Source organism: Candidatus Villigracilis vicinus (assembly GCF_016702885.1).
Lineage (GTDB): Bacteria > Chloroflexota > Anaerolineae > Anaerolineales > Villigracilaceae > Villigracilis > Villigracilis vicinus.
The window spans coordinates 110523-168193 of sequence record NZ_JADJDD010000008.1 but is presented as its reverse complement, the minus strand read 5'-3'; the positions used below and the strand labels follow the sequence as shown (position 1 = coordinate 168193).

The window sequence follows — 57671 nt, the reverse complement described above, 5'->3', positions numbered from 1 at the left end:
AGATTACCTTGGCGAATTCATGGATCCGGTCAACTATGATTTAGAAGTCGGCGGCGAAAATCCATCCCATCGATTCTACGCTGACCTGGCTAAGCAGATTAGAGGGAATGTACTGGAGGTTGCCTGCGGGACAGGGCTGGTGGCGATCCCGCTTGCACTACAGGGAATTCCCCTGACCGGCATGGACATCGTCCCCGCCATGCTGACGCATGCACAAAAAAAATCAGAAGCGTTGAATTTATCGATCCGTTGGTTTCAAGGCGATGCCAGGAATTTCAACTTGAACGAGCAATTCAACTTCATTTACATGACAGGCAACGCCTTTCAAGCATTCCTAAACAATGCCGACCAACGAGATTTATTACAAAACATCCGCAAGCACCTCGCAATAGGCGGTGTCTTCGCTTTCGAAACTCGCAACCCCAACTGGGAAGAATGTTCCACCGACTTGAATGAAACCGAATGGATGACCTATACCAACGACAAGGGATACTCCGTCCGCATTACAGAAACGCGGGTATACGACCACGTTGCACAGGTGTTGGTATACAATTTATATCGGCGCTGGAAAGAAGAGAATAGAGGTAAAGAACGAGCAACGCGCATCGCCATTCGATACACATTCCCGCAAGAATTGAATGCCCTGCTTGAGCGAAACGAATTTCAGATTTTGCATCAATATGGTAATTGGGACAAAAGCCCGCTGACCAAGGATAGCCCTATTATTATTTCGGTTTGTAAATTGGTATGAATATGCAAGTTGACTTGCGAATCACCTACTTCACATAAAATATCATCATTTCTCAGCTTCCCCGAAGTCTATGCTTTTCAGGCGGTTGATCAAGTTACAAGCTATAGACACCCACAATGGACGATAGATCGCTGACCGCGGTTCATCGTCCATTGTTGCGCTTCTACCAAGTTAGGGTGCTACATCTAAGTTTGAGATGAACTGACATCTGTTGGCAACGCATCCGGCAATTCATCTTCCAAATTGCGGATGCGCGGGTTGAGGTACACAAACACACTGACAATAATACCGACCAGACCCGAAAGGATAAACATCAAACCAATTCCGCGGCCCGCGCCTGTGCCCAGAATCTGCCCAACGAACGTATTTGCCAAGGCACCGCCATCCTTAAGCAGCGGTTCAAAGAATTTATCCGCAAGTGGACCAGCGGTAATGAAAGCAAGCGGCATCATGGATTGAGTGATCGCTGAACGCACAGCAAATGAACGCCCTTGGATCTCCTGCGGGATCTTTGTTTGAAACACGACCTGGCTGTTTCCGCTTGCCAATGGAACAGAGAACATCAGCAAAAAGATCCCTGCACCGATCAAGAATGGATTGGGCTGCAAACCTGCAATGACAAACCCGGTCACACCGAGAAGAATAAAGCCAATCGCAGCCGGAATGCGCTTCCTGGCACCGCCCCAGGCACTCATGATGATACTGCCAACCAACATCCCTACTCCCATCACTGTTTGGATCATTCCAAGGACGTCCGCAGTGAAACGGCTTAAGACCATCGGGATAAGCAGAACAGCCGACCAATTTAGCAGGAAGTTAACCATCGCATAGTAAATAAGAAGCCCAAACAAACCTTGTCGTTCACGCAGGTAGTTCCAGCCAAAAACAATATCCTGCCAGACATTTTTGTCTTTGTGCTCTTGAGTCTGTTCCGGTTGCGGAATACGGACGAATAACAACGCCCCCACTGCAAAGAAGAAGGTCACAAAGTCGATCATAATGATGCCGCTGAAACCAATGGCAACGAATAAAATCCCCGCAAGAACAGGTGTGATCACTGTACTGAGCGCCTCACGCATCTGGATCATGCCATTGGCACTACCAAGCTTTTCCTTGGGGACAATGGTGGAAATGGATGCGGAAAATGCAGGTTCTTGAAAGGCAGCAAAGACCGACTCTAGCATGGCGATCACATAAATATGCCAAAGCTGTAAATTCCCGGCGCCTAATAACAAAAAGATGATCAGGGTTAAAAGGGCATTGAGCGTATCAGCAGCGATCATAATGAAGCGCCGGTTGAACCGGTCAGCTATTGAACCCGCGACGGGCAGCAATAAGACACGCGGAATAGTGCCAAGCAGAACAGTGATCGCAAAAGGCGTGGCTTGCCTGGTCTTGTCATAGATCCACACAGCCAGGGCAAAATTTGTCAACCCTGAGCCGAGCATGGAGATCAATTGTCCGCTCCAAATAACAAAAAAGGTCTTCATGTCACGCGGCATTTCTACAGGAGTGTTTTTTACAGATAAAGAGTTCATTTCTTTTTACCTTTCTTACTCGCCTTGTCAAAATAAAAGCTCGGATAAAACGCCACAGTTAAAGCATAAGTCTGGTCATTAGTCTTGGAAAGCGAATCCGCCTCTTCAAACTCCTGAATAAGTTTCACAAATCGTTCTTGAAATTCTTCGATCCTTGTTTCGGAAACATTACTAACAACGCGGTTGATGATGATGCGGCGGGGCTTTTCCTCTACCCCGTGATCAAGTTGAAATTGCCGCGCCTGCAAACTGCGCATCAAGTCTTCACGAGTGGCATCAATGGTGGAAGCAAGCAGGATATTGATTGACTCGTTATCGCCGCCTTTTGAGAACTTGAATAAAGCCGGGTCCACATCCAAACTATCTGCAGCAGACTGGTACGTCTTCTCAAGCATGTTGGCGACCATGCGAGTGGCAGCCACTTCGATCAGTCCCAATTTTTCAAGAGCGCCAAAATGATAATAAAGTTTGCTGGGTGCCAGCCCCAGCTTCTCCGCCACCTGTTTGACGGTGAGTGCCTGCCCTTCGAGTAGTTCCATGATCTGCACCCGCAACGGGTCGGCAATGGCTCGTAATGTTTCCAAATCAGAGATATGAAAGCGTTTCTTATCAGCATTTTTAGTCATCGAGAGTTTTTCCTTTATCATTAAAATATTTTTTAACGATAAACATGATTTTATAATATTTATCAACAATGTCAAGAGCCAATCTGGCATCACAAGCCCACCCAACCCCCAAAAGTGGGAGGTTGGCGGTATCATAGCCCTTGCAGGACTGGCATATCTCATTATTTCAGGAGTTTTCAGATGCAGGCTTTAGGAATTGACATTGGCGGTTCAGGAATCAAAGGCGCACCCGTCGATATCAAGACAGGTAAATTATTGGCGGACCGGATCCGCATCAAGACGCCCGAAGGAGCAAAACCCAAACCCATGGCGGCTGTGGTGGCAGAGATCGCCCAAGCTTTCAAATGGAAAGGGCGTATCGGCGTGGGCTTCCCCGCCCCCATCAAACAAGGCATCGTCATGATGGCGGCAAATGTTTCACAAAAATGGGTCGGCATCAATGCTGATGAATTGCTCAGCTCAACAACGGGATGCGCCTGCCGGGTTGGCAATGATGCGGATGTTGCAGGCATGGCAGAGATGGAATTTGGTGCAGGCAAAGGTCAAATGGGAACGGTCATCATGATCACCCTCGGCACAGGAATCGGCTCCGCAATCTATTTCAACGGACATCTATTGCCCAATACTGAATTTGGTCACCTGCAAATGGATGGCAAGGACGCCGAACATCGCGCCTCGGCAGCAGCACGAGTACGCGACAGCCTTTCGTGGAAAAAATATGCGAAACGTTTAAATAAATATCTTAACGAAATGGAAAAGCTTTTCTGGCCCGACCTTTTCATCGTCGGAGGCGGTATCAGTAAGGATCACGAAAAATTCCTACCCCTGCTGGAACTCAATGCGAAGATCGTGCCTGCGCAATTTCAGAACGAGGCGGGCATTGTTGGCGCGGCGCTTTTCTCTCAAAAGAGATAAAAAATAAGACCCCGAATAAATTCGGGGTCTTATTTTTTACTGCGCCTTTACAACGCTGAACTTTTCTTTGCCGATGCGATAATTACCGCTATGTTTTAGTACTTGGTCGACCACATCCTCTGGAACATCCACAAATGAGATCTTATCTTCAATGCGGATCTTTCCAATGACATTGCCAGGGATGTTGGCATGGAAGGCGATCTGTCCAACGATGTCATTCGGGCGGATGCTGTGCGCCTTGCCTTTATTGACCTTCAAGCGGATCATGCCTTCTTCATGGGTGCGGCTCCCCTTTACCCGCGACTTGTCACCAAAACGCCCGGGCTTTTCATTACGCCCAAACGATTCGCGCTTTGCCCCTCGCGATGGACCACCACGAGAGAAATCGCGTTCGCGGCGATCATCCCGCACTTCGGAGATTTCAGCGATCGGGCGTTGTTTCTCGTCACCGCGAGAGATCTTAATGGCAGCCGCAGCGATGTTCATCACATCGTGACCACCATCGATCAATTCCTGCACAATTTCGAGTTCACGCTTGTAACGTCCGCGACCCAGCCAGATGCGCAGTTTTTCCACCACCTGCGCCTCGCGGTGCTTGGTGATGTCTTCGGCAGTGGGCAGTTCCATTTGTTTGACTTGCTGTTTGGTGAGCGCTTCCACTTCGCGCATGCGGCGTCTCTCTTTGGGTGAAAGCAGGGTGATCGCAACGCCGGTCTTGCCTGCGCGACCGGTACGACCAATACGATGGACATACACTTCGGCATCGTCGGGCAGGTGATAGTTGAAGACGTGGGAGATATCATCGATGTCCAAACCGCGCGCGGCAACATCGGTAGCAACGAGGACTTTCAATTGATTCGAACGAAAACGTCCAAGGACGCGTTCGCGGGCGTTCTGATCCAAGTCACCGTGAATGGCTTCAGCGGGAATGCCGCGGACGACGAGTTCATTGGCGAGCGAGCTGGTTTCTGCACGGGTGCGGGCAAAAACCAGGGCACTGTGAATGGGTTCGATTTCAAAGAGACGAGTGAGCGCGTTCGTCTTGTGATTCTCGTTGACGAGATAGTAGCGTTGTTCAATGGCTGCAGCGGTGAGTGTGCTTCGTTTAACGGCGACCGTTTGCGGGTCCCGCATGAAGCGATCTGCCAGTTTGCGAATCCGCGCGGGCATGGTGGCGCTGAACATGGCTGTCTGACGCTCCGAAGGAGTCGTTGTAAGGATCTTTTCAACTTCTTCAACGAAACCCATATTGAGCATTTCATCGGCTTCATCAAGGACGACGGTCTTGATCTCGCTGAGGTTGAGGACTTTGCGTTCGAGCAGGTCGTTCAAACGTCCGGGCGTACCGACGACGATGTCGACGCCGCGATGCAGATTATTGATCTGCGGACCATACGGCTGCCCGCCATAAACGGCAAGCACACGCACATGCAAATGTTTGCCATACTCGGTCATCGAGTCGGCGACCTGCAAGGCGAGTTCGCGGGTAGGCGCGAGCACCAATGCCTGTGGATTCTTTTGTTTTACAAAATTATTGAGGATGGGGAGAGCAAAGGCAGCGGTTTTGCCTGTGCCGGTTTGGGCTTGCCCGACCACGTCTACACCGGTGAGCATGAGGGGGATCATGCCAGATTGGATAGGGGTCGGCTCGGAATAGCCGAGTTCGGTAATAGCCTGCATGATCTCAGCACGCAGGTTGAGCGAAGAAAAATCGGTAGTCATTCAGTTGTCCTTTTTGTCGAGATTGCTTCGGGCAATGAACAAGATCACCCTTGCAATGACGAGATAATTAGGGATGTTCTGATGACTCTACCAACTACTTCTTGCCAACAAGGTCTGCTTTTGCAAACAGATCCGCCCAACAAAAAAGCCCGAGAAAGTTATTCGGGCTTACGTTCAATCAGAGTGATCAAAACAATTCCCAGAAATACAGCGGGCGTGAGTGTACCACAGAATCTGAATGGTGAATTTATTCCAATGTTTCCATGCTATGCAGGAACCAATAGCCGCCGTTATTAGAGCAATATACACGATAAAGGCGTTTCTTCTCGATGGTACTCATGAGCGTATCAGTGACCGAGAATTTAATGCTGTCCATTTGGAGAATGTAGGAAACCCGATGAGAGGAGCTATTTCCACGACGATTAAGACCCATGCTGGACTCGTATACATCAGCCCGCGCTTCGATAACTTGGATTTGAGGAAGCGGCTGCTCTTCGAGCGGTGTGCCCATTGACTTGTACATATCTACCGAGGATTGGTACGAGCGCGGGGCAATAACAAATACGAACAAGGCGGCAAAGATACACATCCCTGCCATTACGGGCAAAAAGAGACTACCCAACATATTTTGGAACATGTCGATCACGCCGAGAAAATAAAGCACAACAACAAAAAATAACAACCCGCTCCCAAATACCAATGAAATCAACCAGCCCTTATTTTCGTATTTTCCGTGGTTTTGCTGGATATAGTCGCGCGACTCTCTGGCGCGATCCAACTGAGTTTTGGAGTATTGTCCCTTGCGGTTGGCTTCGAGGTCTTCGGCGGTAAAGTAACGAGTTTGCTGTAAAGCGTAGTTGTGTTCGTCAATAGAACCCATAAAGTTTCTCCGTTTCTTATTTGTGAAGGAGTGCCCCTCACTAAAAGGTATTTTACGAATTCATGTTCGTATGGGTATCCCCCATCATGGGCACTAGACTGTCATCAAGATGATGGCGATCAACGCAAAAACGACTCCGATCCACTGATTGCGGTTGAGACGTTCTTTGAGGAAGATCCAAGCAAGAATAACGGTTGCGCCGGGAAAAAGCGCACTAAGCACGGATGCTACATCCAAGCGCCCGGCTTGCCCGGCAAGGATAAAGAAAAAGTTGCCGCCAAGATCGAGAATACCGTTGACTGAGATGATGGGCAAAGATGAAAGCTCGAGCTTCCAATCGGCACGAGTAACCAGCAAATAGGTAACAATAAGGGTCATGCCACCGGTACGAGAAAAGACCATATGCCAAACTGAGCCACCATCTCGGGTGGCTTGGTGCATGAAAACAAAGTAAAAGCCGAATCCAATGCCTGCAAGCAGTGGCAGTTTCAAGTCGGAAAGATGCGAGAGGATATCCGTCACGCCGCCTTCACTTTGAGAGACCAGCCACACTGCGAGCAAGGCGAAGCCAAATCCGATCAGGGTTGTGAAATCGGGCAGTCCTTCGGTGAAGACTCCAACAGCGACGGGCATGGCTGCCGCCAACAAGGCTGAAACAGGTGCAGCAATACTCATCATTCCGACAGCCATGGCATGGTACAACAGCATTAAACCGACAGTACCAAGCATACCTGCCGCCAGCGCAAAGAGGCGGGCTCGCATGTCTGGAAAAGGCTCGTCAATAAATGCAAGCACACTAAAGAGGAAAATGACACCAATGACCTCGGCATAAAAAACGGAACGATACGCCCCCACTTTGCGAGCCGCGAGCCCGCCTGTAAAATCACCCGCGCCCCAACTGAGCGCGGAGAGTAGACCAAAAACGATTGAAGCCAATATAAATCTCCTTCCAACGTGAGCGCGATTATACCTTTTGATCAGTTCAGGAAAGTTCAAATAACAGGACATCATCCCCCGAAGAGGTGATTGCTGTAACTCCCTTTAAAGATAAACTTTCATAAAAATAAAAAGGACTAACCTTGATTTCCGATCCTTCTTCAAAATGCCCAGAGTGCGGAAAAGATCTTGTTTTGCAAGAACGCTTTTGCCCATATTGCGGCGCTGAACTTAATGCCGGAATGGATAAAAACCAAGCTCTTGCTCTCAAGTTTTTCGAAAAAGCCCAATTCAATTACAACCAGAATAGAAAACTTCAAAGTGCTCTCGCCGATTGCGAGCTTGCACTCGAACATGACCCAACCTTTGCAGAAGCTCATAATTTGCGAGGTCTTATTCTCGACGCCTTAGATCTGAGCGACGAAGCCATCATCGAATATCGCGAAGCAATTCGCCTTAATCCCTATTTTGAAGAAGCCCAAGCCAATTTAAAAGACGCGGAGAGCGAACAAATAACATCCGGCTATGGGATAAGCCCCTCGATCCAGGATTCTGAACAAGGCGGTGAATTGCGCCGCCTGCTCATTACTGGCGGTGTAGGCTTGATCCTTCTTCTTCTAATGGTGGGAGGATATTATGTTGTAAATCGTTTTTTGCTCCCAATCTTTGGTCCAACCACGGAACTTGTTTTTGTTCCAGATGTTCCCGAAAGTACCACCGTTTCAAAAAACGACCTTGAAGATGCAGCCAACATTCTTACAGAACGCAGTAAATTATTAGGATATTCCCAAATAACCTTCAGGGCTTCGAGTAATGGCGCGATCGTTGCCAATATCCCTGCCACGATAAATGGTTCGGAACTAGCCAGCCAGATCGGTCAGGTCGGACTATTGGAATTTGTGGATTTTGGTAACGAACAAGTCATGGTGGGGCAGGAAGTGCGAACAGACATCGAGAATCCCTACATGGTTCAGGTTGAGGGAAAGACCTGGCACACGGTCATATCGAATGATGCCATTGTCTCAGCAGATGCGGTTAAGCCAGCCGATTCCTACCAGGTCTTCTTCACACTAAACGAAGAAGGTAAACAGGTCTTTGCCTTCCACACGGCAAAACACATCGGCAAATATCTGGGGATCGTGTTTGATAAGGTCGTCATTTCCAACCCGATCATTCAACAGGCGATCACAAAGGGCGAAGGGGTCATTTCTGGAAACTTTAACCAGGAAACAGCGCAACAATTGGCAGCTGTTATAAATACAAAACCGTTGCCGTTTGAAGTAAAACTTGTCGAAAAATAAGCTTATATTTCACCTGGCTCAATGCCACTACATATAGTACTTTCGGCTAATTGCACAAAAAAGTATATCCCTGTAGAATATAAATATCTTTATTGGTAATTTATTGGTAGGAGAGAGTTGACGAGGTCGCCTTCAGAGGGCGACCTCGTCGTTTTAATTCTCTAATACTTTTCTAACTTCCCTCCCCTTGACCAAAACTTAACTCAGGCATAAAGTTAAGCCCGCTTAACTAAAAAGAAGGCTTAACTATGACTTCCCCTATTCAATTGAAACAAACCCTGCACACATGGATGGATGTGTTCATGCACCGCTCCATGCGGAGTTGGACACAGTTCGCAAAAACCACCGGGCTTTCGATGCCGCAATTCAGCATCCTGATGCAATTGCATCACAAAGGACCTTGCGGCATGTCAGAGATCAGTGAGCGCTTCGATATCACCGCAGCAGCGGCGAGTCAACTCACTGAGAAACTCGTGCAGGGTGGCTACATCGAACGTACCGAAGACCCCAATGACCGCCGGGCTAAATCCATTCAACTTACGCCGAAAGGCAAAGACTTGGTTGAAGCCGGTATGACCGAGCGCTACCGCTGGATGGACGAGTTGATCTCCAAACTTTCGGTGGAAGATAAGCCCAAAGTGGTCGAGGCGCTCAAGGTCTTGACCGAGGCGGCGAAGCAGTTGGAAGAAAAGGCATAAAGTTTCGCCACCTTCCATAAATTTTCTACACATTCTTTTGTTATACATATCGTGCTGATCTCGATATAAGGAGTCTTAATCCCATATGATGAAATTAATGAAATTCGTAAAACCATATCGGTGGATGTTATTGTTTGCGATCGCTTTGATCTTTGCGCAAGCAAACCTCGACCTTGCCCTGCCCGATTATCTTTCGCGCATTGTCAACACCGGTATTCAACAAGGCGGCGTGGAAGATTCCATGCCCGAAGCCATTCGCGCCAGTGAGATGGATAAGGTCGTCATCTTTATGAACGCGCAGGATAAGGAAGACGTCCTCGCCTCGTACACGCTGATAGATTCTTCTTCCTCCGATTACGAGACCTACCTCGAAAAGTATCCTGCTCTCGCTGACGAACCGGTCTATGTAATGAACGAGGTCACGCAGACCGAGCTCGACCGTCTCAACCCTGTCATGGCAAAAGCCTTGTTGACCGTTTCTGGTATTGAAACGGCGCTGGAAGACCCCGAAGCTGCTGCCCAAATGAGTGGAGCCTTCGGCGGTTTTGATCCCAGCCAATTACCCCCCGGCATGGATGTGTTCACAATTCTAGGGAAACTGCCCGCTGAACAACTTTCCAAGATCACTGATTCAGTGGATGAAAAATTCTCGGCGCTTGGCGACACCATGATCGTGCAGGCTGGGGTGAACGTCGTCCGTGACGAATATAAAGCCCTCGGCATGGATACGGAACAGATCCAGAACAACTACATCCTCACCGCTGGTGCATGGATGATCGGGTTGACCTTGCTCTCCGGCGTGGCAACCATCATTGTTGGGTATCTTTCTGCAAAGATCGCCGCGGGCATGGCACGCGACATCCGCCGCGATGTATTCCAGCATGTCGAGAGCTTCTCCAGCACTGAGTTCGATAAATTCTCGACGGCTTCCCTCATCACCCGCACCACCAACGATGTGACCCAGATCCAAATGGTCAGCATGATGATGATCCGTATGATGTTCTATGCCCCGCTCATGGGTGTAGGCGGCATCATCAAAGTCATCAGCAATGAATCACCGCTGGCATGGATCATCGGTGTGGCTGTTTTGATGTTGGTCAGCCTCATCGCTGTCGTCTTCTCGCTCTCGCTGCCCAAGTTCAAGATCATTCAAAAACTGACCGACCGCATCAACCTCGTTGCCCGCGAAAACCTGACCGGTATGATGGTCGTCCGCGCTTTTACGATGGAAAACTTCGAAGAGAAACGCTTCGACGTTGCCAACAAAGACCTGACCTCCGTCAGCTTATTCATCAACCGCGTGATGGTGGTGATGATGCCGTTGATGATGCTCATCATGAACGTGATGCTTTTGGGTGTGATCTGGTTCGGCGCACGCGAAGTTGCCGCCTCGAACATGCAGGTCGGTGACATGATGGCATTCATGCAGTATTCGATGCAGATCGTGATGTCCTTCCTGATGCTCTCGATGATGTTCATCATGATCCCGCGTGCTTCTGTTTCTGCGGACCGCATTCACGAAGTGCTGAGCACTGAACCTCACATTCACGACTCGCAAACAGCCAAGAAATTCCCCGAACCCTTCAAGGGCGAGGTTGAATTCCGCAATGTCTCATTCCGCTACCCGGGTGGTGATATTGACGCGATACAAAACATCAGTTTTGTAGCAAAGCCCGGGCAGACCACTGCCTTTATCGGGTCGACCGGAGCCGGAAAGTCCACCATCGTCAATCTCATCCCGCGCTTCTACGAAGTCTCGGATGGTTCCATCTTCATCGACGGCGTCGACATCCGCGATGTGACTCAACATGATCTGCGCGAAAAGATCGGCTACGTACCGCAAAAGTCCGCGCTGTTCTCGGGCACTATCGAAAGCAACATGCTGTACGTCGATAAGAACGCCACAAAAGACATGTTTGATTCTGCCATTGAAATTGCGCAAGCAAGAGAGTTCGTGAACGAAAAGCCAGAAGGCATGGCAACCGAGATCGCCCAAGGCGGCACGAACGTCTCTGGTGGACAGAAACAGCGTCTCTCCATTGCCCGTGCTATCGTCAAGAAACCACCGGTCTACATCCTCGATGATAGCTTCTCGGCGCTTGACTTCAAAACCGACTCGGCTTTACGCCGCGCCTTCAAGGAAAAATCAAAAGACAGTACGCTGCTGATCGTCACCCAGCGTGTCTCGACCATCAAAAATGCCGAACAGATCATTGTGCTCGATGACGGCAAGATCGTTGGCAAAGGAACACATAACGAACTTATGGAAACCTGTGAAACCTACAAAGAGATCGCCCTCTCACAGTTGAACATGGAGGAATTAGCATGATGATGCAGCGTCCTGGTCAACAACAGCAAGGTCCACGCATGGGTGGACCCATGGGCGGACCCATGATGGGCGCCCCCGGTGCCAAAGCCCGCGACTTCAAAGGTACGATGAAGAAACTCATCCAATATCTGGGCGAGTATCGCGGACTCATCATTATCGTTTTTGTCTTTGCGATATTCTCCACCGCCGCCAGCATTGCTGGTCCGAAAATTCTCGGCAACGCTACGACGAAACTCTTCGAAGGTGTGATGGCGGAATTGAACGGCACGGGCGAAATTGACTTTGCCTACATTGGGCGCATCGCTCTCATAACGTTGGGCTTGTATCTCGTCTCCGCGCTTTTTGCCTACATCCAAGGCTGGATCATGGCAAACGTTTCGACCGATATCGCCTACCGCTTCCGCCGCGACCTCTCCGAGAAGATGAACCGCATGCCGTTGCGCTACTTCGACGGCACGACTCACGGTGAGGTGCTCTCGCGCATCACCAACGATGTGGATACGCTCAACCAGACCCTTAGCCAAAGCCTGACCCAGATCATCACTTCGCTGGTGACGGTAATCGGTGTGCTGGGAATGATGCTCTCCATTAGTTGGCAGATGACTCTGGTTGCCATCGTGGTCATTCCGCTTTCGATGGTGACTGTGATGCTCATCGTCAAACAGTCACAAAAGTTCTTTACCCAACAACAAGAATATCTCGGTCATGTGAACGGGCATGTGGAAGAGATGTACAGCGGTCACATCGTGATGAAAGCGTTCAACGGTGAAGCCGAAAGCATCCACAAGTTCGACCAGTCGAACAATACGTTGTACGACTCGGCTTGGAAGTCTCAATTCCTCTCCGGCTTGATGATGCCGATCATGATGTTCATTGGTAACCTCGGTTATGTGGCAGTTGCCATCCTCGGCGGATATCTCGCCATTCGCAATACAATCACCGTCGGTGACATCCAAGCCTTCATTCAATACATGCGCTCGTTCACCCAGCCCATCACCCAGTTGGCAAACATCTCGAACGTGTTACAGCAAACTGCCGCTGCTGCAGAACGCGTCTTTGAGTTTCTTGATGAAAAAGAGGAAGTGGAAGAAACCACCTCCCCCATCAAACTCGAAAGCGTGCAAGGTCACGTTGAGTTCAAGGATGTCCACTTCGGCTACGACCCGGCGAAGCCGGTCATCAACGACTTCTCAGCGGAGGCAGAGCCCGGGCACAAGATCGCGATCGTCGGTCCGACCGGAGCCGGAAAGACCACCATGGTCAAGCTGCTGATGCGCTTCTATGACGTGGACAGCGGAAGAATCCTGATCGACGGTCAAGACATCCGCGACTTTACCCGCAAAGACCTGCGTAAGATGTTCGGCATGGTGCTGCAAGATACGTGGCTCTACAATGGCACCATCATGGAAAACATCCGCTATGGGCGGCCCGAAGCCACGGATGAAGAAGTGATCGCTGCGGCGCAAATGGCACATGTTGACCATTTCGTCCATACCTTGCCGGATGGTTACAACATGGTCTTAAACGAAGAGACCACCAACATCTCGCAGGGACAGATGCAGTTGCTGACCATCGCACGTGCTTTCCTTGCAGACCCGAAAATCCTCATCCTCGATGAAGCGACAAGCTCGGTTGACACCCGCACCGAAGTGCTCATTCAACGAGCCATGACCAGCTTGATGAAGAACCGTACTTCGTTCGTGATCGCCCATCGCCTCTCCACCATCCGCGATGCAGACTTGATCCTCGTGATGAATCACGGTGATATCGTGGAACAAGGCTCGCACAAGGAACTACTGGCAAAGTTCGGTTTCTATCACGAGTTGTATATGAGCCAGTTCAAAAAGAAGGAAGACGAAACCATTGTGGCGTAACGGACGATAGACGATTGACCGCAGACGATAAACGGCAGACCGCCGTCAATCGTCTGCGGTCTGCCATCAGAACCAGTGATACACTCAAAAACTATGACCGAAACAACTCAGACTCCCCCCGAAGATAAACTCGACTTCAAACGCATTCTACCCATTCTCGTCATCGTACTTGTAGACTTGATGGGACTTTCCATCATCATTCCGTTACTTCCTCTCTATGCTGCCCGCTTCGGTGCGGAACCGATACTGGTCGGCATTCTACAAGCTGCTTATCCGCTGATGCAGTTCCTCGGCGCACCGATCCTGGGCAGGCTTTCCGATCGTTTTGGGCGCAAGCCAGTTTTGATCGCCAGCCAGATCGGTACCTTGATCGGGTTCATCATGCTTGGTTTTGCCAACAGCCTGTTGCTCTTGTTCATCTCCCGCATCATTGACGGTCTCTCCGGGGCGAACATCTCCACCGCTCAAGCCGCCATTGCAGACAGCACCAATGAAAAGACGCGTACTCAAGGGCTTGGCTTGGTCGGCGCGGCATTCGGCGTTGGCTTTGTGCTCGGACCCGTGCTCGCATTCATTGTCCTCGCCTCCACCGGGCAGAACTATCAAGCCGTAGCCTGGACAGCCGCTTTGTTCTCATTCGCCTCCATCTTGTTGACCACATTCTGGTTCAAAGAGACTGTAACAGATGCCGCCGATCCCGAAGCCTCACGCAAGCGCCGTCCGTTCTCCTTTGGCGCTTTACGCGAAGCCATGGCACACCGCCCGACCATTTGGTTCCTGGTTATTGTGATGTTCTTCTATCAAGTAGCTTTCGGCGGCTACGAACAGCTCTTCTCCTTGTTTACCCTCAACCAACTCGGCATGGATGCGCGCGATACCTCCGGGTTGTTCATGCTGGCTGGTATCCTGATCATCGTCATTCAAGGCGGGCTGATCGGCAGATGGTCCAAGAAAAAAGGCGACCGTTGGCTGGCATTGATGGGCATTGGCGCACTCGCCATTGGCTTGATCGGCACGGCGTTGACCCCTGCCATCCCTGTGCCATGGTACGAAAAAGCTCGCGTGTTGGAAAGCCTTGCCGGGCAGGGTGAGTTCCGTGTATCGATCCAAAGTATCAACGTCAACTTACCGGATGAAACCTCACGAGGCTGGTTCGGGATCGTTTGGCTAATGATCGCCAGCATCCCGGCAGCTTTGGGCGGCGGGACGCTTCAACCTGCAGTGAACTCGCTGATCACTAAAGCATCAGATAAAAGTGAAGTTGGCGGCATGCTCGGCTTATCTTCTGCGGCGTATAGTGCGGCAAACGCAATCGCGCCGCTCTTTTATGGTGCGTTGTTTCAATGGTTTGGTCCGCCCGTGCCGTTCTTTGTTGGCGGTGCGATCCTTTTGATCTTGTTCATCGTTGCCCCAAGAGTGATTAAGAACCCTGCATAAAAACTACCTACAAAAAACGACCTCGTTCAGTTCAGAACGAGGTCGTTTTCTATTCCAAGAACTATGGGCGTCCAGGTCTGCCGCCCCCGCCGCCGCCGGGGCGTCCGCCGCCTGCGCCGCTGAAATCTGGACGGCTGCCGAGAGATGATTCAAAACCATTCACGTTCTCCCGTCCGCGGTTGATCTCGCCGCGTGCAAACTGCTGGTTGATCTCATCAAACTTGCCAGCGAACTGAGAGACATCTGGTCCGATCACATCCGCGCCGCCAAATTGTTGGAAGCCCGCCTGCGCGTTCTTGCCAAGTTGGGCAAGGATGAGCAATTCATCACGGCTGAGTTTATTATCACTCAGGGCACCTTTGGCTGTGTCCAGAAAGGAAAAGGCACTCTGCAATGCGGTCAATTTATCCGTAGGAATGCTATCCGGCTGGATCTGTGATATCTGATTCAAACGTCCCTGCTGGTCAGCTTGCAAGACCGAGATCATATCCTGAGCATTTGCCTTCAACTCCTGCGCATTGGTCTGGGCTGTCTGTGCGGCAGTTTCGAGCTGGGCAATGGACTCTTCTGCAAGGGCAAGTCCTTGTTCCAAAGTGGAGCTGATCTGCTGAAGCGACTGGTCGATGGAGCTGAGCGTATCGTTCATCTGGTTAAGTTCTGCTTCAATGGCGTTCAATTCGGCGATCATTTCATAAGCAAGGTCAGAATACAGGTCATAGTATTCAGCGATCAGGTCTTCGGCATATTCCACGTAATAATCGGCATAGTAATAATATTCGTATACATATGCCACTTCCTCGGTCGTGACAGCGTCATCTTCAGTTACATAGTAGACATTGCTGGTCGTCTGTTCTGTGGCGGCAATGGCTTCCGCAACAGCCTGATCGATCAGTGCAGCAAGTTCTTCTTCAGTAAGTGTGACATACTCCACCGTCGGTCCGGGAGTGGGTGTGGCGGGCATGGCAGTCAACGAATTTGAGTTGACGGTGGCTTGTGCAAGAGCTTGCGACATCTGCGTCTGAACAATAGCGGTATTGATCGCATCTTCTTCAACAACAGGCGCAGCGCCCATTGTGCATGCAGCAAGCAGGCTGGCAACAACAAAAGAGAGTAAAACTGTTCGAAGTGTGGGTTTCATTTTGGGTTCCTCCAATCAATTAATCGTTAATTCATCATACAGCGCGGCGCGAAACAATCGTCTTTACATTTTTGTCCGGGCGTAAGGTGACACTGGGTTTTGGGTGGGCAAGTTCCACCTGTACGGGCGAGATCTTCCAACGGCGGGCAATCATTGCCAGCACCGCAATAGCTTCGGTCATGGCAAAGTGTTCGCCGATACAGACACGACTGCCGCCGCCAAATGGGAAGTAACTGTAACGGGGGGGTGAATGCACATCGAGGTCGAACCAGCGCTCGGGGCGGAATTGAAGCGGAGCGTCATAGAAGCGCGAGTCGTGGTGGGTCACCCATTGACTCATGATGACCGTCGAACCAGCAGGGATGTGTTGTCCGCCGATCTCGCAATCATGTACGGCTTCGCGTCCCATCGCCCATGCAGGCGGGCGCATACGCAACGTCTCTTTAACAACCGCCCGGGTATATGTCAGGTTTTGAATATCTTCCGGTTTCGGAAAGCGATCACCGAGAACAGAATCCACCTCGGCTTGCAGGATGGACATCGCCATTGGGTGATGTGCGAGCATATCCCAGCACCATGCCAACAACAGCGCGGTGGTCTCATGTCCTGCCAACAGGAAGGTCAGTGCATGCGCATGGATCTGCTCATCAGTAAATTGACCGTGGTTATTCTCTTTAAGGATATTGACCAATGCGCGTTTGGTATGTTCAGACTGTGGATTCCTGAGCAGCGCTTCGGTGACTTCGCTCAAGTCTGCTTTGGCTTCTTTGAAACTTGGGAACAGGCTGCGAGCGGATTCTGGCAGGGGCATTTGCGCCAATGGGAAAAGGCGAACAAGCGTCTTCATTGAATCGCTCACACGTTCAACAACCCCTTCGGGCGCACTACCGAAGAATGACCACAATGCAATATTCAACGTCAACCGCATCATCTCATCAGACATATCCACCTGTTCCCCACTCTTCCACCGCGAAATGCGCCCATGCGTATTTTCATTCATCAACGGAAGATACTCTTCCATTTTGTGACGATGAAAGGCAGGTTGAAGTGTGCGCCGTTGTGCCAGGTGTTCATCCCCTTCGCTGGTGAGTAGACCCTCGCCCAAAATGACGCGCGCCCTCTGCAAGCTGGGACCTTTCACAAAGTTATCCGCCTGCTTAACCAGAACTTCTTCAACAAATGACGGGTGGCTCAGCAAAAAGAGATCGCGCTTGCGCAGTTTAATGCGGGCAATATCGCCTTGTTCGTTCGCAAGGTCGGTCAGCGCATTGAGCGGATTGCGAAAGATCTTCCACAGAAACTCGAAAGTGGATGTTCGATAAACGGGTTGTTCGAGAACTAGATTTGTTTCCATTGGTTATCGGTTTCCTTTACCAGTGCTGAGGCGGGGACGGGGAAGCCGTCCAGCCAGAAAAGTGAAAAGGCGTAGAAAACTGCTTGAGATGTGCGCATGCCCTCCCCTACGGGTAGTTACCAGGATCAGGTGCAGCTTTGTTGGGCAGTTTTGCTTACCTAATTCTTTAGTAGATCGATATACTCTTTTCCAAAATAGTGGCTAAGTAGTATGGAGAAATGCTTCGTGTCATTCAATATTTGCTCGCGCCGTTGTCCGTTTTCAACAGTTATTATTTTTTTGCTGTTTAGCATGACGCGTGTTTGAGGAGAAATAAGGCGGGAACAGATATAGTCTTTAGTAAATTTGGATTCTGAAGATGTCCACTTGAATTGGCATATTTCACTAAACTCCATACCCATACGCGGTTTCAGTGAAAACTCATATTGAGGCATGTCAAAACCGTTTGCGTTGCGCTGTAATAAAGTAAAAACATCATCTTTATTTTCAATGCGATATGTATTATTGCCCTGAACTTGGTAATCAAGGTCATCGAGACAGATGGGGAGATGAAACCATTTAGCATTGCCAACATCTGCAAGAAAGCGCTTGTGAAGGGTGACCAAGATTATGGGGTGATCGAATTCGGGTCCACTCGCACCATCTTCCCCAATAATAGAAGCCGACAGCAAGTTGGCTTGAAATCCCAACTCGGATAGCAGCTTGGCAAAGAGAATATTTAATTCGTAACAATATCCGCCGCGATGGTTCAAAACAATTTTCTGAAAAAGGCTTGATTCATCCAGGTTAAAAGGTATTCCAGAAAGAATATCGAAGTTTTCGTAGGGAACATTTATCAGATGTGCCAAATGCAATCTTTCTAAATTTTCAATTGTAGGAGTGAGAATTCCTGCCAACTTTATTCTTTTTAGATATAAATCAATATTAAACATAATTGTCCTGAAAATACTTACAAGGCTGGTTCTTGACTGCCTAACTTCTTAATTACACATAATCAATACACAAACTGAAAAGCAACACTACCGCGATCTATATTATCCATTGGGGGAATGCTGGAAAAAAGCAAATCCGAACGTGCGTAGTTGACTGTGAAGCTGCTCACACCGGTAGTATCACTCGTTCGATCACCGGTTGTATAAATGCCCACACTTTCTGTTGACCAGACTCTTATAAAAACCAAGTATTCTGTCTGGGCAGCAAGCTTCATTTGAGCGCTCAAATACCGTTCAGAAAACGAAGGATTGCTCTGGTCTTCAGCATCTACCCACCCAGTTTGAGAAGCAAGGACTTGCCCATGTTGGTCGATCAATTGAACAATGTACCCGCAGCTTCCATTGCAATAGTTGATCTGAGGATAAATGGATCTTATTGTGATATCTTCTTGAAGAGTAAAGGTGGTTAAACTCTCAAATTCCACATATGTCATATTGTCGGCAGCGTCTACACCACGTCCAGTGTCAAATAAAATTTGACGAGCAGATGTAGTTTTTTGGCAAGCACCAAGTACAAGTATTATGCTTGTCAAAACAAACATATAAACTCTTGGGTTTATTTTGTTTTTTTTCAATATATTGGATCTCCTTTGACTGTGTTTCCAGGAAGTCTTTCAACTCCTTGATCAATAAGTCAAAGGATACTTTCCCCGCTCAAAAAAGTCTGCCCGCAAAGGTGGGGAACTTTTCCCCCTATTTGGTGGGTAGAATAAAAAAACACAGGGGTTTTCTTCGTGAAAGCTCGTGTGCTTTGTGGAATTCAAATCACAATTCTTCCGGCAGAACCACTCCATAGCGCACAGCCATCAGCGCCGCTTGCGTTCTATCGTTCACCCCCAACTTCACAAACAGATCGCTGACATAACCTTTCACCGTCATCTCGGTCAGTGATAGCTCGCCAGCTATTTCTTTATTACTCTTCCCCTTCGCCAACAATTTCAAAATGCCGCGCTCGCGCTCGGTTAATGAAGCAAATGGGTCATCAGGCATGGGCGCACGCGCCATCAGACGCTTTGCAATATCAGGGTGCAATTGCGGTTTGCCTTGCGCCGCTCCGCGAATGGCGATGACCAAATCATCGCCGCTCATTTCCTTTAACAAGAATCCGCTTGCCCCGGCACGCAACGCCGCATAGACATGCGCATCATCAGTGAAGGTCGTCAAAATCAAAATTGGCAGGTCAGGGTATTCAGGGCGGATCTGCTTCAACGCATCCACACCAGTCATCTCGGGCATTTGCAAGTCCATCAACACCACATCGGGCTTATGTTTTTTTATCAACGCCAAGGCACCTGCGCCATTCTGTGCCTCCCCCACCACACGCATATCTTTCTCAGCATCGATCGTAAATGTCAAACCACGGCGGACCACTTGATGATCATCGGCAATGATTATTTTCAGCATACTCACCTCACAGGAATCCGAAAACTCTATTTTCGGGCATGTCCTGAAGTAAAACTTCAGGACTCCGATACGGGCAGAGGAATTTTATAACTCAACATCGTGCCGCGCCCAATTTCAGAATCGATCATCAACTCGCCGCCCAACGCCAGCACACGTTCGCGCATTCCGCGCAAACCATAATGCCCCGCAGGCATGGCATGTACATCAAAGCCAGTGCCATCATCTCTCACACCCACATACAAAAAAGTGTCAACGCTCACATGCACGTTCACACTCCGCCCGCCGCTATGCTTCACCACATTATGCAGCGCCTCACGCAACACCCAGGCTGCTTCACTTGCAATATTCTTTTGGACAATGACCACCTGCGGCACCTCCAGCGTTATCGACAATAATGCCCCGCCTTCGGGTCCGCTTCGGTTAGAAAACGCCTCGCACTCCGCCCGAACAGATTCAGCAAAATCGACCTTTTCCTCGCCGGAAGCGTTGCGCAGTTGGTCGAGCATCAGCCGCATCTCTTTGAGCGTATCACTTGCCAGACTCTCCAACTCTGCCAGCTTCTCTCTAAAATCATCCGGCGCAGACTTTTTCAATCCGCGCGCCATCAGATGCAGACCAAACATCTGCTGCGTGACCGAGTCGTGCAGATCCCGCGCAATGCGCTGACGCTCTTCATACGCCGCAATCGCCTTTTGGTCTGTGATGGCTTGCTCGGTTTGTTCCTTTACCCGTGATTCAAGGTTCCGATTTAACTCATACAGCGACTCGTATGCATTAGCATATGCCAGCGCCAAAGCCGCCTGCCCAGCCAGCGCGTTGAGGCGTCTTACCTCATCCGCATCATAGTGCGGACCCGCGCGGCGCGGACCCAGCCAGTAGCCGCCAACGGTGACGCTCCCCGCCACGAGACGTATATTCCAGGCGGGTACAGCATGGGGCGGCGGAACGTCTGGTTCGGGAAACAACTTTAGTGCCCCCCACTCTGCACCGATCTGGCTTGGAAAGACTTCGCTGAGCAGATGCATGATCTCATCCCGTCGATTGGCACGGGCAAGCAGGTATTGCATAGACTGAACAGCCGATTCAAATTTAAGCCGGTCTGGGTAGAGGATCTTATCCAACCAGGTCTGAATGAGTTTGCGGGTTGGGTCGAAGAGAACGGCAGCAACAAATAAGCTAATGATCGGAGCAAGCGGTCGTGAAGTCAGTGAATCGGCAAAGAGGGAGGTCAGGCTGGTAGTGAGAGACAAGTATAGCGTCAGAAGAAGAAGCGAGGCAGAGCCATAGACCAGAGTCCGCCTGAGGGCGCGGTCAATGCCAAAGAGGTCGTGCCGCAATACAGCGTAGGCAATTCCAAATGGAACGATGAGTTGAAAGATAAGCAACAGGTTGTAGGAGAAGATATTCAAACCCAATGCCAGAGTAAGCGGACGGATCCACAGCGGCACTTCGGCGAGAAACATGCTCATGCCAACGATGCGGGCGCGCTGAGCATCGACCAGATGTTCCGGGTTGAGATCGCGGGCAGAGACTAGCAGGTTTCGAATAAAAAAGATGATGACAAAGGTAAACCAGCCAAAACAAAGAGTTGCCAACAAGACCCGCTGCCAGGCAACCCGGCTGATAAATAAAAGGAAAAGCAGAAGAGCTGAAAAGCCGTATCCGGCAATCACGGTATGAAGTGAAGCGCCTGTATGGCGCGGAAATCGAACACTGACATGCAGCGCCATCGGCAGCAAAATGGAAGCCTGCACCAACCGAACGATAATGTACGGGTCTAAAAATGTGACCAGGAAATTACCGGGGTGAATAACAGGCAGGTCATTGACTTCAAATGGAACACTGAGAAAGAAAGCAAAGAAGATCGAAAAACAGGAAATGAGGGTATGGCTGGACTGCGGGCGCAGTACCGCTGGAATCAACCCGGTTCCAAGCATCAAAATTGAGACTACAAATGAAAAAGGGGTTACCGCCTGACGCATGGGTATGCCGCTTTGAGCAGCAGCCCAGCCAAATAGAATGACGTTAAAAACAAAAACGATTAGGATCGGCAGGAATAATGCAGTGTTCTTTCTCATACCGAAAATGCCGGGGTCATTTATTCAGGAGGTCGAGTAGTTTTGGGGTATCAGAAATGATCACATCTGCACCGAATTTTTGCAGCTCTGGCTCTTCACCAAAACCGCACAGGACACCCACGGTTTGCGTACCTGCCGCCTTACCCGCACGGATGTCCACGGTGGTATCGCCGATCATCAGGCAGTTTTCAGGAGCGACGTTCATTTTCTTTGCAGCCAACAACACCGGGTCGGGGTAGGGTTTGGTATGAGTTGCCGACAAACCAGTGATGACAACATCGAAATATTTCACAAGATCGAATTGCTCAAGAAACCGCATGGTCCCTTTTTCGTCGCGTGCGCTGACGACTGCCATGGGATAGCGTCCGTGCAGTTGTTTGAGCATCTCATCCACACCGGGGACAAGCAGAAAGGTCTTTTCGGTATGTGTTCGGTGGCGCGAAAGCCAGTTGATGACAGCGATCATTTCATCATCAAGATGAAGCGTATCGGCAAGACCAAGCAAGGCATTTCCGGGTGCTTCGACCCACATCACAAAGCGCCGCGCTGCATGGTCGGGATCCTTGAAAAGAAAGCGCGGAAAAAATTTCGCCATTTTCCGGGCATATAGGTCATCGGTATCGCTGAGCGTTCCATCCACGTCGAAACATAGCGCTTTAATTTTAGAAATATTAAGGGGCATGGATTAATTGTACCAAAGGGACTATACTTATATAGACCTTAGCATGACCGAAGACCAAAATCGTTCCCTTCTCGAATTACTTGTAAAAGTCAGCCGTGAAGTTGCCACCGCGCTAGACCTTCGGACGGTGCTACAACGGGTTCTTTACGCCTGCCTTCAACACGTCGGCGGGGAACGCGGCAGCATCATCGTGATGGATGATCTCGGCAAAGCCGTGGATGCCACCATCGTATACGGCAAGCAATTCCACGATCACACCACACAACAGTTACGCGATACGGTCGAGCGGGGTCTGGCGGGCTGGGTGGTGCAAAACCGAAAAGCCGTCCTCGTACCTGATACCAGTCGTGATGAACGCTGGCTGCGGCGCGAAGACGATGCCGTGGAAAAGAGCGGAGCCAAGTCTGCGATCTGTGTGCCATTGCTGGCACGCGAACGTTTTGTAGGCGTGTTGACCCTGGTTCATTCCGTCCCCAATACCTTCAATGAAGAACATCTGGAATTGGTGCAAGCCATTTCCGATCAGGCAAGTGTGGCAGTGCTCAATGCACGCCTCTACACCGAAACACAGCGCACGGCGCGAGTCATGTCGGCGTTGGCTGAAGGTGCGGCTGCCATCAACTCATCCCTTGAAATGCAGGATGTGTTGCGGCGCATCCTTAACCAGACCATGCAGGCGCTGCAAGTCGAAACCGTGGCACTGGCATTGATCGACCCAACCGGCAATGAATTGGTCTTTCAGGCGGCAGCAGGAAATAACTCCGGCAGCATTCCGGGGCTTCGTACTCCTGCCGGACAAGGTTTGACTGGAAAGGTGATCGAAGATGGGCACGGATTGGTGATCCCAGCCGTTAAACAGGATCCATCCTTCGAAAAGACCGATAAGTTGAGCGGGGTGGATATGCGCGCACTTGCCATCGCTCCGATCCAGTTGCATGGAAGTGTCATCGGGGTGTTGGAAGCGATCAACCCCATCTCCGGCGCATTCGACCCGGATGCATTGGTGGTGATGACCGGTCTGGGCAGTCTCGCAGGAACGACCATCGACAATTCGAAATTATTCGAGCAGCTGCAAAATGCTCACAGGCATTACCGCGAGCTGTTCGAAGACAGCGCCGACCCCATCCTTATTACAGATTGGGAAGGCAAGGTTTTGGAAGTGAATCGCCGTGCAGTCACGTTAAGCGGGTACACGAACACCGAACTCCATTCCTTGAGCATTGACCAGCTTCATGAAGTAAGTTGGAACAAAACCGGGTTGAACTTTGAAAACCTGAGAACCGGTGAAGCCTGCGTTTACGAATCCGGGCTGCAGCGTCAGGATGGCGGTACCGTTCCGGTGGAAGTCTACGCCCGCCGTGTAGAGTTCGACGATGCAGAATCCGTCCAATGGATATTTAGGGATATTACCGCACGCAAAGAGCTGGATGCCCTGCGCGATGACATGACTTCGATGATCTTCCACGACCTGCGCTCACCTTTGGGCAATATCGTTTCGAGCCTTGAAATGATGAGCACACTCATGCCCGAAGACGAAACGCTGAACTCGATGCTCAACATCGCCAAGAATTCGACCGGGCGCATCCAACGGTTGGTGAACTCTCTGCTCGATATCAACCGCCTCGAAGCCGGTCAACAGATCGTTGACCAGAACTCCATCGACCCGGTGGCATTGGTGCGTGAATCGATCCGCGATGTGGAGCCTTCGGTCACAGCACGCCAGCACACATTGACCAATCGCGCCAACAGCGTGTTGCCGCTTATCTGGGTGGATGTGGACATGATCTACCGTGTCTTGATCAATCTTTTGGAAAATTCGACCAAGTTCACGCCGGTCGGCGGGCGCATTGATATTGGTGCCCAGACCAGTGAAGATGGCTTGTTCGTAAAATTCTGGGTGCGCGATAATGGTCCCGGCATTCCACCAGCCGAACGAGAACGTATCTTCGAAAAATTCGCCCGCTTACGCGGCAAGAACAAACCCGGCGGGTTAGGCGTGGGGCTGGCATTTTGCCGGCTGGCAGTTCATGCCCACGGCGGTGAGATCTGGGTTGACAGTGAAGTTGGAAAAGGCACAACCTTCTGGCTGACATTGCCGGTTGCGCAAATGCAATCCGCTGGTAAACTCAAGCGCCAAACCGGACGGCTGACCTTCAAGCCAGACCGCACCCCCACCCGATAAGCACTAACCGCTCAGATCGAGCCAAAGAGCCCTGCGGCGCGGGAATTTCGAAAGGAAATTTTTTTCAAAATCATCATGCAGGAAATTACCAAGAATATCTTTATTGAAGACCAGTTCCTGGGCGTTACGCTGGGTGTGATCGTTACCCCCCGTGGGTTGATCCAGATCGACGCGCCCCCGTCGCCGGAAGACGCCCGTTCCTGGCGTGCTTCGCTCATGAATTTAGGCGGCGGCATCGACCGGTTGTTGATCAACATGGATGCCCACCCAGACCGCACCCTTGGCGCACGCGCCATGGATTGCACTGTTGCGGCTCATGAAAAGACCGCTTATATTTTCCGTACCCGCCCCAGTACCTTTAAGGCACAGGGCGAAGAGACCGGCGCCGATTGGGAATCCATTCCCGGCTTGGGCAGTGTGCGCTGGGCACCCCCCGAAATCTCATTTGTGGATCAAATGACGCTGCACTGGGGCAGTTCGCCCGTCATACTTGAACACCGCCCCGGTCCATCCGTGGGCTCCATTTGGGTCCATATGCCTGCCGAGAAAGTGCTCTTCGTAGGCGATATGGTCATGAAGAATCAGCCGCCTTTCCTCGCCGGGTCGAACCTTAAAGCCTGGCTGGAATCGCTCAACCTGCTGCTCGAACCTGAATATAAAGGGTACACGTTTATCAGCAGTCGCGGCGGCGTGGTCAATTCGAGTGCCATTAAAGCCCAGTACGATTTCCTCAAACATATTCACGATAAGTTGAATAAATCCACGACAAAAAAACCGAACCCCGCGGCTGTGGAAAAGATGGTTACTTCATTGCTCACCTGGTTCAAAGCACCCTCTGCACGCCAGAAGCAATTTGCCCAACGCCTGCGCTATGGCTTGATGCACTACAACGCGCGTCAATACCATGCCCCAACCGGTACGCCTGAAGATTGATGAATGCCCAGAAGCCAGTTCTTGAACTGAAGCGGGGCTCGGTTGTCGAAGCTACTCACCACGGCTCCATTGCAGTGGTGACAACCGATGGAACCCTGCTGCACTCTTACGGCGACCCTTACACGGTCGCCTTTTTGCGCTCATCTGCCAAGCCGTTTCAGGCTATCCCTTTTGTGGAAGCGGGCGGTGTAGAGCACTTTCACTATACCCAGCGTGAACTTTCCATCTCCTGCGCATCGCATGAGACCGCACAGATGCACCTCGATACAGTGGCTGCCATGCAGAAAAAGATCGGCATCGCAGAGAGCAACTTGCAATGCGGCCCACACCTGCCGGGTGATGTAAAAAAGTTAAAGGAAGTCATCCGACAGGAACTTCCCCTCACTGCCAACTTTAGCAATTGCTCGGGGAAGCACACCACCATGCTGGCATTCGCAAAGATGCGCGGACTTCCGCTCGAGAACTATCTCGCGCACGAACACCCCATTCAGCAGGATATCCTCAAGACTCTCGCCGACATGTGCAGCATGGACTCGAAAGATGTTCAGATCGGCACAGATGGCTGTTCTGCCCCCAACTTTGCCCTGCCGCTTTACAACTCGGCGCTTGGCATGGCACGCATCTGTGACCCGCGCCAACTCCCCTCTGCCCGTGCCGCCGCCTGCAAAAAGATCACCGACGCCATAACGGCATTCCCTGAAATGATCAGTAACTTTGGCGAATTCGATTGTGAATTGATGAAAACTGCCGGAGGCAGGATCATCACCAAGCGCGGAGCAGAAGGCTTTCAGATCATTGGCATTATGCCGGGCGTTATCCATGAACAAGGGGTGGGCATTGCCTTCAAAGTCACAGACGGCGACAAATCTTCCATGGACAACGAACTCGAAACGCACACCCGCGTCCGCCCGCCGGTGGCATTGGAAATCCTGCGTCAGCTTGGGGCATTGACCGAAGCGCAGATGCAAGCCTTGGCTGCGTTCGGACCCGAAAAAATCCTAAAAAATCTTGCCGGTCTTGTCACCGGCAAGCTCTACCCCACTTTCAAATTATGAAAAAGTCTTACTCCAGAGCGCACAGAGTTTTTCTACGTGCGCTCTGTTTATTTTGAGGTTAAATCTTCACCATGACTGATCTAAAACAACGTGCCTTGCAAATCCATGAAACTCTGCTAAAAGTCTTTGGCGAGCCCATCTGGCGCAATCCTCTGCCCGCCATTGATGAACTCGTCTCCACCATTCTTTCGCAAAACACAAATGATGTGAACCGCGACCGCGCCTTTGAAGCCTTGCGCAAACGTTTCCCCACTTGGGAGATCGTACGCGATGCAAACGAAACGGATGTGATCGACGCCATCCGCCCGGCGGGACTTGGCAATCAAAAAGGTCCGCGGATTCAGCAGGTGCTGCGCGCCATTACAAAGGAACGCGGTTCGCTCAACCTGGACTTTTTAGCGGGTCTACCGACCGAAGAAGCCCGTGCCTGGCTGACGAAGTTCAACGGCGTCGGACCGAAAACTGCTGCGATCGTCTTATGTTTCGCATTAGGCATTCCCGCCTTCCCTGTAGACACACATGTCTACCGCGTGACCGGTCGCCTCGGTCTACGCCCCGAGAGGATGACATTGGAGCAGGCACACCCGCATCTCGAAGCGGTCTTCCCGCCAGAGGCGTATTACGCTGCACACTTGAACATCATCCGCCTGGGACGTGAGGTATGTAGTGCTCGCAAGCCGCTGTGCCCGCAATGCCCGGTCAAGCATTTGTGCGATTTCAAAGAGAAAACAAAATAAAAATCCCGAAGGGATGAAATTATTTAGAAAGACATAAAACAAAATGGAACCCTGAAGAGGCGTCATAATTCTAGATTTATGACACCCCTTCGGGGTTCGTTATTTTCATCTTACCAATCTATAATCCTATCAATCCTTCGGATTTGAAGAAATGCCAAAGGTATAATTGACTAACCTATGAACCAGCCTCCTGTCAGCATCGCCTTAGAGAAACTAAATATCCCCCACCAAATCTTTCGTCATGAAACGCCGGTGGATTCGTTCGAGAAAGCCGCCAGTGACCGCGGTCAGCGCCCTTCGCAAATTGTGCGCACGATCCTCTTCCGCGTGACGGAGGATGAGTTCGCGCTCGCCCTCGTGGCAGGACCGGGGCAGATCTCGTGGAAAATTTTGCGGAAGCTGCTGGGTAAATCACGTATCACGATGGCAACCGAAGAAGAAGTGCTGGCAGTTACCGGCTATCGCATCGGGACGGTGGGTCCGTTTGGGTTGTTGAGACCAGTGCGGATGTTCATCGAAACGGGAGTCTTACAAGAAGAGGAAGTATCCATTGGGTCAGGGATGCGTGATACAGCGGTCATTATCAAGAGCGCAGACTTGAAGAAGGCTTTGGGGAATGTGGACGTTGTAGAATTGTTTGAGTGAAAATATTTCAGACGATGGACGATAGACCGTAGACCGCAGGGCATCTATCGTCCATAATCAGTAGTCTATCGTCTTCGGTCAAAAAAAATGGAGAATAACAATGAGCTATAAACAACGCGTGATCGATTTTGTTGAGATCGAATGGGCAGGATATGTTGAGCGCTTTAATCGCCTCCCTGAACTGGACGGCTCGAAGCGTGTGCGCAATCAAGGCTATGAACGCTTTCGAGACATGCTGGCACACATCCTTGCCTGGTGGGAAGATGTAATGCCGATCGTACTGGCAATTGCCGAGAACCGTGAGTTCGAAAAGAAAAAATACGATTTCGATGCCTTTAACGCGGAAGCGGTTGCAAAATATAAAGACTGGGACGAAGCCGAGTTCCTGGCTCACTTTGAGAAAACGCGTCAGAAAGCCGCAGCAGATCTGAGGTCCATGAACGAAGCGGCATTCGAAGATCGTCGCATTCAGGGACGGCTCAACGGCGTCTTCATCCATCATGCCCGCGAACATCTGGTCGCATTGAGCAAGTTCCTTACGTTGGATACGCTTGAACATGAATGGAAAGCATTACCGGCAAAATTCGATGCATCCGATAAAAAAGAAGAGTATTTGAAAAAAGAAGGTTTGTCGCGTTTTGGCGATGTGCTGGCACATGCATTTGCATGGTGGGAAGAGGGTGTGATCGCGGTACAGGGTGCGCTGAAAGACCCGGGGTTCGTGTACGATGGTCCGGCAAATACGGATGCGTACAATGCAGAAATCGTGGCAAAATATCAGGGAACCAGTGATGCCGAACTACGGACACTTTTTGAGCAGAAGCGGCTTGCATTGATCGACCTCGTGCGCGGATTACCTGAGAGCGCCTTTGAAATCCCGACCATTGAAAACTGGCTTGCCGCAGATATTGTGGAGCACTACGACGAACACACTCTATAGAAAGGTTTCACCATGGATCACATCGTATACCTTGCCCTTGGAAGCAATATAGGGAATCGCCTTTCAAATTTAAAGAACGCCATTTCGAACCTGCCGCCTCAAATGGAGGTCAAAAAGAAATCGCCGGTTTACGAAACTCCGCCCTGGGGCTATGCCGATCAGCCGCCATTTTTGAATCAGGTGGTGCTGGTAGAAACCTATATGGAGCCGGAGAATTTGCTCAGCCATTTGAAACGGCTCGAATCTGCACTTGGGCGCGAACCCAGCTTTGAGAATGGTCCGCGCGTGATCGATATCGATGTGTTGTTCTACGATGATGTGATCCTGAACACGCCGCCGCTGATCATCCCGCACCCACGTCTGCACCACCGTGGATTTGTGCTGGTGCCGCTGAATGACATTGCACCCGACCTGGTACACCCAACCCTTGGGAAAACCATCAGCGAATTGTTATTGGATGTAGACCGGCTGAACATCAACGAATATAAAGGAAAGTAGTCATTAGACGATAGACGATGGCTGATTTTCAATGGTCTATTGTCAGTCGTCTTCCGAAAGGATAGTATGCGAATCATCCGTTATCAAACTCCTGAAGGCGCCGCCACCTACGGCTGGATATTGGAAGATAAAGTTGGCGAAGTGCAAGGCAATCTTTTCGGCGAATATCGCCGCCGTGAAGCACGGACTCCTTTCAAGGAGTTGAAGCTGCTCGCGCCTTGTGAACCAAGCAAGATCGTCTGCGTGGGACGGAACTATGTGGAACACGCCAAAGAACTCGGTAATGAAGTACCGAAGATCCCGCTTATCTTCTTAAAGCCGCCCTCTTCCATTATTGCCACAGGTGAATATATTGTGCTCCCGGCACAGTCCAAGCAGGTGGAACATGAAGGTGAGTTGGTGGTGGTCATTGGCAAACGTGCAAAGAACGTCACTGCTGAGAATGCCAAGGAATATATCTTCGGCTACACCATCGGCAATGACGTCACCGCCCGTGACCTGCAAAAAACAGATGGGCAATGGACGCGCGCCAAGGGCTTCGACACCTTCTGCTCTTTCGGTCCATGGATCGATACCGACTTCGACCCATCCGATGCCGTGGTGACCTGCCGCGTCAACGGGCAGATGCGCCAGATGGCTTCTTCACGAGACATGGTCTTCAACGTCGGCACACTCGTTGCGTATATTTCATCGGTCATGACACTCGAGCCGGGTGACTTGATCTTCACGGGCACGCCCGCCGGTGTTGGTGAACTACAGAACGGTGATATTGTCGATGTAGAGATCGAGGGGCTGGGGAAGTTGAGTAATCCGGTCAAGGCTTAAGATTTAGCATCCACGAAGGACTCGAATTTTCACGAAGCGCAAGACCTTCGTGCCGATCCGTAACTTCGTGGATTTTTTATTTAAGCCTAGAACACATTGGCTGCTCTTTTTGTGGTTAAATTGAATGAAGGAGTCTTGTATGTCCACCGAACTCGAAACCTTCCTGCAAAAATATCCCGCTTACAAACAAACCCAAAAAATAGACGACCTGCGTAAAACTGACTATGCCCGACTCGACTCGGGTGAGCATGTTTATTTCGATTACACCGGTGGCGGCATTTATGCCGAGTCGCAAATCCAAAAACACTATGACCTTCTCAAACTGAATGTCTTCGGTAACCCGCATTCCTCCAACCCCACATCCCAAGCCGCCACCCACCTAGTCGAAGGTACACGCGACTACATCCTCAAATTCTTCAACGCCGACCCGGACGAATATCTCGCCATCTTCACATCCAACGCCAGCAGCGCGCTCAAACTCGTCGGCGAGAGTTACCCCTTCCCGAACGGACGCTACCTCCTCACTTTCGACAACCACAACTCCGTCAATGGGATTCGCGAATTCGCGCATGCCCGCGGCGCAGAGGTGACCTACATTCCCGTCATGCTGCCCGAGATGCGAGTCGACGCCTCACAACTGGACCTCGAACTGTCTCGCCCTTCCAAGTCTGGTCATAACCTGTTTGCTTTCCCCGCCCAATCGAACTTCTCCTCCGTCAAGCATCCCCTCGAATGGATCGAGAAAGCTCACGCCCACGGCTGGGACGTGCTGCTCGACGCGGCTGCCTACGTCCCCACCAGCAAGCTGGACCTGAGCAAGGTCAAACCTGATTTTGTGCCGATCTCCTTCTATAAAATTTTCGGCTACCCAACCGGGTTAGGTGCACTGATCGCAAGAAAATCCGCATTGGCAAAACTTCATCGTCCCTGGTTCGCAGGTGGGACGATCACCGTTGCATCCGTTCAAGGCGATAAATATTATCTCGCCGAAGGCGCACCTGCCTTTGAAGATGGCACACTTGATTATCTGAATATCCCCGCGCTTGAGATTGGACTCAGGCATATCGAGTCCATTGGCTATGAAGTCATCGGTGAACGTGTCAAAACGCTCACAGGCTGGCTGTTGGAAAATCTCACGTCCATGAAACACAGCACGGGCGAGCCGCTGGTTCGGTTGTTCGGACCCAACTCCACTGAAGGCAGAGGCGGAGCCGTCACGGTCAACTTCTACGACAAGAACGGCAAAGCCTTCGACCATCGCTTCGTTGAAAGCGAAGCCAACAAGGTCAATATCTCGCTGCGCACTGGCTGTTTCTGCAACCCCGGCGCAGGTGAAGTGGCGCTCGGCATCTCCCGCGTGGAATTGGATGTGTGCTTTACCTCGCCCGATCACAAAGACAAAATGACCATCGACGACTTCCGCCTGTGCATCGACGGTAAATCCTCCGGCGCTGTACGCATCTCGGTGGGACCGTTCACAAACTTCAACGACGTGCAAGCCTTGCTGACATTTTCGAGAGGGTTGTTGAGTTAAGGCTGTCTTGCTGAGCAATAGCGCCACGTCCCCGAAGGGGAAAGCGTCTCTACGATAATTTACGAAACCCTTCGGTCGCGAAGAGCATGCTCCCTCAGGATGACAAAAAGGCGGGTATATAAAAAAGTACTATGTTTACATCATGGCAAGCAATTCTCGTGTTCTTTACACAGGCGTGACCAACAACGTTGAACGGCGTGTTTATGAGCATAAAAATAAACTCGTCGAAGGGTTTACCACTAAGTACAATGTCAACCGTCTTGTCCATTACGAAGAAACAAATGATGTGAATGTTGCGATTGCACGTGAAAAGCAAATCAAAGGCTGGTTGCGTTCGAAGAAGATCGAGTTAATTGAGTCGGTAAATCCTCAATGGAAGGATTTAAGTTTGGACTGGTATATTTAGCAAATCTAAGCAGTGTGTCATCCTGAGCCGATAGGCGACACATGCACCACATTGCGGATGCAGTGCGGTGAGGATCTCTACCATTTTGTGCAAGACTCTTTGCCATGCCAGAGACTCGTCGCCGCAAAAGACAAGAACGCGGCTCACGCGTACCTGTCGTACGGTACAGGCAGAATGACACAATACACAAAGGAGAGACACCATGAACATCTCAAACGTCCACCTCATGTACGAATACAACTACTGGGCAAGCGGAAAGATCCTTGCCGCCGCGGCAAAAGTGACCGAAGAACAATTCCTCGCGCCGGGGGAATATCCCTTCGGCGGCTTGCGCGGGACTCTCGTCCACATTATTGATGCCGAGTATGGCTGGCGTGGCTTGTTCGAGGAAAATAAATTCGGCGACGAGATCAAACCTGAAGAATTCCCCGACCTTACTTCTCTCACCGAACGCTTTCACATGGAAGAAGAAGCCATGCGCGCCTATCTCAACGGGTTGAGCGATGAAGACATGGAAAGTCACAAAAAATATACTGCTGATAATGGCGCAGAACGTGACCGCATCTTGTGGCATTGTCTTTACCATGTGGTCAACCACGGCACACAACATCGCAGTGAAGCCGCCGCCATTCTCACCAGTTTCAACGCCTCCCCCGGCGACCTGGACTTTACCGTTTTTCTCAACAAATACCAGGCTCGTTAAAACACTCCGCCAGCATGGTGCGCAACAAAACCTGAGAGAGTATGCTTCCAGATTGATCCACCCATTCTCTGAAAAAAAAAGGAAAACACACCATGACCGATCAACCCACACGCCCCATTCGATTTGTTGTGCTCCACAAACCCGGACCCAAGTGGCAAACCGGTGTGGACTATCGCCAACAAGAAGGCGTGAACGCGCATGTGCAGCATTATTTAAAACTTCACCAGCAAGGCAAACTTCAACTTGGCGGACCTTTTCTCTTGCCGGATATCGGCGGCATGATGGTCACAACCAAAGATGTCACTCTTGAGGAGATCGAAACCTTTGCCGCCGAAGACCCTGCAGTGATCTCCGGCTTGCTTACGTACGAAATCCGCCCATGGATGACAGCCATGGAGCATGAAGGATAAAATATTTTCATGGTTAAAAAAGTTACCGGGTTTATTTTCATTGCCGCGGCTTGTTTTGCAGTCTCGTATGGAATTACATACTTTCTTTTCAATCTGAGCGAACGCCCCGCTGTCGATCAGATATTGATGCTGTTCTTTTTGACCTGTGCCCTGACCTGGATATTCTTTTTTCTGTGGATCGATGGCATTCAATTTGACCTTAAGCTGGATCTATCCTGGTTAAGTATGAATGCCTTGCGTGAAAATGCGCCGGGGATCATCCTGGCTCTGCTTTTCATGCTCGTGTATCTGTATTTCGGCACAACATTAAATAACTTTGGCGTGGGTCAGGTGGACAATCTTTTCGATGCCGATGTAGGTTCGTGGATGCGGCGCATCTCCTCACCCGACGTCAAAGAGTTCGAGATGCGCGGTCCGCATCCTTTCACTTATTTTATTTTCCAACCCTTTGGGCGCTCCCTGAACCTTTTCACACAAGACCCAACCCTCTCGGCAATCCTGTTCAATGCCATGGTGGGTGGTGCATGCGTGTTCCTGATGTGGATCTTCGTAAAACGTCAATTTGAGAGCCGGAGTTACGCCTTCCTTCTGGCAGCCCTGCTTGGATTAAGCGCCTCACACTTCTTTTTTGGCAGTGTGATCGAAACATATATCTTCTCGGCATTTGCCTTGCTGCTATTCCTTGTGATCCTCCAGAAAAAGGATCGTTCCATCTTCGCCCTGGCAGCGGGAGGTGTACTCACCTTCGGTATCACGCTCACGAATTTAATTCAGAATATTCTCAGTTTTATCGTCATCCGCCCACGTCTGAGAGATATCCTGCGTTTCACCGGATGGACGATCGCCGTCTCGCTGGCACTCACTTATTTGCATGCTTTGGCGTATCCTGCCAGTAAACTCTTCTTCCTTACACCAGATATTGAGACCGAAGAAAAGTTCTTTCTGGATATTCTCAAGATGCCCGAGTGGTTCATCATTGGGCGGCTGATGTATCTAGTGCGGACCATGCTGCTCTACAGTGTGATTGCCCCCAAAGTATTTGTCCTTACAGATGAAGTGGGCAGCACGATCCCTGAATTCCGTTTTTATAAGATCTCGATCGGCACCTTCCACCAGACCAGCTATGATGGGCTCGGGCAGATCCTCGTCATTATTTGGGCGCTGATCCTGACTGTTTCTGGAATCGTCTTCCTATGGAACTTGATCCGCACCCGCAAACTCGACCTGACCTTCTCCCTTTTGTTGTGCCTTTTATTTAATTTTTTCGTCCATGTCAACTATGGTCAGGAGCTTTTCCTCTATTCGCCCGATTGGACGTACGCCCTGATCCTTTTCATCGCCTTCGGGTTGGCACCATTCGCAAGGAATCGTTTTTTTCAGGCGGGCATGCTGGTCTTTCTGATCTTACTGGCATATAACCAATGGCAATTTATCAGTATCATTCTTGGTGCACTTGAAGCATATATCCGTTCCATAACATAAGGCTCGCATCCATGCAAACCAACCAGACCCGTTCCGCCATCAAACCAGGCATGACCGTACTCATCGTCCTAAAACAGGATCAACGCACCGGCAAGCTCACCAAAGGGATTGTCAAAGACCTGCTGACCAATTCACCCACCCATCCGCATGGCATAAAAGTTCGTCTCACAGATGGGCAAGTAGGGCGCGTTAAGGAAATTGTACAGCCTTCGTAAAGTAATTCCAGAGCATGTCATGTTATCAATACCTCATGACCACGCCCAAACTAAATTACGATCAGATCGCACCTCAATACAATCAACGCTATCCTGCTTCTCAAACATGGGAACGTGGACAGGCACTTCTTGAACTTGCCCAACAGGTGAATGCCAAAACCCTTTTGGAAGTTGGCAGCGGCACCGGCTTCTGGCTAAACCTGCTTGACCAGACAGGTGCGGCATTATACGGGTTGGATTACTCCATGGGAATGATCCAACAGGCAAAGAACCAACCTGCGCCTCTTCATCTGACCCGTGGAACGGGTACACATCTCCCGCTGCGTTCCGCCACCTTTGACCTTGTTTACTGCGTAGATGCCATCCATCACTTCGGAGATCATCACAGATTCATTGCCGAAGCGTATCGTCTGCTCAAACCGGGCGGCGCGCTGGCGATCATCGGGCATGACCCGCACCAAGGCTCCTCCAACTGGTATATTTATGATTACTTCGATACCGTTTACGATACAGACTTGCGCCGCTATCCTTCAGGTCAAGCCGTTCTCAAATGGATGGAACAGGAAGGCTTTCGCCAGATAGCTGACAAAACAGTGGAGCACATTCAAAACGTGCATATCGGCGATGCCGTGTTGAAAGACCCATTCCTCAAGCACAGTGCAACCTCACAGTTGGCACTGTTGAAGGAAGAGGAGTATCAAACCGGTTTAAATCGCATCATGGAGGCGCTCGAAAGGCAAAAAGAAGCTGATGAACGGATCATCTTTCGCTCAGACATTCACGTCAAGATGTTCCTGGGATACAAACCTTGAAGCAGCCTACGGTTTGTTGGGGTAAACTCAAGCAAGAGCATAGAGAGAAGCGAATTGCCCGGGTCTTTTAGACCGGGCAATTTTTAATTCGCATGCTATACTCGCCTCGAATTAGTCACCTAGAGGAAAATCCATGAAAAAGATCCTGTTATCGTCTGTCATCTTATTTTTAGTCTGCGCCTGCGGACCTTCCGCACCTGCCTCGCCGACTGCGGACCTGCCAGACTTGATTCCCCCGACCCCTACTCAAGTAACTCCAGACTCTACAGAAGCAAGCAATCTGCCGCTCGAGCAGACTCCGCTTGTGGCTGCCCCCACTGACCAACCCGTCACTCTAGCAACGCCGGTCTGCATCGACTCAGCACCTATGCAGGCAGATATTGACCGTGCGCTTGCATTTTCTGGTAGGTTATTTGAAACCGGCGATTGGGAACGCACCTACACGGTCACCAATGATGTTGTCCAAGTATCGTGGTATAGCGCGTTGATCCCAGCCATTGTCAATCTCGAATTACATATCTTTCCGTGCGGGTACGAAGAACCGGACTTGAACACCTTTTTTAACACGGATGGCTGGAACATCATCTTTGGAAACTATCAAAGCTATCAGTACGTGACCGAATGCCGCAACAACAATGGTCTGCGTTTGTATGAATTCATCGCCGTGGACCAAGGCGTGGAGTATAACGTCCGTTACTGGTCGGTGAATGATACGAACAATCGCATCATCACCTTCATGATCGTTTTGCCTATCCAGTCGCCAGACTTAATGGAACAGTATTCCTACAGTTTGTTCCCCGCTCTGCAAAGTTGCGAATAAATCAAATGACAACTGCCATTTGATTAAAGGAATCATTTATGACCTCCCGTTACGATATTTTGTTTCAGCCTATCCAGATCGGACCTGTGACTGCGCCGAATCGTTTCTATCAAGTGCCGCACTGCAACGGCTTTGGCTGGCGCATGCCCAAGGGACTCGCCGCCATGCGCGGTATGAAAGCAGAAGGAGGTTGGGGCGTGGTTTGTACTGAGGAAACGGAAATTCACTACACCAGCGATCTCTCGCCATTCTTCGAAGGACGCATTTGGGATGATGCCGACATTCCTTCCTTGCAGTTGATGACTGAATCCGTCCATAAACACGGCTCACTGGCTGGCATTGAATTAGCTTACAACGGACGCGACGCCTCGAACCTCTACACCCGCGCAGCTCCTTTCGACCTCGCCTCACGCGGACTGGTCGGTGGCAGCGGCTATGAACCGGGTCAATCACGCTCCGCATCAAAAGATGATCTCAAACAAATCCGTAAATGGCATCGCAATGCCGCCATCCGCGCCAAACGGGCAGGCTTCGACATCATCTACTGCTATGCCGGGCATAACTTGACGCTTGCATTTCATCTTTTATCCAAAGATAATGACCGTTCTGATGAATACGGCGGTTCGCTTGAAAACCGGGTGCGTTTCTTCCGCGAACTGATCGAAGATACCAAAGAGGCTGTTGGCGACACTTGTGCTGTGGCGGTACGTTTCGCTGTAGACGAACTCCTTGGCGCAGAAGGCATGCAACATGACGGTGAAGCACGTGACATCGTTGGTATGCTCGCCGAATTGCCCGACTTGTGGGATGTTAACATCAGTTCATGGAAGAACGATTCCATTACTTCGCGTTTTGGGAAGGAAGGTCACCAGGAAAAATATATTGCCTTCGTCAAACAACTGACCACAAAACCCGTCGTCGGCGTGGGACGTTACACTTCACCCGATAGCATGGTCTCTGCCATTGAGCGCGGCATCATGGACATGATCGGCGCGGCACGCCCCTCCATTGCCGACCCCTTCCTGCCGACCAAGATCAAGGAAGGCAGGCACGAAGATATTCGCGAGTGCATCGGCTGTAACATCTGCGTCACCGGCGATACCCGTTTCGTTCCCATTCGATGCACGCAGAATCCCACCATGGGCGAAGAGTTCCGCCGCGATTGGCATCCAGAGATCATTGCGCCCAAAAAATCAGAAGAAGAAATTCTAATCGTCGGTGCTGGACCCGCAGGGTTGGAAGCGGCTCGAGCGTTAGGTCAGCGCGGGTACAGAGTCATTCTCACCGACGCGAAGCGTGAGGCGGGCGGGCGTGTGCTGCTCGAGTCACAACTTCCAAATCTGATCGAATGGCGGCGTGTCATTGATTGGCGTCTGACACAGATTCAAAAACTCGAAAACGTTTTCTTTTATCCGTCCAGCAAAGTCTCAGTGGAAGATGCGCTCGAAGCTGGCGCGCCGCATATCATCATTGCCACCGGTTCCACCTGGAGGCGTGATGGCATGGGGCGATATCATTCGCGTCCCCTCCCTGGCAATGGCAATGTCTTCACGCCCGATGACTTGATGAGCGGAAAACTCCCCACAGGCAAAGTTCTCATCTACGACGACGACCATTACTACATGGGCGGCGTGTTGGCAGAATTACTTGCCACAAACGGATGTGAGGTCACGCTCGTTACACCTGCGCCTACCATCTCAGCATGGACTGAATACACCCTCGAACAGAGCCGAATCTACAAACGCCTCCTCAGCCTGAATGTGACTCTTCTTCCGTATCACGCTCTCGCCTCCTTCTCTCCGACAACGGCTGCCATCACACATACAATTACCAACACTGAAACATCTCTCGCCTGTGACGCCATCGTCATGGTCACAGATAGAATCCCCAACGACAGTCTGTATCACGAACTCAAGCCCGCCCTTGCGGATGGTCGGCTCAAGTCCCTGCGCCTCATCGGCGACGCTGAAGCGCCCAACATCATCGCCCAAGCCGTCTTTAGCGGTCACCTCGCTGCCAGAGAATTCGACGAAGTCATTGACCCCGATGTGGCGCCATTTAAAATAGAGAGATAGTTTTTAACTCTTCACGTTTCACTTCGCATGGTGAAGCATGAAAAGTGAAATGCGAAAGAAAACTCCATGCCTTCCCCTCTCATCCTTGTTACCGGCGCGACGGGTTACATTGCCAGCCTGCTCATCCCGCAATTGCTCGAAAAAGGCTATCGTGTTCGCACAATGGCTCGCCACCCGGAACGCCTCAAAAAACGTACATGGTACAAGCAGGTCGAAATGATCCGTGCCGATGTGATGGAACCGGAAACTCTTGCAGCCGCCATGCAAGGCGTGCAGACGGCATACTATCTCATCCACAACATGTCACGTGGACATGGGTATACCGAAGCTGAAACCCTGGCGGCTCACAACTTTTCTCAAGCCGCAGAGCAAGCGGGCGTGGAGCACATCATCTATCTTGGCGGGCTTGCCGACCCGGAGCAACACATTGCTCCGCATATGCGCTCTCGCATTGAAACTGGTGTAACCCTGCGAAAAGGCAGCGTGCCGGTGACGGAATTTCGCGCAGGGGTTATTGCGGGCTCAGGCAGTATCTCTTTTGAGATGATCCGTTTTATGACGGAGTTATTCCCGATCATCCCCGGTCCCATTTGGTTGAAGAACAAATCCCAACCGATCGCCGTTCAGAACGTCATTGACTATCTTCTAACAGCATTGACCAATTCCAATGGACGCGGCGGTGTATTCGAGATCGGGATGCGACAGGTTTTCATTTACACAGACTTGATGAAAATGTATGCCAAGGCACGTGGACTTAAGCGCGGCATGTTCCTGTTGCCCTATGTGCCGGTCTGGTTCATGGCATTTGGCATTGATCTGATGACGCCTGTGCCATATCCCATTGCGCATGCACTCGTCGGCGGGCTTTCGAGTGACAGTATGATCTTGCATGACACGGCAGAAAAAACTTTCCCTGAGGTAAAACTCATGGACTACGAATCAGCCATCACTGAAGCCATGAAGCGTTTGCATCCACTGAGAATAGAACGGGTATGGGAAGACGGCTCGAGCGGCGTCAAAGTTCTGAAACACGAGGGGTTCTTCATTGACCAGCGCGCAATGAAAGTAGACATCCATGCAGAAAAAATTTTGAATGTCGTAAAACGCTTTGATAATAATAAAGATTGGCTCTTCGCCAATTGGTTATGGAAATTACGCGGCGCACTGGAAGGAAAACAGAGCGATTTTTACGAGGTGGATTTTCAGAACGAGAACATGATTTTGTTTCACTCGAAACTACGCTCTCCCGGCAAAGGCTGGATGGAATGGCGCGTGGAAGAAGGCTTGTTGATCCAAACCGCCTATTTCGCCCCGTATGGTTTGGGCGGATTTTTATACTGGTATTTGCTCGCGCCCGTTCACACTTATCTTTTTCGCGGACTGCTTGAGACCATTGCAAAAAAAGCAGTGGTACAATGATTTTATATACGATCAGCAAGCGGCGAAGTCCGGTGAAAACCCGGCGCTGTCGCGCAACTGTAAAGATAGTTGAACAGTGCAATAGTTGAGTAGTTGAACCACCAAACTACACCATTATCAAGCTGCCAAACTACCCAAGCCAGGTCGCCCGCTCTGATCGGTTCAACCACTTCTCGCGGAAAGGAGGTGGAGAACGGGTCCCAACAGGATTGCCTCTCCCCTCCCCAGCCTATGCTGGGGATTTTGATTCACACCCAGATACCAAACAGGCACATCGTTATTAAATACATATCAGGAGATAAGATGATTCGTAAGATTTTTGTTTTGACCTTGTTGATCGCGCTGCTCACAGCATGTGTTCCGGCGCCTCAAACCACACCGGTCGTTGAACCGGCTGCCACTGAAGTTCGCGCCACCGAAGCGCCAACAGAGGCTGTCACTGACGGTCCCATGACTTTAACGGATGGTCTTGGGCGCGAGGTAACTCTTGCTGCCCCGGCACAACGCATCGTGACCCTTGCCCCGTCACTGACAGAGTTTGTCTTCGCCGTAGGCGCTGGCGAACAGTTGGTCGGACGCGATGAACTTTCAGACTTCCCTGCCGAAGCAGCGGATATTGTCAGCATTGGTTCAGCATACGGTGGTTTGAATACAGAAGTCATTCTTGCACTTGAACCGGATCTAGTTCTGGCTGCAGAGATCAATACCCCTGAACAGGTTAACGAATTGGAAGGCTTGGGGTTAACTGTGTATTACCTCGCCAATGTACTTACTTATGAAGATCTGTACGGACACGTCCAACTTTTTGGAAAGATCACCGGGCACGAAGAAGAAGCTGCAACATTGGCTGCTTCACTTAAGATGCGAGTAGAGGCTGTGAATTCTGCAGTCGCAAATGTTACTGAAAAGCCAACCGTTTTCTATGAGATCGATGGCAGCGATCCTTCCAAACCCTGGACGACTGGCCCGGGTACATTTATGGATACGATGATCAGCATGGCTGGCGGCGAGAATATTGGCGGCGTATTAAGCGACCCCTTTGTACAAATAAGCGCAGAAGAGATCGTTGCACAAGACCCCGATATCATCCTGCTTGGCGACACCCTATATGGCGTGACGATCGAATCCATTGCCGAACGAACTGGTTGGGCAAACCTGAGCGCTGTGAAAGAAGGCAGAATTTTTGCCTTCGACGATAATCTCGCCAGCCGTCCCGGTCCGCGCATGGTAGATGGGTTGGAACAATTGGTAAAGGTCTTGCATCCTGATTTGGTGATCAATCAATAATTTGCAAGGGCGTCCGTTTCAGCAAATAAAAACTATTTGTCAGGCAGAGACGGACACCCTCGCTATATTTTTTATGCGCCGCTTTCCCTTTCTCTCTTCCATTCTTTTTTTTCTATTCGCCTTGCTCTTAAGTCTGGCGATTGGGTCTGTTTTTTTGCCGATGAGTGAGATCCTATCCGCCATTCGAGGGCAAGGCACGGAACTGACACAGAACATCTTATGGAAGATACGTCTGCCGCGTACAGTCTTGATCGCGATGACAGGCATGGCATTGGGTGGAAGCGGCGCAGCATATCAAGGCTTATTCCGCAACCCGCTGGCTGACCCATTTCTGATCGGCATCGCTTCCGGTGCTGGATTGGGCGCGGTAGTGACAATGTCTATGCAATGGTCTTATTCATTCTGGGGGTTGATGGCAATTCCGCTTTCAGCATTTATCGGCGCGCTGCTGACCGTCTCTTTCGTTTATTTTCTCGCACGCATCGGGCAAACGGCACCGGTGACAAACTTGATCCTGGCAGGTGTAGCTGTCTCTTCATTCGCCACATCATTGATGTCATTCCTGATGCTGCGTTCAGACGGTGAACTGCGCCGCGCCATGAGTTGGTTGATGGGCGGTTCCATCCAACTTGGTTGGACATCTGTACTGGTCATGCTGCCATACCTCATCATCGGCTTGGGCACGCTTACCCTGTATGGACATGCCCTCAATTTGATGCAATTCGGTGATGAACAAGCACAGCAACTGGGGCTGAATGTCAATCGCACCAAACAGATCATCCTCATCACTTCTTCGCTGGCAACAGCAGCGGCAGTTTCGTTCGCCGGGATCATTGGCTTTGTTGGCTTGGTCGTTCCGCACATCATGCGCCTATGGTTTGGCGGAGATTATCGCCGTTTGATCCCGCTCTCGATCCTTGGCGGGGCGACCGCGCTATTGATCTCAGATGTCATCGCGCGTGTATTACTTGCACCGCAGGAGCTCCCCGTGGGCATCGTCACAGCTCTGGCAGGCGCGCCATTCTTTTTATGGATCCTGCGCCGCACCAAAACCCAGGGACTTTGGTAAAAAACATATATCAGAGAACACACAGAGCACGGAGGAAAATCGTCCCCATGTACTCTGCTTAATGAAAAGGATAACAAATGAAAAAAGGACTCCTCATCGTCAACACTGGCGATGGCAAGGGAAAAAGTACGGCAGCCTTCGGAACCGTCCTGCGTGCCTGGGGGCGCGGATTTCGCATCTGCGTGGTGCAATTCATCAAGGCAGAAACGGGACAATGGGGTGAGATCAAAGCCGCCAAGAAACTCGGCATTGAATGGGTCACCACCGGCGATGGGTTTACATGGACGTCCAAAGACATGGATGAGACCATTGCGCGGGCACGTCATGGCTGGGAGATCGCCAAAGAAAAGATCGCTAGCGGCAATTACGACCTGATCGTGCTGGACGAATTTACCTACACCCTCACCTATCAATGGCTCAACACGACCGAAGTGCTGGATTGGCTGAGCCTCCATCGACCTGCAAATTTGCATCTCATTATCACCGGCAGGTCTGCCCCTGAAGCCTTGACCCAACAAGCCGACCTCGTTACAGAAATGACGCTCATCAAACATCCATACGAGCAAGGCATTGTGGCACAGGCAGGCATCGAATTTTGATTTTTACATATCACAGAACAAGTCTTATGTGATATGTAAGGGACTATCATGACCATCACCGAAACCATCAGATGTATCCAACCACTCGATCAAACCGCAATGGACGCGGCACGCCAACGGCAAAGTCAACTCACCAAACCAGCAGGCAGTTTAGGTCGGCTGGAAGAACTTTCGATCCAACTGGCGGGGATCCAGCGTAAACCATTCCCTTCGATCAATAACAGGGTCATCGTTATCATGGCAGGGGATCACGGTGTTGCAGCTGAGGGTGTTAGCGCATACCCTCAGGAAGTAACGCCGCAAATGGTCTTGAACTTTTTGCATGGCGGTGCAGCGATCAACGTGTTGGCACGTCATACAGGGGCACGTGTAGTTGTAGTTGATATGGGCGTTGCCGGTGAAATAAATTCGCCTAAAGAATGAAGCCCCGCTTCTGCATCGGCGGAGAGTCGGCTTGGGGACGATGAATCTGGCAAAAGGTGCAGCCATGAGCCGTCAACAGGCAGAAGAAACCATTCAGAGCGGGATCGAAATCGCATTGGATGAAATATCAAATGGTGCGGATATCCTCGGTACAGGCGATATGGGGATCGGCAACACAACACCTTCTGCAGCGATCGCCGCCTGCATTTTAGGACGCTCCCCAGAAGATATTGTTGGGCATGGCACTGGCGTGGATCAAACCGGGCTGATACGCAAGATCCATGCGGTGAAGCGTGGGTTAAAAGTAAATAAACCCAGCCTCGAAGACGGTGTGGATATTCTTGCCAAAGTAGGCGGCTTTGAAATTGGCGGGTTGGCAGGTGTGATGCTCGGCGCAGCATCAAAGCATGTACCGGTGATGGTGGATGGTTTTATTTCCACAGCGGCGGCAATGATCGCAGTAATGGTCGCACCACAATGCAGACCTTATTTAATTTCAGCACACCGCTCAAAGGAAAAGGGACATACCCTCATGCTTGAATGGCTTGGGCTGAAACCCTTGCTTGATCTGGACCTGCGTCTCGGCGAAGGCACCGGCGCAGTACTTGGCATTTCATTGGCAGAAGCAGCATGCAAAATATTAAACGAAATGGCAACCTTCGATGAAGCTGGCATAAGTGGAAAGGAGTGATATATCTTTGTGCGGAGTATGACCATTGTAACAATTCGCAGGACTGTTTCTCGTTATCACCCTCACAATGACACGAAATAATATGACCTCACTTATTGCCGCCTTTCAATTCCTTACCATCTTCCCCACGATCATCAAACGCATGTTCACCTCGCAAGAGATGGGACGTGCCGTAGGCTGGTTCCCGCTTGTGGGTGTCTTGCTTGGTTTTGCACTTTACGGGGTGAACCGTGCCGCCGCCTTGCTTTTCCCACAAACCGTCTCTGCCGCGCTGACCCTCTGCGCGTGGATCGCCTTCACACGCTTCTTCCATCTCGACGGTTTTATGGACACTCTCGATGGCTTATTCGGCGGCTGGACCCCGGAACGCCGTCTCGAGATCATGAAAGACTCACGCATGGGGGCATTTGGGACGATCGGCGGCATCCTTGTGCTGCTAACCCAATATGCGGCTCTTTCTTCAACTTTACACCTCTTCCCATCCATAATGCTTGCAACCACACTCGGACGCTGGGCATCTCCGCTTGTGATCTATGCCTTCCCTTACGCCCGTGAAGATGGGCTGGGCATTGAGATGAAACGGAACGTCACCTTCCGCGAGATCATCATCGCTACACTCATTGCAGGGATCACCTCCTGGTTGGTCCTTGGCTGGCTGGGATTCGCTTTCATGGTTGGTGCAGCGCTCATTGCCTATCTCACTGCCGCCTACACCATGCGACTTATCCCCGGGCTCACCGGCGACATTTATGGAACAGTCACCACCCTGGTTGAAATGCTTATCCTCGTCGCCTTTACTGCAAACTTCATCTGAAACTTGGAACCCACCCCTTGAAACTTTTTCTAACCCGCCACGGACAAACCGACTGGAACATTGCCCGCCGTTACCAAGGGCATAGTGATACAGCCTTGAATCAAGTTGGCATTCTGCAAACGGAACAACTTGCCGAACGACTATCATCTGAAACTATCCACGCCATTTATTCCAGCGACCTCACCCGCGCCATGACCACTGCCAAGTCTGTTGCTGCCTTCCATGGGATCGAACCTCATGCCGATATGCGTTGGCGCGAACTATCCTTCGGCGACTGGGAAGGCATGACCTATGAAGAAATGTCCGCGCACTCGCCAGAATTGTTTGCCGCCTGGATGAAAGACTCACTCAACATCTCCACCCCGAACGGTGAGACACATCACCAACTGGCAGAACGGGTAACGACTGCTCTTCACGAGATCAAAAAAAAACACGCAGATCAAACTGTTCTCATTGTCTCTCACAGTGGAGCGCTTCAAACACTTATTGCCGCCACCCTCGGCGTAGACTTGAGCCGCTATTGGCAATTCCGCGTGTCACAGGCTTCTTTATCAGAATTGAACGTATTCGAAGATGGGGCAATTATAAACCTCTTAAACGACATCTCGCATCTTGAGAGAGCAAAATGACAGCCAAGACCTTAATGATCCAGGGCAGCAGTTCCTCTGCAGGGAAAAGCCTGCTTGTCACTGCACTGTGCCGAATCTATGCGCGGCGTGGGATCAAGGTTGCCCCTTTCAAAGCGCAGAACATGTCTAACAATGCCGCGGTCTGTGCAGATGGCAGTGAGATCGGTCGAGCCCAAGCCTTGCAAGCCGTCGCAGCCAAACTCGCCCCCACTGTAGACATGAACCCCGTTCTGATAAAACCCGAAGCTGATTCTCGTTCACAGATCGTCCTTATGGGTCGTCCATGGAAAACTCTTGAAGCAAAAACCTATTACGAAAAAAAGCAGATCCTTTGGGAACATGTTACACAGTCCCTCGATCGCCTGCGCGCCGAACATGAACTCGTTATCATTGAAGGGGCAGGCAGTCCCGCTGAACTAAATTTGAGATATGGCGATATCGTTAATATGGCAGTGGCGCAATATGCCAAATCTCCAGTGCTGCTTATCGGCGACATAGACCGCGGCGGGATATTCGCACAATTGCTCGGCACACTTTGGCTTCTCGAGCCCGATGAACGCGCCTTGATACGCGGCTTCGTAGTCAATAAATTCCGCGGCGATCTATCTCTCTTTGAAGATGGCATTCAGATCATCGAACAAAAAGGAGGAATTCCCGTGCTGGGAGTCGTCCCCTACCTAAAAGGACTCTCCCTTCCCGACGAAGATGCCGTCTCTGTAGAAGCCGCTTCTCTCGCCGCCCAGCCTGCTTCCCCAGCCCAAACAGATATCGCCATTTTGGCTTTGCCCCGCATTGCCAACTTCGACGATTTCGACGCCCTGCGAGCCGAGCCTGGCGTCCACATCCGTCATGTAGACTCGGCGAGTCAGCTTGGGACGCCGCATGCCATTATCATCCCGGGCACAAAAAGCACCATGGCAGACCTGAACTGGCTGCGTCAAACCGGGCTGGCAGACGCGATCATCCGCTTTGCAAAACAAGGCGGGGCTGTCGTTGGAATTTGCGGTGGGTATCAAATGCTTGGGCAAAGCATTCATGATCCACTGCATGTCGAATCGCATGACGATTCAATGCATGGGCTGGAGCTTCTTCCGCTTGTTACAACCTTCGCCGAAAAGAAAGCCACCCACCAGGTTGATGCGCGTATCTTAGGTTTTTCAACACTTGCTGGCGAAACCATCACAGGGTACGAGATCCATGCAGGCGAGACTCACAGTAAAACTCAATGGTTGGAAATATTCCATCGAAACGGCGAACAGGTCAGCGTTAAAGATGGAGCCGTTTCACCCAATGGAAAAGTTTGGGGTTGCTATCTTCATGGCTTATTCCAAAACGATAATTTTCGGCACGCCTGGCTCAAAAGCCTCGGCTGGCAGGGAGAAGCTTCTTCACAATCTGTGCGTTTCGAAGAATCGCTGGAAGCGCTGGCAGATGCAGTGGAAAGTGCATTGAACATGCCGCTGTTGGAGAAGATCATATGGGAAAGATAACCCTAATTCTTGGCGGCGCGCGCAGCGGAAAATCCTCCTATGCGTTAAAACTAGCCGAAGAATCAAAGAAGCCGGTCACATTCATTGCTACAGCGCAGGCGTACGATGATGAAATGACCACAAGGATTCAAAAACACAAAACCGAGCGCCCCGCATATTGGGAGACGCTCGAACTTCCGCTCAACATCACACCAAGCGTTTCGCAGATAAAATCAGATGTGGTCATTCTCGATTGCGTCACACTTTGGGTGACAAACCTATTAATGCAATTCGTTAAAGATGATTTTGCAGATGAAGCCCTATTCATGAAAACGACCCAAACCGAGACAGAAGCATTGCTGGAAGCCATTCAAACGTCGCAGCAAGAATGGCTGATCGTTTCAAACGAGGTGGGCTTGGGGCTTGTCCCGCCCTACCAAATGGGACGGGTATATCGCGATGGGTTGGGCTGGGCAAATCAACGCCTCGCACAAGCCGCGGATAAAGTTATTTTGATGGTGGCTGGCATTCCAATGCCGGTCAAAGGATAGGAAGCATATGAGCGTGAGCATTCGCAAACTAAGTACCGGTGAAACGTCACTGGCAAAACAATTCGATCGAAAATCCATTGTGAGATCCAGACTCGTTCTCAATATCGAAAACGAAAAGCTCGTTTACAGCATCGCCCCTGTCGAACCACCCTATGAACGCGAAGTCCAGCTTGAAGATTCGGACTATGGGTTTTCAGAAATCCCACCCACCGTTTTCATTGCAGAAGTGGACGGCAAACTCGCCGGACGCATCCGCTTGCTCAAATGGTGGAATCAGTTCGGTTACGTGGAAGACCTCGTCGTCAACCCTGAATTTCGCGGTCTTAAGATAGGGCGCGCCTTGCTTGAACACGGCATTCAATGGGCACGCGAAAATGAATTTCCCGGTGTAATGCTCGAAACACAGGATGATAATGTCTCAGCTTGTACACTATATGCGTCCTGCGGTTTCGTGTTAAGCGGCTTCGACCATAACGTATACAAAGCCATCAACCCCAACAAAAAAGAAACTGCATTATATTGGTATTTGATCTTTTAATTTATTGCAAAGGCGGCAAAATCACCCGCTCTGCGAGATACCCCCATGCTAAAAATCCAAAACCTCTCTGCCTCATATCACGGACATCAAGTTCTGCATGACGTCTCTTTTGAAGTCCATCACGGTGAAGTGCTCGCACTCATTGGACCGAACGGCGCAGGCAAATCCACCATCATCCGGGCTGTGAGTGGCGTCATCCCATCCACAGGGTCGGTACACACGAATGGCAACGACTTCCACGCACTCGACCCGATGCAGCGCGCCAGGTATGTTGCTGTCGTACCACAGGCGATATCCCTGCCGCCCGCCTTTAGCGTTTGGGAAACGGTTTTGATGGGGCGCACACCGTACCTTGGCTTTCTCGGAAACGCCTCTGCCCACGACGAAGAGTTGACTCGTCAAGCCCTGAGCCGTGTCAACGCCTTGAGCTTTACAGACAGGCGGGTAAGCGAACTCTCCGGCGGTGAAGCTCAGCGCATTTTACTCGCTCGCGCCTTATGTCAATCCACGCCGATCTTGTTGCTTGACGAGCCGACCTCCCATTTGGATCTGCAATATCAAGTCAGTTTATTAGAGTTGATCCGCGATCTGGCACACAAAGAAAAGCTTGCCGTTCTGATCGCCCTGCATGATCTAAATCTAGCCGCCCGCTATGCAGACCGCGTTGCTTTATTGGTTGGCGGAAAACTGGACGCCGTCGGTACACCCCGTGCTGTGCTTACCCCCGAAAAAATTTCCAATGCCTATTGTTTGCCCGTGCAAGTTGTAGAACACCCCTTTGAAGATTCCCCGCTTGTGCTGCCAGGAATTGCTCAAAAATAAGCAGACCATCGACCGTGGTCGATGGTCTGCGGTCTGCTTTTACCTCACAAAATAAATGATCGCCACGATCACACCGATCGTTACCACCGTCCACCGCAGTGTGGATGGTTTGATCTTGCCAGCCAGTCGTCCGCCTAAATTCCCGCCGACCAACGCCCCTATCGCCATCACTAATGCGATCGACCAGATCACATGCCCGGAAAATATGAAGAACACCGCCGCTGCCACATTAACCGCAAACCCAACTGCCTGTTTGAGCGCGTTCAACCGGGTAAGCGTGTCTTCCAGGGTTAAGCCGAGAGCCGAGAGCACGATCACACTCAAGCCCGCACCAAAGTATCCGCCGTAGATCGAGGCGAGCCCAACTGGCAGCCAGGACATTTGCTCCAGCTTTGCTCCCTGCCCCTCTGCCATCCGTTTTGTGAGCCAGGCACGAACCGGGTCTTGAATGGCAAGCAGCACACATGCCAAAAGGATCAAATACGGCACTAGTTCGGTAAACAATTTTTCGCCAGTGCGCAGGAGTAAAAATCCGCCCAGAATGCCGCCCACTGCACTGGCAGGCAGCAGCAACCACAAGCGTTTGGTTTGATCGCGCAGGTCTTTCATCTGAGCCAATGTCCCGCCAAAATAACCGGGACAAAGCGCGACCGTATTGGTCACATTAGCAACGACAGCGGGCACGCCAAGAAAGGTCAACATGGGGAAGGTGATGAGCGTCCCGCCGCCAGCGAGGGCATTGATGGCGCCTGCTGCAAGGGCTGCCAAAGCAGCCAAAAGATATTGAAGAGGTGTAAGAGACATGGAATGATGTTTTCCTTGGAATTGATTATAAACCTCACACCGTCCACTAAAAATGTACGCCTTCGATAGTATGGTATAGTGTGCCAACCACATCCCCACGCCAGACCGCGGAACTCAAATAACACATGCCCGACACACACACATCATCTTCCCCCAAGCAAAACAAATTCAATGAACACATAGCCGTTTCGGTCCTGCTCGTTGGCACATTGATCTCCGTTTTTTGGTCACTTTATTTTGCAAGAATAACAATATCAACCCCTTACCAGATCGGCTTTCGTGAGGGTGCGCCGCAAGTATTAACATCCATGCTCATTCATGGAGAGAATCCTTATATATTTGAGAACCACCCACTTGCCTTCAACAATTACAGCATTGCATACAGCACGGCAGTGCTGCCGTTCGCGCTTCTTTTCGGAAACACCTTGCACATCCATCGCTGGGTGACCTTCATTTTCATTTTGTTATCCACAACGTTTGGCTTTTGGGTGGTCTTCAGCCGGGGGCGCAAGTTTCCCGCCGCTCTGGCTTGCAGCGCCTTTATCATCATCGGTTTTATCGGGCGCGGCGGCATCGGGTCTGCACCGACAACGATGGGGACATTCCTATTTCTCACTGCAATATTCATCCCGTATCTACGCTCATTTGATAAACCCAGCATGACGCTCAGCATGGTACTTGCCTTGCTGGCATTCCACACAAAAGCCTATTTCGTGCTCTCCATGGGGCTGGTCCTATCCTATGTGTTCCTGTTCGTCTCCAAGAAAAAAGCGCTTGCGTATTTCCTGCTTTTCCTCGCCTTATTTGTGATCGCGTTCGGGGTCATTCGCTCCGTCTACCCACTTTATTTCACCGATGTCCTTCGAGGCAATGTATCAAACACATTCCGCGAATTGGATCACTTAACCTCTCAACTAAAGTGGCTTTCGATCTATTTTGCGCCGATCTTGCTATTGACCATCCTGTCTTTTTGGAACGGCAGCCGAAATATCTCCCCGCAAAACAACCTCACAAAAAGGGCGTCGTTCGATATCTCTGCATGGGATACGCCGTTGCTCACCTTTTCCTTTGATTATTACTTATATATTTTCATCCTGTGCTTATTGACGTTCGTTCTCGTGTTGGGCTCACATGTTGGCAACTATCTCAGTTACGCGTATGAATTGGTGGTGCCAACCTTCCTATTTTGGTTCTTCGTTAATTTTGAGAAGCAGAAAGCAGCGCCCATCCTCTCCGCGGGGTTGGTGCTTGCCAACCTTTTTTATTGGCAATACAACACGATCAGTCCGCAAATGCTGGCAGAGAAAAATTCCGTTGAATGGGAAAAATTATTCTCCTACCTGAAACCTTCCATGCGTGTTTTGAACTCCCCCACCATCACCTCGAGGCTGATCGAACTTGGCATCAAGCCGGTCGATTCGGGGCAAACGGACTACTACTACACCATGAAGCCCTATCCAGATAATCTTCTGCTAGGTCCATCTTTTGAAGATTTTTACAACGACGGGCAGGAATACACAAAATCCATTAATGACGCCATCGCAAAACAGGAATATGACCTGATCGTTACCTCCAAGGATGTGGAAGTTTTCTACGACCTGAATTTGATCGCTGAAAACTACGTGATGACCGACGAACTCATTTTATACATGGATCAGACCGAACAAAAATGGGTGGTGCAGGTCTGGGAACCGAAGTAAACTGCGCCGCAACATCGGCGCTTGACTGGCTTTGTATGAAACTGTATAATCCCAGTCCTTGGAAGTAGTACGTGCAAGGTTCCCTGATAGAGAAGGATGTGCTAGGTGGAAGCGTCCGCAGGCAAACAGCACCGAAGTCGTCTGAGTGGATCTGCCGAAGAAATCTGTTCGAGAGTAGACCGGCACGGGGTTGCCCGTTACAGCAAAGGCTGATGGTTGTCAGCTAGTGAGTGTCCCGCCCATGCGGGAAACCGAGGTGGTACCGCGGAGCCTGCGCTTCGTCCTCAGAATGGACGAGGCGTTTTTATTTAAGGGGAATCGGGATATGGGAATTGGGCTTTGTGTTTTGCAAGCTGCCTTTCCAATTCCCGAATCCCGAGTTACGAATACCGATTGACCAAGGAGCAAGAATGACCAAAGAATTACCCAAAGCCTACGACTTCAAAGATACCGAATCACGCATCTATGCCATGTGGGAAGCGGGCAAATATTTCAAACCGCACAATGACCCGAATCAACCTGATTTTGATCCGAACGTCAAACCGTTCGTCATCTCCATCCCGCCGCCGAACGTGACTGGTGAATTACACCTCGGCCATGCCATGTTCGTCAGCGTGGAAGATCTGATGATCCGTTATCACCGCATGAAAGGTTTTTCCACGCTTTGGGTTCCCGGCACGGACCATGCGGGTATTGCCACGCAGTTAATGGTGGAACGAGAACTCATCAAAGAAGGTACCAATCGAGAAGCGATTGGGCGCGAAAAATTCCTTGACCGCACCTGGGAATGGAAGCGAAAATACGCCGGTCAGATCACCGGTCAGATTCGCCGCCTCGGCGCCTCTTGCGACTGGGACCGCGAACGCTTCACCATGGACGAGGGTCTCAGCCGGGCAGTGCGTGAAGCCTTCGTGCGACTGTATGAGAAGGGCATGATCTATCGCGGACCGCGTCTCATCAACTGGTCGCCTGGACTTAAGACCGCCGTGTCTGACCTCGAAGTGGAATACTCCGAGGAAGATGCCACGTTGTATTACTTCAAATACAAACTAAAAGATTCTGACGACTTCATTCCCGTAGCGACCATCCGCCCTGAAACGATCTTGGGCGATACGGCTGTGGCTGTCCACCCGGAAGATGAACGCTTCAAAAAATTCATTGGCAAGACCGCCGTCGTGCCCATGCTCGGACGTGAGATCCCCATCATCGGAGATGAATACGTCAGCATGGAATTCGGAACCGGCGCATTGAAGATCACACCCGCGCATGACCCGAACGACTATGCCATCGCGCAAAAACACAACCTACCCATGATCTCCATGTTGGATAAAGAAGCCAAGGTGAACGAGAATGGCGGAAAATATTCCGGCTTGGATCGCTTCGAGGCGCGCAAACAACTCTGGGCGGATATGAAAGAGGCGGGGCTGGTCATCAAGACCGAACCCTACCGCACCACCATCCCCCGCTCACAGCGGGGCGGTGAAATTGTCGAGCCGATGATCTCGGAACAGTGGTTCGTGAAAATCGAGTCGATGGCGAATGCCGGGTTGGATGCCGTGAAAGATGGTCGCATCAAGATCGTGCCTGAGCGTTTTGAGAAGACCTACTTCAACTGGCTCGACAACATCAAAGATTGGTGTATCAGCCGCCAGTTGTGGTGGGGACATCGCATTCCGGTTTGGTATTGCCCCGATGGGCACATGACCGTGGCGCGCGAAGACCCAACCCAATGCGCCACCTGCGGCTCGAAAGACATTCATCAAGACGATGATGTGCTTGATACTTGGTTCTCGTCTGGCTTGTGGCCCTTCTCCACGCTTGGCTGGCCCGACGAAACACCCGACCTCAAATACTTCTACCCCACTTCCTACATGGAAACCGGTTACGACATCTTGTTCTTCTGGGTGGCGCGCATGATCATGAGCGGACTTGAATACACCGGCGTTTCTCCCTTCCACACCGTGTATCTGCATGGTCTCATCCGCGACGAACACGGGCAGAAAATGTCGAAAACCAAAGGCAACGTGATCGACCCGTTAACCGTGATGGATGAACTCGGTACCGATGCGCTTCGCTTCACACTCTTCGTGGGTGCCACGCCCGGCAACGACATGAATCTTTCGGTGAAGAAAGTGGAAGCAAATCGCAACTTTGCCAACAAGATCTGGAATGCCGGACGTTTCGTGATCAACGCGATCAATTCGCTTCAACCCGGTGCCGAGCCTGGTGACTACACCCTGGCCGACTCTTGGATCTGGGCTCGTCTGCAAACTCTCATCAATGACGTGGAGCGCCAGTTCCAGAATTTCCAATACGGGCAAGCTGGTCAACAGATCTATGACTTCATCTGGGCAGACTTTGCCGACTGGTATGTGGAAATTGCCAAACAAGAATTAGCCGAAGGCGGCTCACGCGCCGCGCGTGCTGCAGATACGCTTGTGCGTGTGTTCGACATGGCGCTGCGTCTTTTGCACCCTTTCACTCCCTTTGTGACCGAAGAGATCTGGGGGCACTTACGCGATGCCTTGCAAGAATCTCCGCTCAAGGATGTATGCAAAGACTGGCCTAATGCGCTTATCATCGCCCAATATCCTGAGCCACGCACCCCCGAAGGCTGGGAAGCGAAAGCACTTGAAGACTTTGAACTGATCCAGGAGATCGTGCGCTCGATCCGTAACCTGCGCGCAGAGAAAAATGTCGCCCCATCCAAAAAGATCGCTGCATTTATTTCTGCCGGAGCCAAAGCAGACTTGTTGAATGAGCAATCCAAAGTGATCGCATCTCTCGCCGGTCTCGACCATTCACAACTCGCGATCCACTCGTCGCTAAAAGACAAGCCCGCCGATGCTGCCGCTCTCGTGGTTGGCTCGGTGGAAATCTACCTGCCGCTCGCAGGCATGGTGGACCTTGCCAGTGAAAAGACCCGCCTTGAAAAAGAACTCAAGGAAGCCGAGTCTCACATTCAGCGTTTGGAAAATCTGCTCGGCGGCGACTTCGCCAACAAAGCTCCAGCCGCGCTCATCCAAAAAGAACGCGACAAGTTAGCCGCGTACAAAGATACTGCCGAAAAGATCAAGGCGCAATTGAAGTAAATTGTTGTAGGGGCGACTCGCGAGTCGCCCCTACAATTCTTAACGATCCAACTGTCGAATGGATTTCGATAACAACCCGCCAAACCCCAACAAGCCGCCGAAAAACGCAGTAAATAGGAACATGGATGACATCCCCGCGCCGGGACCTGTGCCAACCAACAAACCAAAAGAGTGTTGAACCCATACATAATTCAACATGGCGGGTTCAAAGAGGTTGTCGGCTAATAAACCACCTAACAAATAACCAATGGGTTGACTTCCGATCTGGATCATTTCGCGTGTAGAAAAGACCCTGCCCTGAATTTGATTCGGGACCAGTTCCTGCCACAAGGCAAAATATGGACTAACGATCAACGGAATGGTCACCTCTGCCAAAAAGCCCGCCACTGACCAGCCGACAACCGTGTCACTCATAGCCATGCTTACATCACATATCAAGAATGAGAGTCCCGTGGCAATGAGATACATCCGCGCCTTCTTTTGCGGATTCTTCCATACAATGATCCACACTCCTCCCAAAATACCGCCAACCCCCATTGCCAGGCGGACGATGCCCAATGCAGTTTCGTCTCCCCCACTGCGCGTGAGAATCATGGGTGAGAGGATGGCAAAGTAGGTCAGGGTTGCGAACAAATTGACCAAGAAAAAGGATAAGGTCAAATTTCGCAACCCGGCATTCTTGAAAATGTAGTCCAAGCCAAAACGTAATTCACCCCAGAAATTTTCTGAAGGCTTTACTTCAGATTGTACGGTTGGAATATGGATAATAAACAATCCATACAAAGCCAGCGCCATTGTGAACAGGTCAATCCCAAGGACGACATTTAGCCCAACCGTTTGTTGAAACAACCCGGCAAAGACAGGTGCAAACATCCGCGCCATTGATCTGCCCAAGCCAAGCGACCCATTCGCGCGGGTATAGTCATCTTTGGGGACCACCAAACTCACAGTGGAATTGAAAGCCGGTTCTTGAAATGCCTCGAAGATGCCTGCCAAGCCAATGGTCAAGTACAAATGCCAGAGATGCAAAGACCCGGTCAGGTTTGTAAACAACAGAAAAACCGTAGTCAGACCCGCGCTTAAGTCCGCAAAGAACATGATGCGTTTACGCGACCAGCGATCCACAAGCACACCCGCGAACGGACTGGCAGCGATATAGGTAACGCAATTGAAAAATCCCAGCATAGCAAGCGCCGTGGCAGACTGGGTCTGTTCGTATGCCCAGATCATCACCGCAAAACGGGTCATGCCGGTGCCCAACAAAGAGATCGATTGACCGAATAATAGAACGTAAAACGTTTGAAGGTTTTTATTTTTGAAATTCATGTGAGTAGTGGTTAAAAAAGAAACCCGCGGGAACGAAATGCGCCCGCGGGAAAGGTCAGGGGAAATGCCCGGTATCAGCCAGATACCGTTAAACAGGCGCGCAAATAGGAGGCAGTCATCAGTCTGCTCATATTGATCACCTGTGACATGAAAATGTGTTGCATAAAATGCATTATATCACCAGCAAAAATAGAAGCCAAATCGTGTATATTTGATTTAACAACCCGATCTTTTGAATAAGAGTTTGTAAATAATTTGAGGTATCCATGAACAAATTATCAAACCCAATCAATTACACCATCCGCCGCACCGAACCTTCGGATGCCGAAGCCTATCAGCGCATCTTCTCCTGTCCCAAGGTCATTCGCGGGACACTGCAATTGCCATATCCCTCTGTGGAAACCTGGCAAAAACGCCTCACCGAAGTCCCTGATGGGGTGTACAACCTGTGCGCTTGTGTGGAAAATGAAGTCGTTGGTCAATTGGGGTTGCACACTTTCCCACATAGACCGCGCCGCAGACACGTGGGACAGATCGGCATGGCGATCCATGATGACTGGCAGGGAAAAGGAGTCGGCTCCGCGCTCATGGCAGCTGCCATTGATCTCGCTGATAACTGGCTCAACCTCACCCGCCTTGAGCTTGAGGTTTATACTGATAACGAACCAGCCATCGCCTTGTATAAAAAATTCGGCTTTATCATCGAAGGGACTCATATCCGCTTTGGTTATCGCGATGGTCAATACGTGGATGTATACGCAATGGCGCGCCTGCGTTAGACCATGACCCCGGTATGATTTACGAAAAGGAGATTTTCTCCTACCATATCCATATCTTTAACTCAGGAGAAATCTCATGCAAACCCCAACCCAGTACGCCCCCTGCCCACAATGCAAACAATCCAATGCCAAGCCTGTCACCTATACCTGGTGGGGCGGCGCGATCGGACCGCGAATGATGAGCCATGTCAAATGCCAGAATTGCAACACGCAATACAACGGCAAGACGGGCAAATCCAACACCCAAAGCATCATCATCTATAACCTTGTCGTTTTTGTGCTCGCTTTCTGTGTTTGTGGCGGGTTGGCTGCAGTGAACGTCTTACTCCAAAATCAATAAACGACGTTCACAAAACTCAAAAGAGGGTACGGATGCAACAGTCATCCGTACCCTCTTTTGTTGTTATACTCCTTGTAGAAAGAAGGTCCTCATGCTCCCACGCGTCTCCTACGAATCACTCCATTTTCACATCCCCGCCGCCACAGTAAACAAGATCGCCGCATGGATCCTGCTTTCAGACGACGCCTACATGCAGAGTGAGATCAACAAACACGGCGTCACGACCGCGATCAAGTATCAGGGCAAGGTCGGGTTTCACAGACTTAACGAAGTGCCCAAACAAACCGGAATGGCAACTCCTTATTACGGCACCATTGGCGGCGTGTATAACTTCATTTTCAATGTACAAGAAGATGACACCACACTGCGCATCAGGCACTCGCTGGGAAATC

Annotated in this window: 53 protein-coding genes and 1 pseudogene (2 of these 54 cut by a window edge); 40 read left to right on the top strand and 14 right to left on the bottom strand. The window is 50.7% G+C overall.

Annotated features, from left to right (window positions below):
- A protein-coding gene (locus IPG80_RS09125; protein ID WP_345105506.1) for a class I SAM-dependent methyltransferase crosses the window boundary here: on the top strand, positions 1 to 751 show its 3' portion. 23 nt of this gene lie to the left of the window's left edge; only the last 751 of its 774 coding nucleotides appear in the window; its start codon lies beyond the left edge, outside the window; its stop codon occupies positions 749 to 751.
- Between the two features lie 185 nt (positions 752 to 936).
- On the opposite strand, the gene IPG80_RS09120 is transcribed toward IPG80_RS09125, so the two are convergent.
- Together IPG80_RS09120 and IPG80_RS09115 are read right to left on the bottom strand one after the other, a co-directional pair.
- A complete protein-coding gene (locus tag IPG80_RS09120) occupies positions 937 to 2289 on the bottom strand; it encodes an MFS transporter (RefSeq protein WP_345105503.1) in 1353 nt (450 codons plus the stop codon).
- On the bottom strand, positions 2286 to 2915 hold the full coding sequence (locus tag IPG80_RS09115) for a winged helix-turn-helix domain-containing protein (RefSeq protein ID WP_345105500.1): 630 nt from the start codon (positions 2913 to 2915) through the stop codon (positions 2286 to 2288). The genes IPG80_RS09120 and IPG80_RS09115 overlap by 4 nt, the downstream gene beginning before the upstream one ends.
- A 180-nt stretch (positions 2916 to 3095) precedes the next feature.
- On the opposite strand from IPG80_RS09115, the gene IPG80_RS09110 reads away from it, so the two are divergent.
- Positions 3096 to 3830 carry an ROK family protein gene (locus IPG80_RS09110; protein WP_345105497.1) on the top strand — a complete coding sequence of 245 codons (735 nt, stop codon included), beginning with the start codon at positions 3096 to 3098 and terminating at the stop codon, positions 3828 to 3830.
- Positions 3831 to 3866: 36 nt separating this feature from the next.
- On the opposite strand, the gene IPG80_RS09105 is transcribed toward IPG80_RS09110, so the two are convergent.
- The 3 genes from IPG80_RS09105 to IPG80_RS09095 form a co-directional block, all read right to left on the bottom strand.
- Positions 3867 to 5552, bottom strand: a complete 1686-nt coding sequence (locus IPG80_RS09105; protein WP_345105494.1) for a DEAD/DEAH box helicase — start codon at positions 5550 to 5552, stop codon at positions 3867 to 3869.
- A gap of 247 nt (positions 5553 to 5799) precedes the next feature.
- Positions 5800 to 6432 carry a hypothetical protein gene (locus tag IPG80_RS09100; protein WP_345105491.1) on the bottom strand — a complete coding sequence of 211 codons (633 nt, stop codon included), beginning with the start codon at positions 6430 to 6432 and terminating at the stop codon, positions 5800 to 5802.
- A gap of 93 nt (positions 6433 to 6525) precedes the next feature.
- On the bottom strand, positions 6526 to 7368 hold the full coding sequence (locus tag IPG80_RS09095; RefSeq protein ID WP_345105488.1) for a DMT family transporter: 843 nt from the start codon (positions 7366 to 7368) through the stop codon (positions 6526 to 6528).
- Positions 7369 to 7610: 242 nt separating this feature from the next.
- On the opposite strand from IPG80_RS09095, the gene IPG80_RS09090 reads away from it, so the two are divergent.
- From IPG80_RS09090 to IPG80_RS09070, 5 genes are all read left to right on the top strand, one after another.
- Complete coding sequence (locus tag IPG80_RS09090) at positions 7611 to 8669, top strand: hypothetical protein (protein ID WP_345105486.1); 1059 nt, start codon at positions 7611 to 7613, stop codon at positions 8667 to 8669.
- A 248-nt stretch (positions 8670 to 8917) separates the two neighbouring features.
- On the top strand, positions 8918 to 9367 hold the full coding sequence (locus tag IPG80_RS09085) for a MarR family transcriptional regulator (protein WP_345105483.1): 450 nt from the start codon (positions 8918 to 8920) through the stop codon (positions 9365 to 9367).
- An 85-nt stretch (positions 9368 to 9452) separates the two neighbouring features.
- Complete coding sequence (locus tag IPG80_RS09080; RefSeq protein WP_345105480.1) at positions 9453 to 11696, top strand: ABC transporter ATP-binding protein; 2244 nt, start codon at positions 9453 to 9455, stop codon at positions 11694 to 11696.
- Complete coding sequence (locus tag IPG80_RS09075; RefSeq protein ID WP_345105634.1) at positions 11696 to 13570, top strand: ABC transporter ATP-binding protein; 1875 nt, start codon at positions 11696 to 11698, stop codon at positions 13568 to 13570. The genes IPG80_RS09080 and IPG80_RS09075 overlap by 1 nt, the downstream gene beginning before the upstream one ends.
- A 93-nt stretch (positions 13571 to 13663) precedes the next feature.
- Positions 13664 to 15007, top strand: coding sequence for an MFS transporter (locus IPG80_RS09070; RefSeq protein ID WP_345105478.1), 1344 nt, complete (start codon positions 13664 to 13666; stop codon positions 15005 to 15007).
- Between the two features lie 61 nt (positions 15008 to 15068).
- Here the strand turns inward: IPG80_RS09070 and IPG80_RS09065 are convergent, their stop codons facing one another.
- The 7 genes from IPG80_RS09065 to IPG80_RS09035 all read right to left on the bottom strand — a co-directional run bounded on the left by IPG80_RS09065 (position 15069) and on the right by IPG80_RS09035 (position 22655).
- Positions 15069 to 16145: a hypothetical protein gene (locus tag IPG80_RS09065; RefSeq protein WP_345105476.1), complete on the bottom strand. Its 1077-nt coding sequence runs from the start codon at positions 16143 to 16145 to the stop codon at positions 15069 to 15071.
- Positions 16146 to 16179: 34 nt separating this feature from the next.
- Complete coding sequence (locus tag IPG80_RS09060; protein WP_345105474.1) at positions 16180 to 17499, bottom strand: cytochrome P450; 1320 nt, start codon at positions 17497 to 17499, stop codon at positions 16180 to 16182.
- Between the two features lie 158 nt (positions 17500 to 17657).
- Positions 17658 to 18431, bottom strand: a complete 774-nt coding sequence (locus tag IPG80_RS09055; RefSeq protein WP_345105471.1) for an arylamine N-acetyltransferase — start codon at positions 18429 to 18431, stop codon at positions 17658 to 17660.
- A 62-nt stretch (positions 18432 to 18493) separates the two neighbouring features.
- Positions 18494 to 19066 carry a hypothetical protein gene (locus tag IPG80_RS09050; protein ID WP_345105468.1) on the bottom strand — a complete coding sequence of 191 codons (573 nt, stop codon included), beginning with the start codon at positions 19064 to 19066 and terminating at the stop codon, positions 18494 to 18496.
- A gap of 190 nt (positions 19067 to 19256) precedes the next feature.
- Positions 19257 to 19895, bottom strand: a complete 639-nt coding sequence (locus IPG80_RS09045) for a response regulator transcription factor (RefSeq protein WP_345105466.1) — start codon at positions 19893 to 19895, stop codon at positions 19257 to 19259.
- A gap of 56 nt (positions 19896 to 19951) precedes the next feature.
- Positions 19952 to 21973: a sensor histidine kinase gene (locus IPG80_RS09040; RefSeq protein ID WP_345105463.1), complete on the bottom strand. Its 2022-nt coding sequence runs from the start codon at positions 21971 to 21973 to the stop codon at positions 19952 to 19954.
- 16 nt (positions 21974 to 21989) lie between these two features.
- Positions 21990 to 22655, bottom strand: coding sequence for an HAD family hydrolase (locus tag IPG80_RS09035; RefSeq protein ID WP_345105461.1), 666 nt, complete (start codon positions 22653 to 22655; stop codon positions 21990 to 21992).
- A gap of 43 nt (positions 22656 to 22698) precedes the next feature.
- Between IPG80_RS09035 and IPG80_RS09030 the strand changes: the two genes are divergently transcribed.
- The 28 genes and pseudogenes from IPG80_RS09030 to IPG80_RS08895 all read left to right on the top strand — a co-directional run bounded on the left by IPG80_RS09030 (position 22699) and on the right by IPG80_RS08895 (position 49238).
- Entirely contained in the window at positions 22699 to 24837 is a 2139-nt protein-coding gene (locus IPG80_RS09030) for a GAF domain-containing protein (RefSeq protein ID WP_345105459.1), read from the top strand.
- 75 nt (positions 24838 to 24912) lie between these two features.
- The gene (locus tag IPG80_RS09025; RefSeq protein WP_345105456.1) at positions 24913 to 25770 is read left to right on the top strand and encodes an MBL fold metallo-hydrolase; all 858 of its coding nucleotides are present in this window, start codon (positions 24913 to 24915) and stop codon (positions 25768 to 25770) included.
- Positions 25770 to 26825 carry an asparaginase gene (locus IPG80_RS09020; protein WP_345105454.1) on the top strand — a complete coding sequence of 352 codons (1056 nt, stop codon included), beginning with the start codon at positions 25770 to 25772 and terminating at the stop codon, positions 26823 to 26825. The genes IPG80_RS09025 and IPG80_RS09020 overlap by 1 nt, the downstream gene beginning before the upstream one ends.
- A gap of 71 nt (positions 26826 to 26896) precedes the next feature.
- Positions 26897 to 27562, top strand: a complete 666-nt coding sequence (nth, locus tag IPG80_RS09015; RefSeq protein ID WP_345105451.1) for an endonuclease III — start codon at positions 26897 to 26899, stop codon at positions 27560 to 27562.
- A gap of 177 nt (positions 27563 to 27739) precedes the next feature.
- The gene (locus IPG80_RS09010; RefSeq protein ID WP_345105449.1) at positions 27740 to 28207 is read left to right on the top strand and encodes a YbaK/EbsC family protein; all 468 of its coding nucleotides are present in this window, start codon (positions 27740 to 27742) and stop codon (positions 28205 to 28207) included.
- A 100-nt stretch (positions 28208 to 28307) separates the two neighbouring features.
- On the top strand, positions 28308 to 29147 hold the full coding sequence (locus IPG80_RS09005) for a hypothetical protein (protein WP_345105446.1): 840 nt from the start codon (positions 28308 to 28310) through the stop codon (positions 29145 to 29147).
- Positions 29148 to 29159: 12 nt separating this feature from the next.
- On the top strand, positions 29160 to 29645 hold the full coding sequence (gene folK, locus IPG80_RS09000) for a 2-amino-4-hydroxy-6-hydroxymethyldihydropteridine diphosphokinase (RefSeq protein ID WP_345105443.1): 486 nt from the start codon (positions 29160 to 29162) through the stop codon (positions 29643 to 29645).
- Between the two features lie 66 nt (positions 29646 to 29711).
- The gene (locus IPG80_RS08995) at positions 29712 to 30470 is read left to right on the top strand and encodes a fumarylacetoacetate hydrolase family protein (protein ID WP_345105441.1); all 759 of its coding nucleotides are present in this window, start codon (positions 29712 to 29714) and stop codon (positions 30468 to 30470) included.
- A 139-nt stretch (positions 30471 to 30609) separates the two neighbouring features.
- Entirely contained in the window at positions 30610 to 32004 is a 1395-nt protein-coding gene (locus IPG80_RS08990; protein WP_345105438.1) for an aminotransferase class V-fold PLP-dependent enzyme, read from the top strand.
- Positions 32005 to 32122: 118 nt separating this feature from the next.
- Complete coding sequence (locus IPG80_RS08985) at positions 32123 to 32410, top strand: GIY-YIG nuclease family protein (RefSeq protein ID WP_345105631.1); 288 nt, start codon at positions 32123 to 32125, stop codon at positions 32408 to 32410.
- A 202-nt stretch (positions 32411 to 32612) separates the two neighbouring features.
- Positions 32613 to 33113, top strand: a complete 501-nt coding sequence (locus tag IPG80_RS08980; RefSeq protein ID WP_345105435.1) for a DinB family protein — start codon at positions 32613 to 32615, stop codon at positions 33111 to 33113.
- Positions 33114 to 33205: 92 nt separating this feature from the next.
- A complete protein-coding gene (locus tag IPG80_RS08975; protein ID WP_345105433.1) occupies positions 33206 to 33523 on the top strand; it encodes a YciI family protein in 318 nt (105 codons plus the stop codon).
- A 9-nt stretch (positions 33524 to 33532) separates the two neighbouring features.
- Positions 33533 to 35005 carry a hypothetical protein gene (locus tag IPG80_RS08970; RefSeq protein WP_345105430.1) on the top strand — a complete coding sequence of 491 codons (1473 nt, stop codon included), beginning with the start codon at positions 33533 to 33535 and terminating at the stop codon, positions 35003 to 35005.
- An 11-nt stretch (positions 35006 to 35016) separates the two neighbouring features.
- The gene (locus IPG80_RS08965) at positions 35017 to 35220 is read left to right on the top strand and encodes a YwbE family protein (RefSeq protein ID WP_345105427.1); all 204 of its coding nucleotides are present in this window, start codon (positions 35017 to 35019) and stop codon (positions 35218 to 35220) included.
- 35 nt (positions 35221 to 35255) lie between these two features.
- Positions 35256 to 36032: a class I SAM-dependent methyltransferase gene (locus IPG80_RS08960; RefSeq protein WP_345105425.1), complete on the top strand. Its 777-nt coding sequence runs from the start codon at positions 35256 to 35258 to the stop codon at positions 36030 to 36032.
- A 133-nt stretch (positions 36033 to 36165) separates the two neighbouring features.
- On the top strand, positions 36166 to 36852 hold the full coding sequence (locus IPG80_RS08955; RefSeq protein ID WP_345105423.1) for a hypothetical protein: 687 nt from the start codon (positions 36166 to 36168) through the stop codon (positions 36850 to 36852).
- 38 nt (positions 36853 to 36890) lie between these two features.
- A complete protein-coding gene (locus IPG80_RS08950) occupies positions 36891 to 38927 on the top strand; it encodes an FAD-dependent oxidoreductase (protein ID WP_345105420.1) in 2037 nt (678 codons plus the stop codon).
- 66 nt (positions 38928 to 38993) lie between these two features.
- Positions 38994 to 40346: an NAD(P)H-binding protein gene (locus IPG80_RS08945; RefSeq protein WP_345105417.1), complete on the top strand. Its 1353-nt coding sequence runs from the start codon at positions 38994 to 38996 to the stop codon at positions 40344 to 40346.
- Positions 40347 to 40649: 303 nt separating this feature from the next.
- Entirely contained in the window at positions 40650 to 41633 is a 984-nt protein-coding gene (locus tag IPG80_RS08940; RefSeq protein WP_345105414.1) for a cobalamin-binding protein, read from the top strand.
- 73 nt (positions 41634 to 41706) lie between these two features.
- Positions 41707 to 42702 carry an iron ABC transporter permease gene (locus IPG80_RS08935; RefSeq protein WP_345105411.1) on the top strand — a complete coding sequence of 332 codons (996 nt, stop codon included), beginning with the start codon at positions 41707 to 41709 and terminating at the stop codon, positions 42700 to 42702.
- A gap of 77 nt (positions 42703 to 42779) precedes the next feature.
- Entirely contained in the window at positions 42780 to 43301 is a 522-nt protein-coding gene (gene cobO / locus IPG80_RS08930; RefSeq protein WP_345105409.1) for a cob(I)yrinic acid a,c-diamide adenosyltransferase, read from the top strand.
- 48 nt (positions 43302 to 43349) lie between these two features.
- Positions 43350 to 44415, top strand: a pseudogene (cobT, locus tag IPG80_RS08925) (nicotinate-nucleotide--dimethylbenzimidazole phosphoribosyltransferase).
- A gap of 82 nt (positions 44416 to 44497) precedes the next feature.
- A complete protein-coding gene (gene cobS / locus IPG80_RS08920) occupies positions 44498 to 45229 on the top strand; it encodes an adenosylcobinamide-GDP ribazoletransferase (protein WP_345105406.1) in 732 nt (243 codons plus the stop codon).
- 17 nt (positions 45230 to 45246) lie between these two features.
- Complete coding sequence (cobC, locus tag IPG80_RS08915) at positions 45247 to 45858, top strand: alpha-ribazole phosphatase (RefSeq protein WP_345105403.1); 612 nt, start codon at positions 45247 to 45249, stop codon at positions 45856 to 45858.
- Positions 45855 to 47348, top strand: coding sequence for a cobyric acid synthase (locus IPG80_RS08910; protein ID WP_345105401.1), 1494 nt, complete (start codon positions 45855 to 45857; stop codon positions 47346 to 47348). Before cobC ends, IPG80_RS08910 begins: the two co-directional genes overlap by 4 nt.
- Entirely contained in the window at positions 47336 to 47878 is a 543-nt protein-coding gene (cobU, locus tag IPG80_RS08905; RefSeq protein ID WP_345105398.1) for a bifunctional adenosylcobinamide kinase/adenosylcobinamide-phosphate guanylyltransferase, read from the top strand. Before IPG80_RS08910 ends, cobU begins: the two co-directional genes overlap by 13 nt.
- A 7-nt stretch (positions 47879 to 47885) precedes the next feature.
- The gene (locus IPG80_RS08900) at positions 47886 to 48416 is read left to right on the top strand and encodes a GNAT family N-acetyltransferase (RefSeq protein WP_345105395.1); all 531 of its coding nucleotides are present in this window, start codon (positions 47886 to 47888) and stop codon (positions 48414 to 48416) included.
- Between the two features lie 45 nt (positions 48417 to 48461).
- On the top strand, positions 48462 to 49238 hold the full coding sequence (locus tag IPG80_RS08895; RefSeq protein WP_345105392.1) for a heme ABC transporter ATP-binding protein: 777 nt from the start codon (positions 48462 to 48464) through the stop codon (positions 49236 to 49238).
- A gap of 39 nt (positions 49239 to 49277) precedes the next feature.
- Here IPG80_RS08895 and IPG80_RS08890 read toward each other — a convergent pair whose 3' ends face one another.
- Positions 49278 to 50042, bottom strand: a complete 765-nt coding sequence (locus IPG80_RS08890; RefSeq protein ID WP_345105390.1) for a sulfite exporter TauE/SafE family protein — start codon at positions 50040 to 50042, stop codon at positions 49278 to 49280.
- A 125-nt stretch (positions 50043 to 50167) separates the two neighbouring features.
- Here IPG80_RS08890 and IPG80_RS08885 point away from each other — a divergent pair, with 125 nt between their 5' ends.
- Both IPG80_RS08885 and IPG80_RS08880 read left to right on the top strand, forming a co-directional pair.
- Positions 50168 to 51742, top strand: coding sequence for a hypothetical protein (locus tag IPG80_RS08885; RefSeq protein ID WP_345105388.1), 1575 nt, complete (start codon positions 50168 to 50170; stop codon positions 51740 to 51742).
- Between the two features lie 410 nt (positions 51743 to 52152).
- Positions 52153 to 54834 carry a valine--tRNA ligase gene (locus tag IPG80_RS08880; RefSeq protein ID WP_345105384.1) on the top strand — a complete coding sequence of 894 codons (2682 nt, stop codon included), beginning with the start codon at positions 52153 to 52155 and terminating at the stop codon, positions 54832 to 54834.
- 39 nt (positions 54835 to 54873) lie between these two features.
- Here the strand turns inward: IPG80_RS08880 and IPG80_RS08875 are convergent, their stop codons facing one another.
- Positions 54874 to 56160 (bottom strand): MFS transporter, encoded by a 1287-nt coding sequence (locus tag IPG80_RS08875; RefSeq protein ID WP_345105381.1) that lies wholly within the window; start codon positions 56158 to 56160, stop codon positions 54874 to 54876.
- Positions 56161 to 56447: 287 nt separating this feature from the next.
- Between IPG80_RS08875 and IPG80_RS08870 the strand changes: the two genes are divergently transcribed.
- The 3 genes from IPG80_RS08870 to IPG80_RS08860 all read left to right on the top strand — a co-directional run.
- A complete protein-coding gene (locus IPG80_RS08870; RefSeq protein WP_345105629.1) occupies positions 56448 to 56939 on the top strand; it encodes a GNAT family N-acetyltransferase in 492 nt (163 codons plus the stop codon).
- Positions 56940 to 57015: 76 nt separating this feature from the next.
- Entirely contained in the window at positions 57016 to 57279 is a 264-nt protein-coding gene (locus tag IPG80_RS08865) for a hypothetical protein (RefSeq protein ID WP_345105378.1), read from the top strand.
- A 91-nt stretch (positions 57280 to 57370) separates the two neighbouring features.
- Positions 57371 to 57671, top strand: partial view of a hypothetical protein gene (locus tag IPG80_RS08860; RefSeq protein ID WP_345105376.1) — the beginning only. 302 nt of this gene lie beyond the right edge of the window; 301 of the gene's 603 nt are visible here — the first part of the coding sequence; its start codon is at positions 57371 to 57373; the stop codon falls past the right edge of the window.

What these genes read in the sequence shown, in the direction of transcription:
- IPG80_RS09120 (WP_345105503.1), bottom strand. Translation starts at nt 2,289, where the DNA reads ATGAACTCTTTATCTGTAAAAAACACTCCTGTAGAAATGCCGCGTGAC.
- IPG80_RS09115 (WP_345105500.1), bottom strand. Translation starts at nt 2,915, where the DNA reads ATGACTAAAAATGCTGATAAGAAACGCTTTCATATCTCTGATTTGGAA.
- IPG80_RS09110 (WP_345105497.1), top strand. Translation starts at nt 3,096, where the DNA reads ATGCAGGCTTTAGGAATTGACATTGGCGGTTCAGGAATCAAAGGCGCA.
- IPG80_RS09105 (WP_345105494.1), bottom strand. Translation starts at nt 5,552, where the DNA reads ATGACTACCGATTTTTCTTCGCTCAACCTGCGTGCTGAGATCATGCAG.
- IPG80_RS09100 (WP_345105491.1), bottom strand. Translation starts at nt 6,432, where the DNA reads ATGGGTTCTATTGACGAACACAACTACGCTTTACAGCAAACTCGTTAC.
- IPG80_RS09090 (WP_345105486.1), top strand. Translation starts at nt 7,611, where the DNA reads ATGGATAAAAACCAAGCTCTTGCTCTCAAGTTTTTCGAAAAAGCCCAA.
- IPG80_RS09085 (WP_345105483.1), top strand. Translation starts at nt 8,918, where the DNA reads ATGACTTCCCCTATTCAATTGAAACAAACCCTGCACACATGGATGGAT.
- IPG80_RS09080 (WP_345105480.1), top strand. Translation starts at nt 9,453, where the DNA reads ATGATGAAATTAATGAAATTCGTAAAACCATATCGGTGGATGTTATTG.
- IPG80_RS09075 (WP_345105634.1), top strand. Translation starts at nt 11,696, where the DNA reads ATGATGCAGCGTCCTGGTCAACAACAGCAAGGTCCACGCATGGGTGGA.
- IPG80_RS09070 (WP_345105478.1), top strand. Translation starts at nt 13,664, where the DNA reads ATGACCGAAACAACTCAGACTCCCCCCGAAGATAAACTCGACTTCAAA.
- IPG80_RS09065 (WP_345105476.1), bottom strand. Translation starts at nt 16,145, where the DNA reads ATGAAACCCACACTTCGAACAGTTTTACTCTCTTTTGTTGTTGCCAGC.
- IPG80_RS09060 (WP_345105474.1), bottom strand. Translation starts at nt 17,499, where the DNA reads ATGGAAACAAATCTAGTTCTCGAACAACCCGTTTATCGAACATCCACT.
- IPG80_RS09055 (WP_345105471.1), bottom strand. Translation starts at nt 18,431, where the DNA reads ATGTTTAATATTGATTTATATCTAAAAAGAATAAAGTTGGCAGGAATT.
- IPG80_RS09045 (WP_345105466.1), bottom strand. Translation starts at nt 19,895, where the DNA reads ATGCTGAAAATAATCATTGCCGATGATCATCAAGTGGTCCGCCGTGGT.
- IPG80_RS09040 (WP_345105463.1), bottom strand. Translation starts at nt 21,973, where the DNA reads ATGAGAAAGAACACTGCATTATTCCTGCCGATCCTAATCGTTTTTGTT.
- IPG80_RS09035 (WP_345105461.1), bottom strand. Translation starts at nt 22,655, where the DNA reads ATGCCCCTTAATATTTCTAAAATTAAAGCGCTATGTTTCGACGTGGAT.
- IPG80_RS09030 (WP_345105459.1), top strand. Translation starts at nt 22,699, where the DNA reads ATGACCGAAGACCAAAATCGTTCCCTTCTCGAATTACTTGTAAAAGTC.
- IPG80_RS09025 (WP_345105456.1), top strand. Translation starts at nt 24,913, where the DNA reads ATGCAGGAAATTACCAAGAATATCTTTATTGAAGACCAGTTCCTGGGC.
- IPG80_RS09020 (WP_345105454.1), top strand. Translation starts at nt 25,770, where the DNA reads ATGAATGCCCAGAAGCCAGTTCTTGAACTGAAGCGGGGCTCGGTTGTC.
- nth (WP_345105451.1), top strand. Translation starts at nt 26,897, where the DNA reads ATGACTGATCTAAAACAACGTGCCTTGCAAATCCATGAAACTCTGCTA.
- IPG80_RS09010 (WP_345105449.1), top strand. Translation starts at nt 27,740, where the DNA reads ATGAACCAGCCTCCTGTCAGCATCGCCTTAGAGAAACTAAATATCCCC.
- IPG80_RS09005 (WP_345105446.1), top strand. Translation starts at nt 28,308, where the DNA reads ATGAGCTATAAACAACGCGTGATCGATTTTGTTGAGATCGAATGGGCA.
- folK (WP_345105443.1), top strand. Translation starts at nt 29,160, where the DNA reads ATGGATCACATCGTATACCTTGCCCTTGGAAGCAATATAGGGAATCGC.
- IPG80_RS08995 (WP_345105441.1), top strand. Translation starts at nt 29,712, where the DNA reads ATGCGAATCATCCGTTATCAAACTCCTGAAGGCGCCGCCACCTACGGC.
- IPG80_RS08990 (WP_345105438.1), top strand. Translation starts at nt 30,610, where the DNA reads ATGTCCACCGAACTCGAAACCTTCCTGCAAAAATATCCCGCTTACAAA.
- IPG80_RS08980 (WP_345105435.1), top strand. Translation starts at nt 32,613, where the DNA reads ATGAACATCTCAAACGTCCACCTCATGTACGAATACAACTACTGGGCA.
- IPG80_RS08975 (WP_345105433.1), top strand. Translation starts at nt 33,206, where the DNA reads ATGACCGATCAACCCACACGCCCCATTCGATTTGTTGTGCTCCACAAA.
- IPG80_RS08970 (WP_345105430.1), top strand. Translation starts at nt 33,533, where the DNA reads ATGGTTAAAAAAGTTACCGGGTTTATTTTCATTGCCGCGGCTTGTTTT.
- IPG80_RS08965 (WP_345105427.1), top strand. Translation starts at nt 35,017, where the DNA reads ATGCAAACCAACCAGACCCGTTCCGCCATCAAACCAGGCATGACCGTA.
- IPG80_RS08960 (WP_345105425.1), top strand. Translation starts at nt 35,256, where the DNA reads ATGACCACGCCCAAACTAAATTACGATCAGATCGCACCTCAATACAAT.
- IPG80_RS08955 (WP_345105423.1), top strand. Translation starts at nt 36,166, where the DNA reads ATGAAAAAGATCCTGTTATCGTCTGTCATCTTATTTTTAGTCTGCGCC.
- IPG80_RS08950 (WP_345105420.1), top strand. Translation starts at nt 36,891, where the DNA reads ATGACCTCCCGTTACGATATTTTGTTTCAGCCTATCCAGATCGGACCT.
- IPG80_RS08945 (WP_345105417.1), top strand. Translation starts at nt 38,994, where the DNA reads ATGCCTTCCCCTCTCATCCTTGTTACCGGCGCGACGGGTTACATTGCC.
- IPG80_RS08940 (WP_345105414.1), top strand. Translation starts at nt 40,650, where the DNA reads ATGATTCGTAAGATTTTTGTTTTGACCTTGTTGATCGCGCTGCTCACA.
- IPG80_RS08935 (WP_345105411.1), top strand. Translation starts at nt 41,707, where the DNA reads ATGCGCCGCTTTCCCTTTCTCTCTTCCATTCTTTTTTTTCTATTCGCC.
- cobO (WP_345105409.1), top strand. Translation starts at nt 42,780, where the DNA reads ATGAAAAAAGGACTCCTCATCGTCAACACTGGCGATGGCAAGGGAAAA.
- cobS (WP_345105406.1), top strand. Translation starts at nt 44,498, where the DNA reads ATGACCTCACTTATTGCCGCCTTTCAATTCCTTACCATCTTCCCCACG.
- IPG80_RS08910 (WP_345105401.1), top strand. Translation starts at nt 45,855, where the DNA reads ATGACAGCCAAGACCTTAATGATCCAGGGCAGCAGTTCCTCTGCAGGG.
- cobU (WP_345105398.1), top strand. Translation starts at nt 47,336, where the DNA reads ATGGGAAAGATAACCCTAATTCTTGGCGGCGCGCGCAGCGGAAAATCC.
- IPG80_RS08900 (WP_345105395.1), top strand. Translation starts at nt 47,886, where the DNA reads ATGAGCGTGAGCATTCGCAAACTAAGTACCGGTGAAACGTCACTGGCA.
- IPG80_RS08895 (WP_345105392.1), top strand. Translation starts at nt 48,462, where the DNA reads ATGCTAAAAATCCAAAACCTCTCTGCCTCATATCACGGACATCAAGTT.
- IPG80_RS08890 (WP_345105390.1), bottom strand. Translation starts at nt 50,042, where the DNA reads ATGTCTCTTACACCTCTTCAATATCTTTTGGCTGCTTTGGCAGCCCTT.
- IPG80_RS08885 (WP_345105388.1), top strand. Translation starts at nt 50,168, where the DNA reads ATGCCCGACACACACACATCATCTTCCCCCAAGCAAAACAAATTCAAT.
- IPG80_RS08880 (WP_345105384.1), top strand. Translation starts at nt 52,153, where the DNA reads ATGACCAAAGAATTACCCAAAGCCTACGACTTCAAAGATACCGAATCA.
- IPG80_RS08875 (WP_345105381.1), bottom strand. Translation starts at nt 56,160, where the DNA reads ATGAATTTCAAAAATAAAAACCTTCAAACGTTTTACGTTCTATTATTC.
- IPG80_RS08865 (WP_345105378.1), top strand. Translation starts at nt 57,016, where the DNA reads ATGCAAACCCCAACCCAGTACGCCCCCTGCCCACAATGCAAACAATCC.